Source organism: Paraburkholderia fungorum (assembly GCF_046026025.1).
GTDB classification, from domain to species: domain Bacteria; phylum Pseudomonadota; class Gammaproteobacteria; order Burkholderiales; family Burkholderiaceae; genus Paraburkholderia; species Paraburkholderia fungorum_E.
On sequence record NZ_JAQQFL010000026.1, the window covers coordinates 57,184 to 114,854 of the forward strand.

The following is a 57,671-nucleotide window of genomic DNA, read 5'->3' on the forward strand; positions in this document are numbered from 1 at the left end:
TTGATATCGCACTTTGTACGGTTTTCATTTCAGAGCCCTTCAAAACCGCCCGAATAGCATCGTCAGTAACAGCAACTCCGGCTTTGGCAACACCCCCTCCGATCATTGGCACATCGCTGTTCGCAATTTCATTCGCGATCAGCCCAAGACCGAGGAGCGGCAATAGCGGCCCCATTGCAACCTGAACGCCCGATCCGCTCTTGACACCAGCACTGCTAAACCCAAACGCGGCGGCACCTCCAAGTGGACTGTAATTAAACGTCTTTGCAGAGGCGGCTGCAAGCTCGCTCGGATCCGTAAAGTTGATCGGGTTGTTGCCGACGTACGCATACAGATTCAGATCATCAGCCGTCCCCACCGGATCGGTCTGCAGGAACCGCCCAAAATGCGGCGCGTAAAACTGCGCCTTGTAATAATACAGCTGCAGCCCTACTTTAAATCTCTAGCAAAGATTACTTCTTTGCACTGGAACTTGCGTCCTGTTTGGTCACCATGCCTCGGGCTTCCCAACCGCGATTCCACGAATCGATGCGCCAACGATAGTAGTAACCTAGGCCGCCGAGCCTTAGATTGCTTACGTAGTAATCACCTGGACGGAGGGTTGCATACTCTTCGTCGGTAATAGGAATATTCGGTATCGTGGATTGACCATCGAAGATATATACCCGTGGCGCACTTCGTCTCCGTGGCTCGAGCTTTTCTATCGTACCCGCAGCTAGATGAACATCTTTTCCCGATGTCAATGCATTAGCGAAGTCGATGTAGCCCATGCCACCGCCTGAAACGAAAACGCCCCCAATAACGGCTACCAACACGCATCCCCGTGTTTTCCATTTTGTATCCCTCACAAGGGACTGCCTAAACGATTTCACAAGGAACAACGAGAACCAGAACGGAGAAAAAACTACCAATGGAATCAATATATTTTGCAACGCGATATTTCGGATGACCAACAGCAATAGCCCGAATGATCCTGCGTAATACACGCCAACACTATATTTAATCAAAGCATCCCAGTCTCCCGACTCCAAACTGCCTTTGAGGACCTTTTTTATGAGGACTTTCATCGATTAAGCACCCGACAGAACGGTGAATTACCGTGATTTTTAAATAAAACGCCGGATAGAATATCTACCCGGCCTCAGTCTAGCGGTTTATTTAAATCCAGAGCCGGAGGAAGTACCGGAGGAAGTTTTTGTGCCGCCTATGTTGGATGTAAACATCGAACTGGCTAGGCCGGTGGCCGCCCCAGAGTACGTATTTTCAACACCGGCCACTACCTTAGCGCCGCCCCCGCTGATTTTGCCGGCCGCTGAAACCACTTTGCCAATCCCCGGAGCCGCACTTGCGATGCCAGCAAGGACGCTACCGGTTACGGTCTGAGCGGTTGATGCGGATCCGGGATTTAGCATTCCCTTGGTGATTTCACCACTCGCACCTAATGCAAATAAAGAGCCGGTCTGCAATTTCGCAGCAGTCGACACAGCATTCTGTCCCGTCTTCATGGCAAGTTGTGTACCTACACTGGCTGCCCTGCCTCCGACCGGACCCGCAACAGCTCCAACACCAAAATCAATGAGCGCGTTCCAGGCAAGTGTCCCCGGATCTCTTTCTCCAGTTGCCCAGCTCACGCTGAACCCGATTCCTACATTGAGCGCTCCCATAGCAGCATTGACAAGCCATTGTCCGGTCGGATCCGTGTAGTTAACCGGATTGTTGCCCACATACGCATACAGGTTCAGATCATCAGCCGTCCCCACCGGATCGGTCTGCAGAAACCGCCCCAGGTGCGGCGCGTACATCCGCGCCTTGTAATAATACAGCTGCAGCCCCGCCACGTAATACTGCCCCGTGTACAGGAAGTTCGAGCGAGGCGTCGACCCCGTAGTCTCCCCGAACGGTCCGTACTTCACACTGTCAAGCGTCGCGCCCGCGCTATTCGCCGACGAAACAATGCTGCCCTGCTGGTCCGCGTACAGATACATCTTCGCGTTCGTACCCGCACCCTCGTACTGCACCAGCGGCGCATCCACTCCCGGGCCAAACACATAGCGATACTTCATCGCCCCCGCAACATCGTATTCCGCCGCCAGACTCTGACCGTCGTACAGCAGGTTTGTCGCCACATTGCTGTAGGCCAACCGCACCAGCCGCCCCTCCGGGTCATAGCCCAGCGTCGCGCTAACGCCGTTGCGGCGCGCCGTCGTCAGCCGGTTGTCCAGATCGTAGCTGTACGTCCATATCGACTGGGCCGTCACGTTGCCGTTGCGGTCGTACGTCAACGGCGAATTGCCCCACGACGTCGTGTACTGGTTCAGCGCGTTGGTCCTGAAGTCGCCCCCGAACATCGTCGGCGAATGCGCGTACGCGTGAATCGTCACGCTCCGCCTGATCTCCCCCAACTGGTTGCGCGTAAAGCTCGCCAGCCAGTCTTCCGCGCTACTGGTAAACCGATGGTTCAGATTCGACAACCAGCCCTGGTTGTCATACACCAGTTCCGTGCGCGTGCCGTTGCCAAGATCCATCTGCGTGCGCCGGTTAAGCGTGTCGTAGCTGTACTTCGCCAGGCTCTGCGTGCCGTTCTCGAGCATCTGCGTCGGCCGGCCGTAACTGTCGTACTGCGTGGTCACGTGGAAGCCGTCCGGCCAAGCGGTATCGGTCACATTGCCCGCCGCATCGTGAGCGTAGCGCAGTGTCCGGCCCGCCGCGCTGGTCTGCGTCAACTGGCCCAGACCGTCGTAGCTGTTCGTGATCGTGTGGCTTCCATCGCTGTACTGCGATGCGGTCTTCAGTCCACGCAGGTCGTAGCTGTACTGCACGTTGCCCACACCGCCCGGGAACGTACGCGTCGCCAGCCGGTTCAGCTCGTCGTAGCTCTGGTTGATCGTCTGGCCGTCGCGTTTCTTCAGCGAGATCAGGTTGCCGTTTGCATCCCACGTGTACTGCTCGTAGTTGTTCGAGTCGCCCATACCGGGCTGACCGTCCAGCGGATAGTGCGTGCGGTACAGCCGGTCGTGGCCGTCGTACAGATTGACCGTTGTGTTGCCTTTCGCGTCAGTCGTCAGCGCCACCGTCCCGTTCGGGTTGTAGGCGTAGCTCACATAGCTCTGCTCCAGACCCGTGCCAACCGCCTTGCGGATGCTCTTTACGCTGTCGTCCGCGTTGTACACCGTCTCGGTGACGCGGTTGCCGCCGTCGGCCGCCGCCATGTAACGCGTCACTCGCGACGGACGATGGTGGTCGTCATATGCCGTATCGATGATTGGCGTCGACGCGGCTTCGACCGGGCATGTGTTTACATTCGCCGTTTTCGCGGGACCCCAGACACGCACCACATCGCCCATCGCGTTGTAGCGTCTGCACGTCACCATCGCGCCGCCGGTGATTGCCACGCCGCGGCTGACCTCTCGGCTGTCCGCGTCGTAGCCGATCACCTCATCGCTCGCCAGCAGGTTCGCGTTGGTGCGGGTCACGTTGCCGCGCTTGTCGTAGGTATACGTGACGGTCGCGACGCCATCGCGCTTGCTCGTGATCAGTCGGCCCTCACTGTCGAAAGTGGTGACCGTCCTGATTGCCTGGCCGTCGGCGTCCTGGGTCGTGGTCGCCGGCGTGTAGTCGGCCGCGTAGCTGATCGTCGTCGCGGTGGTGCGCGTTGCGTCGATTTTTTCGGTGACGCGCACAGGGCGGGAGAACCGGCTGCCGCCCGCGGTTTGTGCGGACTCGTAGGTGATGCTGGTGCTCGGCGCCACGCCGTTCACCGCAGGCCGCGTTATGCTGGTCGGCAACCATTCGTTATACGTCGTCGTGGTGATCTGGCCTTTGGCGTCCGTGGCAGTCAGGACGTTGCCGTATCTCGGACTATATGTGAAACGCTGTGTCAACACGGGATCACTAGTGCCAGCCCGTGGAAGCCGGGACACGGTCGCTACGTTATGCGTACAGTCGAGCGGAAGGCTGGTGTACGTGCAGGGCACGTCGTCGTAGGTATATTCGGTGCGGCTGCCCTCGGGGTGAGTTTCGCGAACCAGGCGGTTCTGGCCGTCATAGTCCTTGATCGTCCAGTTTCCCATCGGATCACTGACTTGCAGCAGGTTGCCCTCGCCGTCGATATAGCTCGTGCGGCTCGATCCCCCCGGACCCACTTCCTCGCTGCGATAGCCGGCGAAGTAGTAGTTGAACAGGTTACCCGCAGCGCTTATCTGCGTCTTCACGCGGCCCAGCGTGTCATAGGTATTGCTGACCACCGGCGTGTTCGGAAAGGCCGGCTGATAGAACTTTGTCATCCGCCCGGGTTGCTCATACTCGAAGCGAGTGGTGATGCCGTCCGGATCAGTCATGCTGGCCAGGTTGTCGTTGCCGTCGTACGCATAGCGCACGGTCTGCTGCGAACTACCGACGCTCTGCAAACGATTATTCGCATAGGTCAGCGTCAGACTACGGCCGACGGTATTGTCGACGCGAGTCAGCAAATCGCCACTCCAGGTGAAGCTTACCGTCTTCCCATCCGGACCAAGGTAGTAGCTTGCCTTGCCTGATTCGAAGGTGTACCGCGCGCCACCGAGAATATGGTAGTCCGCTACGGCGGGGAACACGTTTAGATGCACAGCCTTGCCCGGCGGCGAACTGTACTTGCCATCCGGCAACCGCACGAACACGTCGCTGTTCAGACCGAACGTTGCGATCTGCGTGTTATCGACCAACTGGTCGCCAAACCAGCGCTGCGCCACCACCGCGCTCAGATACTTTTCAGTTAGAGCGAGCGGATCGTTCAGCAGGTCGAGTGACGCCTTATGTTCAACGATCGCACCAACAGCGTCGAGCGCGAGCCGGTCACCCATTCCGAGGAAGCCGTCGGACGCCTTGCGAAGACGGATGTCGTAGTTGTGCGTCCACCCTTTGCCCAGCACGCCATTCTGATTCTTCAGCCCGCTGCTGTAGAGACGCTGGAAGTTCAGGCTGTCGGGTGAATCACCGTAGCCCGTTTTGACATCCCGATGTTCATACAGGAAGTTGCCGTGCACCATGTCGATCGGATCGCCTGCGCTGAGCGCCGGTCCTGAGTAGAACGTCACACCCTGTGGCGACTGCGAATTGTTGATCGTGGCATTGTTGTAGGCAGGTGCTGACGAAGGCATCGTGAAGTAGCCACCCGAATACCCACCCGTGATGATCGAGCCAAGCATGTACACACCACCGGTGCCGAGGACGAAGTAGCCAACGCCTTTCCAACCGTTTTCGGCTAGTTGGCAGTTGCCCGGAATCAGCAACCGCAGGCCTTTGTTCAGATAGCCCTGGAAATTCCCAAGATGAACCTGGCAGTTGACCAGCGCTGGCTGGATCACATTCGCATAGCGCCCCCCGCCCGTGTTGTAGATCGTTTGTCCTTGACTTAAAGCCATGTCGAGCAACTTCACCGTCGAGACCGCCGACACCCCCGAAGTCTGATTGACCGCAGTTGACTCAAGAATCGACTGATGCATCCCGTTGCTGTCGAACACAGCCCTTTCCAGATTCGTGTCGCCTGCCATCTGGACGGGCGAACTCATACTGCTCGGCAAATCGACGTAGGGGCCATTGTAAAAACCAGCAATGCCGACCTGGTGCTGGTGGACCGTGTATGCATTCGCAAGGCGGTCAGTGATCGAGGCGCTGGCTGTTGTCTGCGACACCCATTGCGCACCCATCACCCCGAGGCTTGCACCCAGCACAGGTTCACTGGTATCAGCGTTACCGGCCGCACGAGTGTTCTCCAGATACTTAAGATAACTTTGCGACAGCCCTCGACCGGTCGGCCCCCAGCCGTTAGCTACAAGGTAAGTGCCGCCACCCTGGATGTGCTGGTCGAATGCATGGTCGGAGTCGGCATTGGCATACGCGTTATGCCATACGACAAAGGTGACGACGCTGTCGGCGCCTGGCGCGACAGCGCTCCCCGGCGCGCCGATTGCCTGGCCGTCAAGCTTGAGCACAGGCTGGTTCGATGCGTTGTACGTGATCGTCAGGCGTTTGCCGTAAATCGCGTCGGACGTGAAGGTCTGGTCGATGCCTTGATACACCACGCGCACGGTGGGCTTGAACCCGGTTGGAATATCAGTCCACTCCTCGACGTTCCACCGCGTATCCAGCAACGGATTCTGAGTTTGCCGGACAGCGCCGCCGTAAAAAGGCGCGATCGCTTTCCCACCGATGATGTCGCTGAGGGTAGCCGTCGGCTTATTCTTTCGAATCCAGTTCGCGAGGTTGGTCGCGGCGGTCTGCAGATCCGAGCGGATGCCGGCACGATTCAGGCCGCGCACCAGATCGCGGGTGACGGTCGCACCTGAGGTCGCGTTCTTCAGAAACGACGCTGCGTTATAGCCGGCAGCCACATTCAGGTCCACACCGGATTTGATTGTGTGCGGTTTATAACTCGGGTCGAACGTGTACCACGCGCCACCGATATTGGCTTTCACCCACACATGCTCGACCGAGATATCGGTCATCGCGGCGTTCAAACCCGGGCAATTGCCCGCCGTAGTCGCGCTGATACTGTAGACCGGAATCTGCGTCTGACCCATCAGGTTAAGCACCGCGCATGCGTTGCTGGTTGGCACGCCATACCAGTCGGAGAACTGCTGCGCACTGAGCTTGATCACACCGTGTACAAACCGCGCGTCATAACCCGACGTGCGCAGCAGCGACACCATCAACTGCGCCTGGTCGAATGCGCTGCCCTGATTGTCGAGCACTGCACCAAGCGCGCCCTTGTGGATGCCGCGCACCGGATCGATTTCAATGTTGTTGCGAACGTACTGATAAATCAGGTCCGGGTTGTAGCGCAGCGCACGAGCGAGTTCGTCGATCGATGCCGGGCCAGGCGGCGCATCGTTGCTGACGATACCGTTCGCACCCGTAACGCCGGCACCGCGAAGCAGTCCTTTCTTCGGCTGATCGAAGTTCTGCAGGTGAACGTCGTCGCCAGCGGCATGCGTGCGCTGGCGATCGAGCTTCGGCAGTGTTTCGATCGTGCCATTGGCGTTGATGCCTGCCGGCAGGTCACGGGCGACCTGCGCGTCGTGTGCGGTCGCATCTGCTTCGCTGACTGGCGGCATCGCTGCTCGCAAGCTGTTTGGTTGCGGAGCGAATTCTTCGCCAGTCTGGGTTGGGGAAGCCTTTAACAACCTCGGCTTATTGGGCGTGGATGGCTCACGGCCACGACGAATGAGTGGTTGTTGCTGGGCTTGCTGCGCGTTCGCGGCGATGTCTTTGTCGACGACAGCCGGCGTGGTACTGGAAAACTGAACGTTGCCAGCTTCTGCCTTGCCCAGATAAAGGCCCAGTATGCCCATAAGTGCCATGGCGACAACAGGGCGAATCGATTTGCGTTTGTGGCGGGCGCTATGACTGGTCGCGCGGACATCTACGGATGCGGCCTCGGGCATCGAACATTTCCTTGAAGATTAGTGTTTCAGCTTGCTGTTTTGCTACTACCCAATTTGCGCGCAGAGTGCCTCCTCCCTTGTGCGCAAAGGATTCGTGCTGCTTCTCACGGTCGAGCGGGACAATCAGACGCGATCGCAACCGCTCTCAGTGCTGAAGGTGTGCACGAGAGGTTGCAAAGGGCGCTACCGGTGTATCCCGTTGACCATCCGGCGCAGACGGTCAGGACGACGCTTATGAAGCGTCAGTTGATGACAACGGAGGTGCGGTTACCGGCCGTGTCATAGTTGTAGATAACGGTGGTGATTTCGCCATCGTCGTTGTAGGCGACCTTTGTCAGCCGCCCCAGTGCGTCATACGTGTAGTTAGTGTCACTGGCGCAAAACGCTGCCGCGGAAGACGCTAGCAAAACAATGCTGGCCGCAAGACCCACTGCATGCCGTATTCCCCTGTACTCAATCCACTTGCGAACTGCGCCGCGTGGTTTTCCCCGCATGCTTCCCGACGCTTCTTTGCTGCTCACTTCGCCATCTCCTTGTTTCGGCTTGTGCTTCTCAGGACCTAGGACTGAACCCATCCGGTGGACCGTCCTGCCATTGCTGCGCAGATCCTTTACTACCCGGGCAACACGACTGACCCATATTCTCTTAACAACATCCCATGCATTACCAACTTGTAACCAATATTACATATCACTTAACACGCGATCAACATCAATTTTCTCCATAAATTAGAAATCCAAAGCAAATCAAATGGATCACATGAAAGTGTCAAATTAGGTGACAAAGTATTGCTATCGAGTCCGACGACGTGCAATGCTCCTGGTCCGTCTGCCGGGGTCCGGCGATTCAAGCCCAATCGGCAACTGATGCCAAACAACACTTAGCAAAACTATGAAATATGTAAAGGCGCGTGACCAGCGCGGCTTCACGCTGCTCGAGCTGCTGGTTGTTCTGGTAATCATCGGCCTGCTCGCTGGCATTGTCGGTCCGCGACTGTTTGCCAATGTGGACAAATCCAAAGTGACCACGGCAAAGGCACAGATCAACGTTTTGAGCAAAGCGGTTGAACAGGTGCGGCTGGATATCGGCCGCTATCCCACAGCGCAGGAAGGATTGGCCCTGCTTACGTCGCCACCCGCCGACGGCACTTCCGGCTGGAATGGCCCCTATCTGACCAAAGCCGTGCCGCTGGATCCGTGGGGCATGACATACCGCTATGTCTTTCCCGGCACGCGCAATCCGGATTACGACATCGTGTCGGATGGGCTGGAGAAACAAGGTACGGGCAGCAACGCAAACCCGGAAATCCACAACTAGGCCACGAGCGGCTGTAACAGGTAAGTGATCCAGGATCGTGACGAAATTTGTCTTGCTCGGGCTGAATGCGCGTGGGGAACTCCAGCAGTTTGACCTGCTTGCCGCGAACCGAAAGGATGCGCAGCAGGAAGGCGTTCGGTGCGCGAGGCAAGCCGGGGTACAGATGGTCGAAGTCTGTGCAGCCGTCGCCGGCACGGCAGGTTCGCCCCGCGAGCGCATTTCTGTCGCCGGCTTGTTCCGGCGCAACCGCTTCGATCTATCCCTGTTCGTGTACGAACTGCTGGCACTGCTGCGCGCCGGGCTCGCCCTGACCGAGGCGCTGGACACCCTGGACGAGCGCCGGCGGCAGAACGGCGCCGGCACGTCCGTGGAAGAGAAAGGTCACTATGTCTTGCACGACCTGATTCGCCTGATGCAGGAGGGCAAGTCGTTTTCAGCCGCGTTAGCGGTGCATCCGGACTGCTTTTCGGGGTTGTTTATCGCCATGGTTGCAGCGAGCGAGCAGACAGGCGGGATGACGCAGGCGCTAGAGCGATATCTGCAACATGACGCCCAGGTGACCCTCGTACGGCAAAAAATGACCGCAGCCTCACTGTATCCGGCCATGCTGTTAATCACAGGAACGGTCGTCGCTTTCTTTCTGGTCTGGTTTCTCGTACCGCGCTTCGGGCATGTGTATGAGGGGATGACGCATAGCGAGTTGCCGTTGCTGTCGCAATGGTTAATCAGCTTTGGGCTGTTCGTCAGTGATCACACAGCGGCATCGGTGGCCTGCCTGAGCGCCACGCTCGCCGCCGCAGTCGCGCTGCCGATGCGTCCGGCGGTGCAGCAGAAATGCCTCGCCATGCTCGGTCGAATCGAATGGATAGGCGGCATATTGAAGTTGATGCAGTTGACCCGCTTCTATCGCTCGCTTGGCATGCTGCTGCAAGGTGGCGTTGCGCTGCTGCCATCACTCGAAATGACACGAGAACTTTTGCCGCTTACGCTTCAGTCAGGTCTGACACGGTCGATGTTGAGCATAGCGCAGGGCAAGGAGATGAGCCAGAGCTTGCAGCATGAAAACCTGATGACCTCAGTTGCGCTGCGCCTGCTGCGTGCCGGCGAGCGCAACGGCCAGATTGCTGGAATGCTGGAGCAGGCGGCACTGTTTCACGAGCGTGAAATCATGCAATGGGTTGACCGGTTTGCGCGCCTGGTTGAGCCTGTACTGATGCTGGTAATGGGATTGGGAATCGGGCTGATCGTGGTGTTGCTGTACCTGCCTATTTTCGACCTGGCCGGGAGTCTGCAATGAACAACCCAGCGGCCGGAGCGCTCACCGAACCCGCCCAACGCGCCTTGCTGATCCGGCGAGCGAGCGAACTCGCGCTCAGCGGCGGTGAAGCCGTCCTTAGCGTGCTGGAAGGACTTGCCGGATTGTCGCCAGACGAGGCGTTACAGTTTGCCTCGAGCGAAAGCGGTATGCCGGTTCAGCGGCTAACGCAAATGGAAGCAATGTCCCCTGATTTTTCAGTGTTCAGTTACGCGGAATGCCTCAAGCAAAACTGCGTCGTTCTGAACAATGCTGCCGGTAGCGCCGGGGACGGCGGCAGCAGCGAGCCCGGCCGGATCTTTGTCTGTGACGATCCCTGGAACGACACGCTGATTTCGGTCGCGAGTTACCGGCTGGCGGGTTACTTCGAGGTGGCGTGCGCCCATCCGCTCGAGCTAAAGGTCTTGCTTGCACGTTTTGGCAGCGATCAGGAGGCATTGACTCAACTGATCCATCTCGACAGGACGGACACCGGCGCGCTGGACGCTGAAGAGATTTCGCTCGCGTCGATCGCCAGCGACGAAAGCCAGGTCGTGCGCCTCGTGAATTCGACGCTTTACGACGCTCATCGGAACCGCGTCTCCGACATCCATTTCGAGAACTCCCTGCGCGGACTGACAATCAAGTATCGGATCGACGGCGTGATTTCCACCGCACGTGCATTGCCGGACCCAAGTCTGGCCGAGCAGGTTATTTCGCGTTTGAAGGTGATGGCGGAACTCGATATCGGCGAAAAACGGATTCCACAAGACGGGCGATTCTCGGTCTCCATCCAGGCGCGCGAGGTTGATTTTCGCGTCTCGATCATGCCCGGCCTGTTCGGTGAGGATGCGGTGTTGCGTATCCTGGACCGGCAGTCGCTGACAGCCGACATGGCGCAATTGAATCTGGACATGCTGGGCATCGACGCGACGACGCGCCAGGTGATGCGCAGACTGGCGAATCAACCGTACGGCATGCTCCTTGTGACGGGGCCAACAGGCTCGGGCAAAACGACTACGCTGTATGCCACGCTTTCTGAGATCAAGCGTGGCGATGACAAGATCATCACCATCGAGGATCCCGTCGAGTATCAACTCGAAGACATCCTGCAGATTCCAGTAAACGAAAAAAAGGGGCTGACGTTTGCTCGCGGACTACGCTCGATTTTGCGGCATGACCCTGACCGGATACTGGTCGGCGAGATCCGTGATCGCGAAACCGCGGAAATCGCGATTCAGGCTGCCCTGACAGGTCATCTCGTCTACACGACAGTCCATGCAAACAACGTGTTCGATGTGCTGAGCCGCTTCCGGCATATGCAGATTGATCCCTATAGCTTCGTGACGGCGCTGAACGGCGTAGTGGCGCAGCGGCTCGTCCGACTCGTTTGCACTCAATGCGCCGTAGCGTTTATTCCGGACGACGCGCTCTTGCAAGACTCGCATGTCACGCGTGAGCAACTGGCGGACGGCCGTCTGATGCAAGGAACGGGCTGCGCGCATTGCCGCAGCAGTGGCTATCGCGGCCGGCGCGCACTGGCCGAAGTACTGACGCTGGACGACGATCTGCGCGAGGCCATTTTGCAACAAATGCCAGCAAGCCAGCTAAAGGAAATGGCACGCCAACGCGGCATGCGTTCAATGCGAGAACAAGCCGTTAACGTGGTGCGCCTCGGTCAGACCACCCTGGAGGAAATCAACCGTGTCACGTTTACTGGCTAACCGGCTGATGCAGTTGGCCAAGCGGGTCCGCAATCTGCTCATCAGAATCGGCCGTGCCGAACGGCTGCGCATTTATCTCGGCCGGAACGGGCTGGCAGTTTGCGTCGTGACCGGCCGCTTCCGGCCTGTGGTGCGGAGTAAAGCCATTTTGCCCTCCACTCCATCGCCCTGCGATGGTACGCATAGCGTTTCAGCGGCCCTCACTGCGTTGACCACGTGGTTGCGCGTGCATCCGCGCCGGAGTCCGATCGAATGGGTCATCGGGATCGACCATGTGCGTTATTTGCTGTTGCCATGGGACAAACGCCTCTCGAGCCAATCGTTCTGCCATACGCTGGCGGCCGCGCTGTTCGCGCAGCAGTCCGCGGCCAGCGAGATTCCGTTTTCCGAATACCAGATCCGCTTTGCACCGCTCGCGTTCAACCGGCCGCTTCTGGCGGCGCTGATCCCGTGTGAAGTCATACGAGAAATCACCGCATTCGCCTCCCAACACCAGTGCGTCACCCGTCGCATTACGCCAGCCTTGAGCGCGGTCTGGGACCGCTTTTTTGTCCGCATGAAAAGCGATTCCGGTGTGCTGGCGCTCGTTGAAGAACAGCGTCTGTTGCGCGTGACGTACGACCATGGGCACATCACTTCGCTATCCGTCCGGCCGTTCTCCGAAGAGCGGACAGCGGCCATTCCGGGCGGCGTGACGCTCGCTTTCCCTGCACCGAGCCTGACAACCGCGGCAAGCGACGACTTGGCGCTGCAAGGCTTGGCGCCGGAAGATGACGCGCGCTTTGCCTACGCACTTTGCGGGGTGTTCTGAATGGCCCGTCTGTGTTGGAATTTTGCCCAACGGCGTAGGCGGACTCAGCCGTGTTCAATCGTCTGCGTCGTCGCCCTGATGGGTTGTATCCATGCACTGTGGTGGCGGCATGACCTGCTGCAACGGCGCGAACACGTAGCCGGGCAAGCTCAGGAAGCGTTTCGCCATGCAGCGGCCCGCGAACATCATGATTCATCTCCGCCACCTGCCGCACTCACCCAGGTGTTTGCAGAGATGCGCTATCCGTGGAACGACGTGCTGGACAGCCTGCAACGCGTGACCAAACCCGGCCTTGATCTGCTTACGCTGGAACCGGACGCCGGAACGATCCGCCGCATGCATATCAGTGGCGTGGCGAACCAGGTCCAAGACGTGTTCGACCTGATCGCGGCGCTGCAGGGGGACCACGCCTGGTCCTCAGTGCAACTGATCAGCCAGACGAGAAACGACGAAGCCGGTGTACCACGCCCCAATGTCTCCGCGCTCCCGAAGCTGCCCACCGCCCTCCCTCGCAGCATTTCGTTTTCGCTGGTAGCAGAATGGGGGCGATCGTGAACGAGAAAAAACTCCAGCCAATTATCCTCTGGTATCTCGCATGCGTCTTGAACCGGGTGGAGTGGCAACACACCACGGCAATGGGCCTGTTGGCCTTATGGGCAACGCTGATTGGCACGATAGATTGGCCACTGCAGGTAGAGACGCGGCAGATGACATTGCGGCTATCCCAGCACATGGTTCCGGAACCGACAAAGCCGCGCTCAGGCGCGCAGCAATCAACACCGCGAGATGTGACGCAGGAGTTCATGGCGTCCCTGCCCGAGTTTGAAAAGTATGCGGAGCAGCTTCGCGAGTTGAATTCTCTGGCGGACAAAAGCAGCGTCGTCATCGTGCGCATTGATTACCGTTACGAGCAGATGCCTGCGCTGCCAATCCGGAAGCTGACTCTGCGCATGGATGTAAGGGGAGACGAAGCGCAGCAACGCAAGTTCTTGCAGACGATGCTGAACGCCATCCCGAATCTCTCGGTCGCGCGCCTCGCGTTCATAAAGAGCACAGATAGCGTCAGCAAGGTCGAGCAGAAGCTTGATGTGAACCTGTACTATCAGTCGCGCCAGAAGGCCGCCGCATGAGGCTGACCGTTTCAACTCCCGTGCAATCTATACTAGTGGCGACAATAGTAGGCTGCGTCGTCCTGCTACTCCGTCCTGAACCCGTCGAGCTACCGCTGCCTGTCGTCGCGCGCACATCTACCGCAACGGGACGGCGGACCGCCACGCCGAAGATCGCGCATCAAGAGGACCGGCCCTGGAGCCGGCCACTGCTGCCCGAGCCAGTGGCGCACAAAGCGATCGTTCAGCAGACATCGGAACTGCCCCCTCTGCCGCCACCCGGATTCAATCCAGACGCGCACTCGACGCCTCCCTTGCCGCCCCTCCCAGCCGCGCTGGTCCAACCGGACGTGGTTTATCTGGGCCGCATGATCAAGGACGGCAAGGTGCAAGTGTTTTTCGCATCGAGCGGCGATCCGGTCGTCCTGGGCACGGGCGACGTGCTCAACGGCCGTTGGCGCATTCAGGCAATTTCGACAACGGCCGTCACGCTGCATCACTTGCAAACAGGGGAAACACGGCAGGTTGCGATGGGAGGCAGCGCTGATCCGCATCCAGGTAGCGTGGCAACGGTTCAGATCGGCCAACGGTTTCTCGCAAGCCAACCCATACAACAGCAAAAGACCGACTAACAGGCAGACGGATGAGCAATGAGCGGTTCTGGTATCAGCATTTGTGCGCGCACGCACTCTCATACGTGCAATGGCTTGCACTAGCGTTATGCATTGGTGCACTGGTATCCGGCGTCAGCGGCTGTGCCGGCTACAACGACTGGCGCGATGGCAACAAGCTACTAAAGGAAGGCAAGGTCGGCGAAGGCTTGGGGCGGATGCAGCAGGCATCACTGGAAAATCCGCAACAGTACCGAATGAAGTTCATTGCCCAGCGCGATCATCAAGTGCAATCGCTGATGCAAAAGGCAGCGGTGGCTCGCTATAACGGATATGCCGACGAAGCGCTCGCAGCATATCAGGACGTGTTGCATTACGACCCGCAGAATACGGAAGCACTGCGTGGCGTCGCGTTGATCGCTCGTGAGCAACGCGAAAAGACTGAACTGGAAGAGGCCAGATCAGCGCTCGGCAAAAGCGATGCGGCCACAGCAAGGCAATTACTGAATGCCATCATGTCGGAAAATCCCGGCCATGCGCAGGCCCGCCAGATGTTGCAGCAGATCGACGCGCAATACACACGTGCCACCATGATGCTGCCGGCACTAAACCAATCGTTGCAGACGCCGGTTACGCTGGAACTGAAGGATGTCGACATCCGCTCTATCCTTTCGATCCTGACGCAGACGTCCGGCATCGGCTTCGTGCTGGACAAGGACGTGAGTCCCGAGCTACGCGCCACTATCTACGCAAGGAATACCACCGTCATCGACGCGCTGAACCTGATTCTGCAGACCTCGCAACTCGACAAGAAGGTCCTGAACGACAGCACAGTTCTTATCTATCCAGCCACCGACGAGAAAAGGAAGCGCTATGACGACCTGGTCGTGCGGTCCTATTACCTGAACAGCGCCGATCCAAAGAAAGTCCAGGAAATGCTACGCGCGGTGGTAGCGCCGAAGTCGATATATGTAGATGACCGGCTCAAAATGTTAGTGGTGCGTGACACCGAATCGGTCCAGGACACCATTGTTCGTCTGCTCGATCTATACGATATTGCCAGCCCCGAGGTGATCCTCGATGTGGAAGTCCTGGAGGTCAATTCCAACGACCTGCTTAACCTCGGCATCCAGTTTCCCACTAGTGTCAGCGCGAGCCTTGTTGGGCCAGCGGGTGTGCCTGCCAGCCTGACCATCGATGAACTGAAAGGCCTGAACAAGAACAGCTTCCCGTTGACCTTTCCCGACCCTCTCGCTGTCCTGAACCTGCGACAGACCAGCGGCAGTACGCACATGCTGGCCAATCCGCGCATTCGCGTGCTCAATCGGGAGAAGGCCAGTGTGCTGATCGGCGACAAGGTACCCGTGATCACCTCTACGGTGAATCAGACTTCCAACGCGATCACCGAGTCGGTCAGTTATCTCGATGTCGGCTTGAAACTAGAGGTGGAACCTGAAATTCATGTCGACAATGATGTGACGATGCGAGTCGCGCTGGAGGTAAGCAATATTGTCAAGGAAGTCCGCTCATCCGCCACCGGCCTGCTTGCATACCAGATCGGTACACGCAACGCGAATACGGTGTTGCGCCTGCACGAAGGTGAAACCCAGGCGCTGGCAGGATTGATCAAAACCGACAGCCAGGAATCCGGTACCCATATTCCTGGCTTGGGAAAAATCCCGGTGCTCGGGCGGCTATTTTCTAACGATAGCGATAGCAATACCCGCTCCGAAATTGTTTTGCTAATTACACCGCATGTGGCGCGTTCGCTGGCGATGCCGAACGCCTACGCGCAAGCATTCCCGAGCGGAACCGCCGAGCAGGTGTCGACTCGACCGCTACGTCTGACGCCCGCGGCACAGTACAGCGATTCAGATAGCCCGCCTCCTCCGGCTGCTTCAACGGGGGATACCGCAGTCACCGCGTCATCGGCAGCTTCAGGGCCGCGCTCCGCTGCGATCGCGTCATCCTCCGGCGCTCGGGCTCTCGGTACGTCGCAAAACCCACAGGATCGGGCAGACGCGGTCCGTTTCGATATTGCCGTGCCTTCGCAGGCTGCGCCGAAAACTGGCTTTACTGTCAACCTGCTGGCCAATGGCTCAGGTTTTGAAACAGCGGAACTCGATCTCGTGCTGGACCAGCCCGATATCCAACTGCTCAAGGTTGAGCCACGCGCCGGCGTTGCGCTCGATGCGAAGCAGAGCGGTAATAGTCTTCATATTTCGATTGGTAAAGCGGTCGCCGATGGTTCGCTCGCAATGATCACGTTTCAGGCGAATCACCCATCGAATGGGCCAGTCAATCTGTCATTGCAGAACCTGAAGGTGGAGAAAGAAAACCACGCACAGATCGCCACCACGGTGGGCCTCCCCAAACAGATCGTCGTTTCCCCGTAAGATGAAGCAGAAGCCCCTGGATTCCGGATTTACCCTGATCGAAATGATCGTCACGGTCGCGCTGGTGGCGATCATTGCGTCGGTTGCGACACCGTTCGTCAAATTGCATCAGCAGCGTGAGAAGGAGCACGAGCTAAAAGAGGCGTTGCGAGAGATCCGGACTGCGATTGATGCCTACAAACAAGCCGGTGACGAAGGCCGGATTGCACGTTCACACGATTCGACCGGTTACCCAAAATCCCTGAACGAACTGGTGACCGGCGTCGTGAATCAGCGCGATTCGAAAGGTAAGAAGATTTACTTTCTGCGCCGTGTGCCGCGCGATCCGATGAATCCTGCGCCGTCGGCGCCCGCTCAAGACAGCTGGGGTAAGCGCAGCTACTCCAGCGAAGCCGACGATCCACGAGACGATGGCGATGTGTACGACGTATTTTCGCTGAGTGACCGGAAGGGAACCAACGGCATCCCTTATCGGCAATGGTGAAATGAAGAGGGCCCTGCAAAAGCAGAATCGTGGCTTCACGCTGATTGAATTGCTGGTGGTGCTCGCGATCGTGGCGACGCTGCTCTCGATTGTCGCGCCGCGCTATGTTCATCAAACCGACCGCGCAAAGGAAGCTGCGTTGAAAGCCAATCTATCGGTCTTGCGCCGGGCGATGGACGAGTATTACAGCGATACGGGCAAGTACCCGGGAAACCTCTCCGCGCTAACCGAGCACGGCTATCTGCGAGCACTACCGACGGACCCTGTAACCAATCGCTCCGATAGCTGGGTGCCGGTGCCGGGCGCCGATGAAGACGATAAAACTGTCGTCGACGTCAGGAGTGGCGCGCGAGGCAAAGCGCTGGACGGCACGGAATACGACTCGTGGTGAACAGATTCTCCCGCTTTGGACGCCAACGAGGCGTAGCGTACTTCTGGGCACTGCTGATGGTGCTGTTCATCACGCTCGGTCTTGGCAGGCTGCTTGAGAATGTGGCGAAGTCAAACCAGCGCGCTCGGGAAGCTGAGTTGCTGTACACCGGCAATCAGTATCAGGACGCAATCCGGCAATACTGGCAGAGTACGCCGGTCGGTGCACGACCGTATCCAGAGAAACTTGACGATCTACTGCGCGACCCGCGCTATCCCGTGATACGCCGCTATCTGCGCAGGCTCTATCCAGATCCGATAACAGGGCAGGCTTTCGTGCCCATTCCCGCGCCCGGCGGCGGCGTGATGGGGGTACGCAGTACATCGCGGCGCAAACCGGTCAAGGTGGCCGGATTCACAACGAATCCGATAGCATTTGCCGCGGCGCAAAGTTACCAGCAGTGGGAGTTCAGTTATGCCCCATGAGGAAGCGCACGATGCCATGCGATGCGATCACTGGATCGGATACAGAATGGCCTATCGCTGCCTTGATCACGATCGAACAATCGGCAAGGGTGCAGCCCTGAGGCTGCACCCTTGCCACACCACCTGGCATGCAGGCGCACCCGACTATCTGTCAGATCAAGTCCAGGCCAATACAAATATTGCCTACTTCGCGACCGGCATCGTGAACTCCGCGCCCTTCGCAATGCTATCCGGCCAGCGCTGCATGATGCTCTTATAGCGCGTGTAGAACCGCACGCCTTCCTCGCCATACGCATGGTGATCGCCGAACAGCGAACGCTTCCAGCCGCCGAACGAGTGCCATGCCATCGGCACCGGAATCGGTACATTGATGCCGACCATGCCCACCTGAATCTGCCGGCCGAACGCGCGCGCCACGCCGCCGTCCGAGGTGAAGAGCGACACGCCGTTGCCGAACTCATGCGCGTTGATCAGTTCAACCGCGCTCGCGAAATCGGGCACACGAACCACCGCCAGCACCGGCCCGAAGATTTCTTCCTTGTAGATCTTCATCCCGGTGCCGACCTGGTCGAACAGCGTGCCGCCGATGAAGAAACCGTCTTCCTTCGTAACCGGATGAGCACGCCCGTCGACGATCAGCTTCGCGCCCTCTGCCACGCCCGAATCGATATAACCGGCCACCTTGGCCTTATGTTCGGCAGTAACCAAGGGACCCATTTCGGCGTCGAGATGCTCGCCGTTCTTGATCACCAGCGACTTCACGCGCGGCACCAGGCGCTCGATCAGTTCATCGGCGACATTGCCGACCGCCACCGCGACCGAGATCGCCATGCAGCGCTCGCCCGCCGAACCGTAGGCGGCACCGATCAGGGCGTCGACCGCCTGGTCCAGATCGGCGTCCGGCATCACCACCAGATGATTCTTCGCACCGCCGAGCGCCTGCACACGCTTGCCGCGCTTCGACGCTTCCGTATAGATGTATTCGGCAATCGGCGTGGACCCGACAAACGACAGCGCCGCAACGTCCGGGTGTTCGATCAGCGCGTCCACCGCCACCTTGTCGCCGTTCACGACGTTGAACACGCCGTCCGGCAGACCGGCTTCCTTCAGCAGTTCGGCAATGCGCAACGCCGCCGACGGGTCACGTTCCGACGGCTTCAGCACGAACGTGTTGCCGCAAGCCAGCGCCACCGGGAACATCCACATCGGCACCATCACCGGGAAATTGAACGGCGTGATCCCCGCCACCACGCCCAGCGCCTGACGCAGATTCCAGTTGTCGATGCCGCCGCCGATCTGGTCGGTGAAATCGGTCTTCAGCAAGTTCGGAATGCCGCAGGCGAACTCGACCACTTCGATACCGCGCACCACTTCGCCTTGTGCGTCCGTGAACACCTTGCCGTGTTCGCGCGTGATCAGCATGGCGAGTTCGTCGTGATGCCGGTTCAGCAGTTCCTTGAACTTGAACAGAATGCGGGCGCGCTTGATCGGCGCGGTTTCGCTCCAGGCGGGAAAAGCGGCCTTCGCGGCCTTGACCGCCGCGTCCACTTCCTCGACCGACGCCAGCGCGACCGAACCGGTCACCTGGCCGGTCGCCGGATTGAATACGTCCTTGAAGCGGCCGCTGCTCGACGCAGCCGGCGCGCCGCCGATGTAGTGGCCCAATTGCTGCACCGACAACTTCGCTTGTTCGTTCACTGCATTCATTTCGTTACCTCGAGTTCGGGATAGGCCGCGAGCGCGGGCCACTGGGCCAAAAGCAAAAAGATCAGGCGACGTCGCACTGCACGCGAGCGGGGGAATGGAGGGGACTGCGCCAGGCGGTCCCTGGCTCGTCGGCAGGCTCCATCAAGACCTGCCAACTGTATCGACGGTGCCGGTCATATTCCCGATACAGCACAATAAAACCGCGCCTCACTGTATTGTTTTTTGCATGGCAACTGTATTGGCCGGCGAGGTCCGCGAGGCATACGAAACGGCGGCTATCCGGGAAAACGCCGCCCCGTGCGGTACGGCGCCATCACGTTGTGCACCGGTACGCGGCGATGCGTATCGCCGCGTTCATAGTACGGTCAGTGCCACTGCTCGGTCAGTTCGTTGGCCAGCACCATCTTCTGCCGAACGAGTTCCGCAAAACCGGCATCCACACCGCCCTGCGCCTTGAGGAATTTCAGCGCCGCGGAATGAACCGCCCGCATCGAGCGCCCATCGATCCCGGCCATGCGCGCCGCGCTGCGACGCGTTTCCTCGACCAGATCGCGCGCGCTGCTGAAATCGGGCGACAAGCCGCTCTGGGCCAGAAACCCGGCGCGCAGTTCATCCGCATAGTCACGCGACTGCCCGAGGCGGTCGACGTCGATCATCAGATCGACGCCATCCGCCATCCGCAACGCGCAGAGAATCCATAGCGCGACGAACGCCCGATAGGCGTTGTTGCCCTCCGCCGTGCGCGCATAGTGCTCGCAAGCCATGGCGTAAGCGTCATCCGAAGCCTGCGCAACGGGCGGCAGGCTCACGCCGCAGATCTCGATGGCCTGCCGGACCAGTGGCTCCGACTGATTCAGACCCAGCACCCGGAACGGCGCGGCCACGAAGAACGGATTGCTCCATTGCTGATTAAGCAGCCATCCCGAGGCAAACTGCGAGGCGGGATTTCGCAGCACGGCGGCATGCATGGCTTGCGGGAAGGCGCGCCTGAGCCACGGCAGCCGGCCCGACGAGCGGCAAAACTTGAAGACAGGTACGCGGCTCTCGCCGGCAGTGCGCTCGCACAGATGGGTCAAATAGGCCTGCAACGCGGGGAATTCCGCGTCGGGTACCACTGAGAAACGATCCGTGCCGAAGCGCTTGCTGTATCCGGCTACGCCGCGCGCGCTCTCCTGCAGAAACGGCCGGTACTCCTCGAAGTACGGCGCGGCGAGCGGGGGGTGTCCGGAGGTCAGGGTAGGACGGGAGGCGGAAACGTCGGCGAGGCTCAGATCGGCGAGCACGTTGCTCAGCGGTTCGTAGAATCCGGTCACGGAATCGAGCGCGCGCAGGCGCGACCAGATCCACGTTCCCGCGCTGCGCCAGCCCGTGTGCAGAAATACCCCTTGTTTCAGGGCACTGTGTTGCGGGTCGTCGGCTGGCTGGGAAGCTGGATCGTTCGGCATGCGAGTCGGGCTGTCGGCTTCGTTACGGAAGCATCAGTTTACCCTGCGGCTGCGGCAAGCACCTCCAGTTGCGCAAGCAGCGTTGCCGGTATGCCGATGCCATCGCGCGTGGCAGCCCCGGCCATCTCATCCCGGCGATAACCCGGCAGACGGACACCTTCGTCCGCGAGCATCAGGTCGATCAACGTCTCGATCCGCGCCTCGTAGATCGCGGTGCCCGCCAATCCCGCCGGGTCGATGATCCAGAAGAGATGCCCGACGCGCGAACGTGCGCCCTCGGCGGTAAGAAACGATCCCGCTTCCGCGCCGAATTGCGCGCCCGATAACGCGGCGGCCAGCAGTTCAACCATCAGCGCGAGCATCGCCCCCTTGGCGCCGCCGAACGGCAGCATCATGCCGTCGAGCGCGGCCTGCGCATTCGTGGTCGGCTGGCCGTCCGCGGTCGTCGCCCAACCCTGCGGGATCGGTTTGCCGTCTCGCGCCGCGACCATGATCTTGCCGCGCGCCACCTGCGATAGCGACAGGTCGATGGTGAGCGGCCGGCCCTTCGAACGGGGAAAGACGGCGGCGATCGGGTTCGTGCCGAAGAGCGGCTTCTTGCCGCCCCAGGCGGGCATCGACGCAGGCGCATTGCTGAACGCAAGGCCGACGAGCCCGGCTGCGCCGATTGCTTCGAGGTGATACGCCCCCGCGCCAAAATGATGACTGCGCACGATGCTCGCCGCTGCCGTACCGAACTGTCGCGCACGTTCGATGCCGGTCGCAACTGCCAGCTCGCAGGCCGCGAACGCCAGGCCGTCGGCGGCATCGACCAGAAAAGCGGCGCCCTTGTCGCGTACGATGCCCGGCACCGCCGCCGGATCGACCCGGCCGTTGCGCAGTTGCGCAAGGTACATCGGCAGGCGCGCCACGCCGTGCGACGCGAGCCCGCGCGCGTCCGCGTAGACGAGCGCGCGCGCCGTAGCGTCGGCGGTCGCTGGCGTCGCGCCCGCTCCAAGCAAGGCCGCGCGAGCCAGTTTGCCCAGTTCATCAGAGGGCACGTACCGCAGGTCCGGATCGCTCATTTGTGGCCCTCGCGCATCGCCTGACGCGAAGACAGCGGCATCAGCGCGCCGTCCACCTCATCCGTCCTTTCCTGTAGCGCTTCGGTGCGCGGCGACGCAAGCACGGCACGCGCCGTCTCAACATCGAACACGCCTTCCCAGCGCGCGACCACTAGCGTCGCCACGGCATTGCCTATCATGTTCACAATCGCGCGCACTTCGTTCAGCACGCGGTCGATGCCGATGATCAGCGTGATGCCCGCCACCGGAATGATGTTGTGCGTCGAGAGTGTCGCCGTCAGTGCAACGAGCGCCGCGCCCGCGACGCCCGCCCCGCCCTTCGACGTCAGCATCAGGATCGCAAGCAGTCCGATCTGCTGCATCAGCGTGAGGTGCGTGTTGGTCGCCTGCGCGATGAAGAGCGAGGTCATCGTGAGGTAGATCGCAGCGCCATCGAGGTTGAACGAATAGCCGGTGGGCAGCACAAGACCGACCACCGACTTCGGGCAACCGAGCCGCTCCAGTTTCTCCATCAGCCGTGGCAGCACGGATTCGGTGGTCGACGTGCCGAGTACAATCAGCAGTTCTTCGCGCAGGTATTTGAGGAGCGGCCAGAGACCCACGCCCGCCCAGCGGCATGCCGTGCCCAGCACGATCACGACGAACAGGATGCTCGTGATGTAGAAGCACAGGATCAGCAGGCCGAGTTGCTGGAGACTCGCGATGCCGTACTTGCCGACCGTGAATGCGATCGCGCCGAAAGCACCGAGCGGCGCGAGCCGCATGATCATCTCGACGATCCGCATCAGCACGTCACCGAACTGTTCGATGCCTCGCTGAAGAATCCGGCTGCGCCCCGACATGATCGACAACGCAATTCCGAACAACACCGAAAAGAGCAGCACCTGCAACAGATCACCGCGCGCGAACGCGCCGACCACCGAATTCGGCACGATCTGATCGAGGAAGCTCGTCTGCGCCTGCGTATGCGCCTCGCTGACAAAGCGCGTCACGCCGCTCGCATCGAGCGTCGCTGGATCGATGTTCAGACCCGCGCCCGGATGCACGAGGTTCGCGATCACAAGGCCGATGACGAGCGCGATCGTCGTGACGACTTCGAAATAGAGGATGGTCTTGAAGCCCACGCGCCCGACCTGTTTCAGGTTCTCCATGCGCGCAATGCCAACCGACACCGTGCAGAAGATCAGGAGCGTGATCAGCATCTTGATCAGGCGGATGAATGTGTCGCCGAGCGGCTTGAACTGAACGCCGAGCGACGGCGCGAAATGACCGACCAGAATGCCGGCCGCAAGTCCGATCAGGACCTGCACATAGAGATGCTTGAGCACGCGCAAGATGGTGTCTCCTCCACTCGCTGCTGCCAGAAGATAGACGGGCGCGCCGTACGGCACGCGCCGCTTCGTCGAGCGGTGTCGTGCCGGCGCGCACCGGACGGGGACTTCGTTTTCCCTGCTGCTATCGGTGACGCGGTGTTGCGTTGGTGCGGTATTGCGTTGGTGCTTGCGGCGTATCAGACGTATCAGGCGCTTTCGAACAGCCGCGTCAGCACGAATTCACGATGGCCGAGCGTTTCCGCCGAGGTCCAGCGGCCGTTCGCCGTGGCGAGCATGCATTCGAGCAGGCGGTCGCCGGACTGGTCGAGATTCTGTTCGCGCTGCAGGATGCCGGACACGTCCACGTCGATATGCTCACTCATCGTGCGCACGGTGCGTGGGTTCGCGCAGATCTTGATGACCGGCACGATCGCGTTGCCGATCACATTGCCCTGGCCCGTCGGGAAAAAATGGACCGCGAAACCCGAGGCCGCGCACAGCGTGACCATCTCGGCCGCGGCGGACGACGAATCCATGAACCAGAGACCCGGATGCGTCGGTATTTCGGCCTTGTCGAGCACGCCGTCCACCATGCATTTCTTGCCGATCTTCTGGATGTTGCCGAGCGCCTTTTCCTCGATAGTCGTGAGGCCGCCCGCGATGTTGCCCTTGGTCGGCTGCGACTCGGACAGGTCGTCGGTTTTCCAGCGGTTGATCATGTCCTGGTAGCGATCGAACATGAACTGGAAGCGCTCGCGCACACCGTCGTTCGCGCAGCGCGCGGCGACAATCTGCTCGCCGCCGGTCAACTCCGAGGTCTCGCCGAACACGAGCGTGGTGCCGAAGCCGTATAACTTGTCGAACGCGTTACCGACGGTGGGGTTCGCGCCGCAACCGGAGGTGGTATCCGACTCGCCGCATTTCGTCGATACCCATAGGTCGCTAAGCGGACATTCCTCGCGCTCGAGCGAGGTCGCATATTGCACCATCTCTTTCGCTGCTTTCGAAGCCCGCATGATCGTGTCGTGGTCGCCGTGCAGTTCAATGCCGAAGCCCATGACCGGCTTGCCCGACGCCGCGATGCCATCGACCACGCGCTTGGTCCAGCCTTCCTCGATGCCGATCACGACGACCGCCGCGACGTTCGGGTTGCTGCCCGCGCCGATCAGCGTGCGAAAGTGCAGGTCGAGGTCCGCGCCGAACTGCAAACGGCCATACGGATGCGGCAGCGCCATCGTGCCCTTGATGTTGTTCTCGACTGCCTGCGCCGCCGCGTTCGACAGGTCGTCGACCGGCAGGATGATCACGTGATTGCGTACGCCCACACGGCCGTTGCTGCGGCGATAGCCGCGGAAAGTCGTATCCAGTTCAATGACGCTCATGGTGTCTCTCTCGATATGGGGAAGCGAAATGTTTTTTTGCTGCTCAGGGGGCACGCGTCTTACCAGCGCTTCGTCTTGATGTTGTGCACGTGGGCGTGCTCGCCTGCGGTAATCGGTGCGACCACCTTGCCGATATCGACGCCGTACTTGAACACGGTGTCGCCGACGGCCATGTCCTTGAGCGCCACCTTGTGGCCGATTGGAATGTCCTGCTTCGCGGCCACGGTCACGATCTCGTCCTCATCCATGATCCATGCGTTCAGTTGCGTTCCTGCCTGGATCCCCTCCACAACGGCCACGCCCACCGTGTCTCTCGCCTCGTGCAACACGATGTGGATCGTCTTGCGTTCACCCGTTTCAGCCGCCGTGCTCGCGGCGCCTTTCTGTTCTGCTGCTGCGTAACTCATCTGCGTCTCCTGGTTAACTGGTTGGCTGGTTGAATAGTTGAGTTCAATAAGCGGCCAGTGCGTGCCGCGCGGCGCATCGCATGTCGCCGCTGCGTTGTGTTGAAGTCATCCTAGGCGTCAAATTCATCCATGTCAACTAGATTATCTATATGTGTTACATGAGTCATGTTATGCCGTAAAATCGCGTCAACGCGTTTCACAAGAATTCAGGGAGAACCATGAGCACCATGACGGAAACGCCAGCCGCCGTCGGCGGCACACGGTACAAGGAAGTGAAGAGCGCGCTGCTGGCGGCGCTCGCGGCGCACGAATGGAAGGGCGGCGAGGCGATTCCGGCGGAAAAACGTCTCGCAGAACGCTTTGGCGTCTCGATCGGTACGCTGCGCAAGGCCATCGACGAACTGTGCGCCGAGAACATCCTCATCCGGCACCAGGGCCTCGGCACGTTCGTCGCGATGCATCAGCGCGATCGACATTTCTTCCGCTTCTTTCGCATCGTGCGCAACGATGGGGACAAGACCTATCCCACGGTGAGTCTCGTCAACTTCCGTAAAGCGAAGGCGACCCAGAAAGTCGCGGCGCGGCTGCGAATCAGCGAGGGAGCACCGGTCTTTCAGTTCACGAACCAGCTTGCGCTGCACGGCGTGGTCGTGATCGTCGAGAACATCGTGGTGCCGCAGGCGCGCTTTCCTGACCTCACGGAAGCCGCACTGCGCAATCGTCCCAACACGCTCTACAACTTCTATCAGGATACGTTCGGCATCAACGTGGTCAGCACGGACGAGCGGGTGCGTGTTGGACAGGCGAGCGAACTCGAGAGCGGCCTGCTCGAACTTGCCTCTGGCGCGCCCGTACTCGAAGTCGAGCGGATCGCGTATTCCTACAATGAGCAACCGGTCGAGTACCGGCTGACCCATGTGAACACGCAGGAATACGACTATGTATCGAGTTATGCGCGCCCCTCGAGCGGTACATAAGCATTGGTCACGTTGAGAATGCGACCGGGGCCACTAAAATTCCCACCATGAACGACTCGGCCGATATCCGCTTTCTGCTGACCATCCGCGAAAGTGGCAGCCTGATCGCCGCAGCGCGAAAACTGGGGCTGTCGCCCTCGGCGGTAACCCAGCGCCTGCAGCAACTGGAAAAGAAGCTGGGCGCACAGTTGGTGAACCGTACGGCGCGCCGTCTGCAGTTCACGGAAGAAGGCACGCTGCTGTGCGAACGCGGCGCCGAACTGGTCCAACAGTTCGACTCGCTGTTCGAAGACTTTCAGACCCACCGGGGCGGTCTGACCGGCACGCTGAAGATCAACGCGCCGCTGGGATTCGGTCGGCGCCACCTGGCACCCGTTATCGCCGAGTTCCAGCAGCAGAACCCGGATATCGACGTAGCGCTCACGCTGTCCGATCAGCCGTTGACCGAGACGATCGACCGCTTCGACATCGTCGTGCATATCGGCGAGTTGCCGGTATCGAATCGGATCGGCTACGCGATTGCACCGAACGCGCGCTTCGTATGCGCAGCGCCGGCGCTACTCAAGCGCATGAGTCTCCCGGAGTCACCGGAAGAACTGGGCAGACTGCCGTGCATCGTGCTGCGCGAGAACAACGAGGATGTCTCGCTGTGGCAGTTCAGCAAGGGCCGCACGCGTCGCAGCGTGCGCGTTTCTCCGCATCTGAGCTGCAACGACGGCGACGTGATCCGCCAATGGGCGTGCGAAGGCCGCGGCGTGATCCTGCGCTCCGAATGGGACGTGGCCGACGACATCGCGAAGGGAAGACTCGTGCGCCTGCTGCCAGGCTGGAAAGCGCCGGACGCCAACGTGATCGCACTCACGCATCAGCGAGCCGGATTGCCGGCCCGCACGCGCCATTTCATGCAGTATTTACAGAGCAGATTCAGGCCATTGCCGCCGTGGAGAAGATAGACGTTGAAACGCGGAAAATCACGTCAGACACGGCAGATTCATTCAGACTGAATTTGAGAGTTAGCCGGACTGAACGCTACGCGAACAACGAAACTTTATAATCGGCTCACCGTCCCTTGCCGGTTAAATCATGACCTCACTATCGTCCCCCAACGCTTATCCCAAGGCAGTCCTCTTCGACCTCCTGACCGCCCTGCTCGACTCGTGGACATCATGGAATCACGCCGCGGGCTCGGAATCGGCGGGCCGTGCCTGGCGTGCGGCCTATTTGCGCCGGACCTACGGTTGCGGCCACTACATTGCGTATGAACAATTGGTGCGAGAAGCGGCCACTGAAGTTGGGCTGCCGGAATCCGCGGCGATCGCGCTCGAAGCCAACTGGCAGAAGCTCGCGCCCTGGAGCGGCGCGCTCGACACGTTGCAGGCGCTGCGCCCGCATTGCAAACTGGCGATCGTCACCAACTGCTCCATTCATCTCGGCACCCAGGCTACCGGGCTTTTCCCCATCCACTGGGACGCTATCGTCACAGCGGAAGAAGCCGGCATGTACAAGCCGGACCCGTTGCCTTACCAGCTCGCGCTCGGCAAACTCGGCGTCGGTGCCCATGAAGCCGCGTTCGTGGCCGGCTCCAGCTACGACATGTTCGGCACGGCCGCGCTCGGTTTGCGAACCTACTGGCATAACCGCGTGGGCCTGCCGCTGGTGGCGGGCGCGCAACCGCCCGAGGTGGAGTCGCCGACGCTCGATGCGCTGGTGCCGTGGCTCAGCCAGTTCGGGGCAGTCCCAAGCCACCCTATTTCCCGGTGAAAGCATGAAATTCGACCATATCGACACCCCTGCCGCGCTGATCGACATCCCGCGGATGCAGAAGAACATTGCGCGGATGCAGGCTCACATGAACGCACTGGGCGTTGCATTTCGCCCGCACGTCAAGACCACTAAATGCATCGACGTGGTCCGTGCACAGATCGCCGCCGGGGCACGTGGCATTACGGTCTCGACCCTGAAAGAAGCCGAGGCTTTCTTTGCGGCCGGCGTCAGCGATATCCTTTACGCGGTCAGCATCGCCCCGTCCAAGCTGCCGCGCGCCCTGGCGCTGCGCCGCCAGGGTTGCGATCTGAAACTCGTGGTCGACAACCCGACCGCTGCCGCGGCCATCGCCGCATTTTCGGACCAGCACGGCGAAAGCTTCGAAGTGTGGATCGAGGTCGACACGGACGGCCACCGCTCCGGCATTACACCGAAACAGGACACGCTGCTCGAAGTCGGCAGGATCCTGCATGAGAATGGCGTCACCGTGGGCGGCGTGATGACTCACGCCGGTTCCAGCTACGAGCTTCATACGCCGGCTGCACTCGCCGCGCTGGCGGAACAGGAACGCGCCGGCTGCGTGCGCGCGGCACAACGCCTGCGTGACGCGGGCATTGCGTGCCCGGCCGTCAGTGTCGGTTCGACGCCCACCGCCCTCGCCGCCGAACAACTGGATGGCGTGACCGAAGTGCGCGCAGGCGTCTACGTGTTCTTCGATCTGGTCATGCACAACGTCGGCGTGTGCGCGCTTGAAGATATCGCGCTCAGCGTGCTCACCACCGTGATCGGGCATCAGGCGGATAAAGGCTGGGCCATTCTCGACGCAGGCTGGATGGCGATGAGTCGCGATCGCGGCACCTCGAAGCAGCCGCACGATTTCGGCTACGGCCAACCCTGCCTGCTGAACGGCACTCCGCTTGGCGGCTATGTGGTGAGCGGCGCCAATCAGGAGCACGGGATTCTGTCGTCATCGGAAGCAGGCGTGCAGGTTGACGACATCGCAGAGCGCTTTCCGATCGGCATGAAACTGCGCATCCTGCCCAATCACGCATGTGCGACCGGCGCGCAATTCCCCGAGTATCACGCTGTTTCGGCGGATGGCGACAGCGCCGAGTGGCGCCGTTTTCAGGGCTGGTGAGGATAACGAAAACACCGGCACGGCGCGCCACAGCGCCGCCGTGCCGCCGTGCCGTGCCCATCCGTTTAGAACAGATGCTGGATGCCTGACGTCACCACCAGTTGCCGACGCGTACTCGACGGCGACACGCCATAAATCTGCGCCACCGCATGACGCCCCTGCTGCGCAACGCCGATCAGATAGAGCGTCGTGCGCCTGGATATCGCGTACTCCGTGCCGAGGTTGATCTGATCCCAGCCTGGCTGCGCATCGCCTGTGCCACTGCCTGAGTAGCGCCCATTGGTGCGAATGTAGGCCACGCCGGTTTGCCAGGACGGCGTGATCTGCCACGTCAGGTTCGCCTCATAGTTATCGAGCGTCAACGCGGTTGCGTCCAGATAACGGTACTGCGTTTTCGAGTACATACCGCCCAATGTGAGCGCGCCGAAGAACTGATACGAAGCCCCGGCGAGCCAGATACGCTGCCGCTTTACCCCTGCCGTGCTGGCGATACTGTTCGAAAACGTATTCTCATAGTCGTCGTACACGCCGGCACCCGGCGCACCCAGGGCGCCGGCAGGCTGCGCGTCGGGTCGATCTGCCTGCAGAAAACCAAGGCCTGCCGCAAACGATCCACGTGTATAAGCCGCGCCGGCGCTCATCATGCGATTATTCGCAAAGCCCGACGATCCGTCCGAGGCCGCCGCCCGATTGCTGAAGCCATAGGTCGCCCCGAAGCTCAGCCCGGCGAATTGCGGACTCGCGTATTTGACGGCATTACTAACCTTGAAGCTCGCATTGGTGTTGTCCGCATCGCCGACATGGGCGCCGATATAACCGGCCCATGTTTCGTTGGTCGCGAAACCCGAGACCGTGTCGATTGTCGTGTCCCACTGCCGGCCCACCGTCACCGTGCCGAAGCGATCGTCGGCGAGGCCTACATAGGCGACGTTGAACGCGCGACCGGTGCCGTGTCCGTTCTGGATATTGAACGGGCTCATCAAGCGGAAAATCGCGTGCGATCCGCCACCCAGGTCTTCATTGCCGGTCATGATCCAGCGCGATGCCGTCAATTGCCCGCTTGTCGTCGACCAGTCGGAATGGCCGCCGCTATTGTTTGCGTACAGGATGCCCGCATCGATAATGCCGCTCAGGGTCACGCGGCTTTGCGCATGAGCGGCGAGCGGCACGCCGAACAACCCGGCGCAGGATGCGGCGACGAGCGTCATCCTCACGGCCTTTTCTCGTGATTTCAAAAGTACTCTCCCAATCCGGATGATTATGGTTTTGCGCACGGCGTCAAAGCCGGCGCGTCTATGACCCAGGCAATCTCAGCAGCGTGCGAAATCCGATGTGATTGGTGCCCATCGTCACGTCCTGCGCATGACGCGCGCTCGGCCGGTAGCGTTTGCAATAGATCGGCGAACAGAGAAACGAGCCGCCTTTGATGGTGCCGAGCTCGGTGCTGCGCGCCTTCGCCACCAGCGCGTCTTCGAGATCGACGTTCGGGTTCGGCGGCGGCTCGCTCGCCCGTTGCGCGTGGTTCTGCTGCCACGGATCCTTCACCCACTGCCAGACATTGCCGACCATGTCATATAAGCCATAGCCGTTGGCCGGAAAGCAGCCGACTGGCGACGTCGACACGAAGCCGTCTTTCGCGGTGTTCTGAAACGGAAAGGCGCCCTGCCAGGTGTTGGCCATCATCTTCGAGCGGATCGCGAAGGTGTCGCCCCACGGATAGGTGGTCGACGTACCGCCATGCGCCGCGTACTCGTACTCGGCTTCGGTCGGCAGATCGCGGCCACGCCATTTCGCGTATGCCAGCGCATCCTCATAGGCGATATGCACGACCGGATGATTGCCGAGTCCGTCGATCGAACTGCCGGGCCCGGTGGGATGACGCCAGTCGGCGCCCGGCATGAAATGCCACCACTGCATCGCGCCGACCAGCAGATCCTTCGGCGGCAAAAACACCGTCGAGCCGGGCCGCGTCATCTCCGCCGGTAACGACGGATAGCGTTTGGGATCGAGTCCGCGTTCGGCGAGCGTCTTGTAACCGGTTGCCGCAACGAAACGGGCAAACTCCGCGTTCGTCACGTCGTAGCGATCGATCATGAAGCTGCCCACTTTCACCCGCCGAGCCGGCGCTTCTTCCGGATAGCCGCCGTCCGAACCCATCACGAAGCTGCCGGCCGGCACACGTACCTGATCGTTCTCCGACGATGCCGGCGGCAAGCCGTTGAACGCCTTGCACGCCTGCAGGCTGCCGAGCGGCGGCACGGCTTGCGGTGCGGCACCGGCCGCCACCGTCGCCGCCAGCGCCGCCTGAGTCAGCACGGCACACGCAACCGCTGCCCCATATCGCACATATCGCACGATCGATTTCCGGATGTGCATGCTCATGCCGGCACTCCTCAGTAATCCATGCGCGGGTAAGACGTATCGCGCCACGTCTCCACGACATTGTTCTGCTGCACGTATTGCGCCCATTCGGTCAGCATCTGCTCGAGTACCTCGGGGCGCTTCGCGGCAAGATCGTGCAGCTCGGCGCGATCGTGCGCGAGGTCGTACAGTTGCCAGTGGCCCTTGCCGTTGTCGTAGGAATAGACAAGCTTCCAGTTGCCTTTGCGCAGTGCGTTACGCCCCATCAGTTCCATGCCGTACACGTAGTCCTCCACATGCACGCGTTTGCGCTCACCGGTCAGATACGGTTTCATCGACATACCCTGCATTGGCAGCACGGTATGGCCGTGGAATTCGATACCGGGTTGCGTGATGCCGGCGAAGTCGAGAATGGTCGGCGTCAGATCCTTCACAGTGAGCACCTGTTCGCTCTTGCCTGCCTGAATATGCCCAGGAAACGAAACGAAGGCCGGCGACCGGATTCCGCCTTCATTAGTGTAGGCCTTGAAGAGTCGGAACGGCTGTGCGCTCACCTGCCCCCACGCCGGTCCCTCGAATACGAACGAGTTGGCGCGGCCGATGTTATCGAGCGAGTTGTCGAAGGTTTGCGCGATCCACTTGGCGTTGCCGGCGTCCTCGTCCCATTTGTTGCCTTCCGGGCCGTTGTCCGACAGGAACACGATCAGCGTGTTGTCGTACTGGCCGCTCGCTTTCAGGTAGTCGATCAGGCGGCCGACGTTACGGTCGAGATCGGCGACCAGCGCTGCGTAAGCCTCCATCGTACGGGCCGAGCGCGCCTTCTCGTCGGCGCTCAGGGCACTCCACGGTTTGGTGCCTTCGGGCAGCGGTGCGGGCTTCGCATCGTTCGGGACGAGGCCGAGGCGCTTCATCTTGTCGATCCGGCGCTGGGCGATGACGTCATAGCCGACGTCGTAATGGCCGCGCACTTTCTGCAATTCGTCGTCTGGGGCTTGCAGCGGCAAATGCGCCGCTGTATAGGCCGCATACGCAAAGAACGGCTTGCCGCCGCGCTGCGAATCCTGCAAGTAGGCAATCAGCTTGTCGGTGTACGTTCGCGATGAATAGAAGTCGGCGGGCAGTTCGACCTTCTTGCCGTTCTCGCGATAAGTCGGCTCCGGCGCATCCGATGTGATCGCCATCACCTTCTGCCTGAAATGCGATGCGCCACCGTTAATCAACGTATAGGAGCGATCGAAACCACGCTGGTCAGGACGCATGCCGTCGCTGCCGCCCAGATGCCATTTGCCGGCCATCACGGTCCAGTAGCCGGCGTCTTTCATGATTTCCGGCAATGCCGCCACGCGCTGATTCAAGCCGCCTTCGTAGCCTGGGTGATTGACCTCTTCGGGTGTCAGGTGCGGTGTGATCATCTCCGCCATATTGCCCACGCCGGCGAGGTGATTGTCCATGCCGGAGAGCAGCATCGAGCGGGTCGGCGAACAGGTCGGTGCGACATACATCGTGTCGAGCAAACGGCCGTGCGCGACCAGTGCATCGAGATTCGGCGTGGCGATCTCGCTGCCGAATGCGCCGAGGTCCGAGCGACCGACGTCGTCGGCGACGATCAGCAGCACATTGGGACGCGCGCCGGGTTTGGCCGCCGGTGCAGCAGATGAGGACGCCGATACCGCCGTGTCTGCCGCCTGCGCCGCCTGCGCGAGCGGCATCATGACGGAACATACACCGCCTACGAACGTTGCGGCAAAGATGGTACGAAAACTCATTTGATCTCCATTTCCACGATGTTTTCCTGACCTCGAATCAAGTCTTGTCGCCGCCAGGCCTTAACGAAGCGCTTTACAACCTTGAGCGCCCTAGCCGCTCGAACGCGCCACGGTCGCGTTGCCTGAGTTGCTTCGCCGCGAATACGCCAAGCACCGCGAAAACCGGCAGCAATGCGGTCAACGCGTACGAAACACCTGCGCCCGCACCGGTCAGCAGCGGAAAATTCACGATTGCGAGCACCAGCACAACCGCCAGTGCGAGACCGGACAGCACCGGCAACACCGCCACGCGCATCCCGCTCACGTCGTCATAGCCGATACGTTTGAAGAACACGAACACGGCGGCTGAAGAAAGCGCCATCAACGCGATAATGCAAAGAGTCGCCACGTTCGTGAGCCAGGAGAACAGTGTCAGAACCGGATCGGCATGCGCGACGATGAACACCAGCACCACGATCGCCGCCACCGCCGTTTGCACCAGCGAGCCGATATGCGGACTGCAATGCACACGATGCGTGCGACCGAGTGCTTGCGGCAGCAAACCCTCGCGGCCGGTTGCGAAGAAGTAGCGCGACGCCGAATTGTGAAAAGCCAGCAGGCCCGCGTACACGCTCGTGATAAACAGCACGCTCATCGCCGCGGTCAGCGTCTTGTTGGCGTAGTGATCGGAGAGGGTGTAGAGGAAGGTAGTCGGATCGCTCAACGCGGTGAGCGTCTTGACGATCTTGTCGCTGCCCGCGCCAATCACCATGCACCACGCGGAGAACGCATAGAACACGCCGATCAGCAGCACCGAGATGTATGTCGCCAACGGCACCGTGCGTTGCGGGTCTTTCGCCTCTTCGCTATAGATCGTCGTCGCTTCGAAACCAATGAAGCTGGCGAAGCAGAACAGAAAACCGATCGCGGGAGTGCCGCTCATGATGGTGTGCGGCGTGAACGAGGCCGCGTTAATGCCGCTATCGCCGCCGCTCTTCAGAATGGCCAGATCGAGGATCAACACGACGATGTATTCGCCGAACACCAGCAGCGAAAGCACCTTCGCCGACAGATCGATTTGCCGGTAGCCGAACACGCCGATGCTCGCCATTGCAGCGAGCGAGCAGATCCACCACGGCGTATTGAGGTTGAAGTGGGCGTGCAGGAAGTCCGAGGCCACCGCGCCGAACATGCCGTACAGGCCGATCTGCATCGTGTTGTAGCCGAGCAGCGCGATCAATGCCGCCGCGCCACCCGCCGTGCCGCCGAGACCCCGAGCCGTGAACGCGTAGAAGCCACCCGCGTTGGTCACGTGCCGCGACATGGCGGTATAGCCCGCGGAAAACATCAGCAGGATCGCCACAGTGGCGATCAGCAAGGCCGGCGTGCCCGCACCGTTGCCGAGCATGATGCCGATGGGAAAGCCGCCTGCGATCGCGACCAGCGGTCCGGCCGCCGAGATCACGAAGAAGATGATGAAGCCCAGTCCCAACGCCCCCTTGCGCAACTCGGTAGACGGTGACGGTTCAGCGACGATGCTCATAGTTTCGGCTCCTGGATTTTCCTTCGTCCGCGTCACGACGAAATCGGGCGCAGCGCAAGTGTTGACGCACTGTAGAAAGCCAAAAATGCAGAGCGGGAGCACAAATCGGCAACGCAGCACGAACTTGGGTTTACGCCTAGGCGTCGCGCATGCGTCCAGCGACGGACGTGAAAGATCGGGCGGGACGCGTGCAGGCACGCCCGCAAGCGGGAACCGTTCATGGGTTAAATTCAGGCAGAAAATCGAACCGAGAGGCGCTCCGGCGAGTCCTCGCCCGCGCGACCGCAGCAACGCGCGTTGGGCGCTCGTTGGGCCTTAATTCAAGCGCGGGGTCTGCGACGGCAATTCGCCGAACAGGTCACGATACTCGCGGGCAAAATAGCCGAGATGCGTGAATCCCCAGCGGCAAGCGGCATCGCCGATCAGAAGTTCTTCCGCGCTCGTCATGCGTAGCAGCCGATGCACAGCGTTGAGCCGGATCGAACGCAGGTATTCAACAGGCGTCACGTTGGCAACGCGTTGAAAACTGGTTTGCAAGGTTCTACGACTGCAGCGCAGCGCGCGACACAGATCGAGCACGGTGATCGGTTGCTCGGCGTTGTCTTGCAGAATGCGTTCGCAGCGCCGCACGATGTCGCTATACGTGGTGTGCGTGAGGTCTCGCGACGGCATCTGCGACGCGCTTTCGATCAGGCCGAGCAGGACGCTGATCATTTCGTCGCGGAATACCTTGGTGGCGGCGGGATGTGCAAACGCGGCGGCATTACGCTCGGCAGCGTCGAGAAACGGTGCGAGCCGCTCGCGCAGCATGACGCCCTGTTCATCGGAAAGCGCCAGCACACCGCCTTTCACCTGACGGCTGGCGTGCTCGCCCACCATCACGCCCAGCAGTTCGTCCATCATGTCGGCGCAGACACTGATGCCGGCATAGTGCATCGACTCCGGCGTGTAGAAACGAAACTCCTCGCCCGCGCCGAGCAGCAGCAGCGCGTAACCCTCCACGCGCCGCCCCTGAAACGTGCCGACGAGCGGTGCGTATAGCGGCACCGCGATCGAAGCCAGACCGGCCGGCGAGACGCCATGCTGCGCCACACGGCGATTGGTGGTTTCGCGAAAGAAATGAAAGTCGTCCGAACTCGCCTGCACGAGCGTGCTCTGGAAGCGGCCCGGCGTCATCTGACGATAGACCTGCTCCCAGCCGCTCACGGCCAGCGAATGATCGTGCACGTCGGCAAGCGTGCTGACCCGGAAGTCCATGTCCCCTCCCGCCTACTCTGAACAGGCTACATTCATGCGACGACGGCCCGGCCTGTCGTAGCGGGCGCCAACCTGGAGCAGACGAAGACCGCGGCGCGCGGCGCCTCGCTCTGCGAACGAAGAAGCCATGCTATACCAGGCTGACGGATGCGGTTCGATTTAGAAAAACCGCGGCACTTCCACGGATTCGATTTCACCGCGCGCTGCCCCAACCCGGAATGCATCTGTGCATTCTGCAGCGCGCCTCAACACTTGACCAAGTCAATTATGCAAATTTCACTTCGTCGAAACCCGCAGCCAATGCGCCGACCAGCGCGTCGAGTTGCGCCGGTTCGACCACCAGCGGCGGCGACAGAATGATTTTCGTGCCGACCGGGCGCACCAGGGCGCCGTGCGCGCGCGCCACTTCGGCCACCGCGTTGGCATAGCCCGAGGTCGGATCGATCGGCTCGCGGGTCTGTTTCGACTTCACCAGATCGAGCGCGACCATCAGGCCCTTGCCGCGCACATCGCCCACCGCCGCGTAGCGCTCGGTGAACGGCCGCAGCGCTTCGAGCAGATGGGCGCCCTGCTGGGCGGCGTTGGCCGGCAGGTTCTCGTCCTTGACGATCTTCAGGTTGGCGAGCGCCGCTGCGCACGCAACCGGATGCCCCGCATAGGTGTACCCGTGCATCAACGCGCCCGTGAAATTCGCGTTGCTCATGAAGGCCTGCTCGATACGCTCGTTGAACGCGGTCGCGCCCAGCGGAATGTAGCCGGAGGAAATTCCCTTCGCAAAGCACATGATGTCCGGCTTCACGCCCCAGCCGCGACTGCCGAACATGTTGCCGGTCCGGCCAAAGCCCGTGACGATTTCGTCGGCGATCAGCAGAATGCCGTACTTGTCGCACACTTCACGAATCAGCGGCCAGTAGTTTTCCGGCGGCACGATCACGCCGCCCGCGCCCTGCACCGGTTCAGCGATGAACGCGGCCACCGTGTCTGGGCTCTGGAACACGATCTCGCGCTCCAGCATCTCGGCACAAATGCGGCCGAGCTCGGCCGGGTCCTGCGTGAACGGATTGCGATAGAGCCACGGCGTTTCGACATGAAAACAGCCCGGCAGATTCGGCTCGTAATTACGGCGGAACGCTGTATTGCCGTTCACCGATGCGCCGCCGAAATGCGTACCGTGATAGCCCTGCTTGAGCGAAATGAACTTGGTGCGGTCCGCCTCGCCTTTCAGCTTCCAGTACTGGCGCGCGAGTTTCAATGCGGATTCGACCGCATCCGAGCCGCCTGAACTGTAGATCACGCGGCGCATGCCTTCCGGCTCGAGCATCTCGATCAGCACCTTCGACAATTCCTCGGCGCGCGGATGCGAAATACCGTCGAAGAGCTGGAAGTATTCGAGCTCGTCCAGCTGACGCACAATCGCGTCCTTCACTTCACGCCGGTTGTGGCCGACGTTGACGTTCCAGAGACCGGCCACGCCGTCGACCAGCTTGTGGCCGCGATCGTCGAACACATAGCAGCCGTCGCCGCGCACGATACGGATCGGCTCGCGTTGCTGCATGTCGGCCGGGTGCTGCATCGGGTGCCAGAAGGCGGAATCGTTCGTTCCCATCATGCTTACTCCATTAAGTCCAGTCTGTTGATACGTTCGTTTGTCTGCGTCCAGTTCAATGCGCGCAGTTCAATGCGCTCAGTTCAACGCGCAATGCTCAATGCGCGATGCACACGGACTTGGTTTCCGTAAAGCCTTCGATCGCGACCTTGCCGAATTCGCGGCCGATGCCCGATTGTTTGAAGCCGCCGAACGGCATGCCGGGGTCGAGCGGCACGTGGCAATTGACCCACACGGTGCCCGCCTCGATTTGCGGCACGAGGTTCATCACTGTCTTCAGATCATTGCTCCACAGGCTCGCGGCGAGACCGTATGGTGAGTCGTTGGCGAGGCGCAGCGCCTCGAGCGGATCGTCGAACGGGACGATAGCGAGCACGGGGCCGAACACTTCGTCGCGCACGATTGCGGCGTCGTGCGGCACGTCGGCGATCACGGTGGGGCGAACGTAGTAGCCCGGCAGATCGACCGGCTTGCCGCCGGCAAGAAACGTCAGACCGGCTGCCTGGGCACGCGCGATGTGCTGATTCACGCGGTCGCGGTGCAGCGCGGAGACGAGCGGATTGATCTGCGCCGCCGGATCGAGGCCGGGTCCCAGCGTCATGGCGTCGGCAATATCCGCAAGACCGTCGGCCACTTGCCGGTACTTGCTGCGATGCACGTAGATACGCGAGGCGGCGGCGCACACCTGCCCCTGGTTGAAGAAGCCACCGGCCAGCGCGCCCTGAATCGCCTGCTCGACATCGATATCGGCGAGCATGACCGCCGGATTCTTGCCGCCGAGTTCAAGCGAAAAGCGCGTCATGTTCTGCACGGCGGCTGCACCGACCAGCTTGCCCGTCGGCGTGGAGCCGGTGAACGAAATCTTGCTGATACCCGGATGCGCCGCGAGCGCGGCGCCGCATTCGCGGCCTCCGGTGACGACGTTGAACACGCCTGCGGGAACACCGGCTTCCAGCGCCAGTTCGGCCAATCGCAGCGCGGTCAACGGTGTTTCCGGCGACGGCTTGATCACAATCGTGCAGCCCGCCGCGAGCGCCGGCACCAGCTTCCACACGGCGATCATCAGCGGGAAATTCCATGGCACCATACCGGCCACCACGCCGATCGGTTCCTTGCGCGTGAACGCCGTATAGCGCGTACCGGGCGGAAACGGAATCGATACGTCCAGCGTTTCGCCGGTAATCTTGGTCGCCCAGCCCGCCATGTAGCGCACATATTCGATCGTCGCGCCCACTTCCACCGCACGGGCGATGTTGATCGACTTACCCTGATTCAGGGTTTCGAGTTGCGCGAGGTCCTCCGCATTGGCTTCGAGCAGGTCGGCGAAGCGCAGCAGAATGCGCTCGCGATCGGCGGGCCGCAAGCCGCTCCATACACGCGCATCGAATGCGGCGCGCGCATTGCTCACCGCGCGATCGACGTCGGTCGCGTCCGCATCCGCTACTGTCGCGAGGCGCTCGCCACTCGCTGGATTGAACACATCCAGACGACGCTCCGAGTGCGCGGGTTGCGGCGCGCCGCCGATAAACAGGCCGAAATCGCGTTGCACGAACGCGCGAACCGCATCGCTGACGATAACCGTTGCATCGTTACTCATATCCTGGGTCTCACGTTGGTGTGTCGTTGGTGTCTTGGCCGCGGGCCATCGTTCTGACGCATGGTGTCACGCCGGTTTTTCGACCGTTAGCGCAAATCGGCAGGCGAGCCGTTGCTTAAGGGAAAACATCTAACGCTCGCAAGTGCAGAGGTGCGCGAGGTTGCATGCTCACGGTCGATTTCTCGCGCTTACGCATACAGGTAATGCTCGAATGCGTCGCGCTGCACGAACAGCCGTTCGGGCAGCAACACCGCTTCGGCCGCATTGATCTGCATGAACAGGGCAAACCGCACGCCATCGCTGTGGCCGACAATGGCGCAATTCGCCTCGTCAAAACCGTGGTTAAAGCGCGGATCGCCGGACAGGATGTCGGCATCGTCGTGCAGACCGACGCACCGCCCGCCGTCGACGATGTTCCAGCTATCGGGCAAACGCAGCAGAATGTCGGACACGTCTTCTTCGCGCGAAATCACCGCGGCCTGTGCAGCCTGCCGGCGCTGGAACCAGCGTGCGCCATGCCTGCTGTCGGCGCGCTCCACGGCGACTGCCGCGACGGCGTAGAGCAGCATCGAGCCATCGGCCTCGACGGCTTCGACGCGCGTGCCATCCATTGGCCAGGTGTCGATCATGGCGTCGGTCCTTTATAGAAAAAGCGCGCCGATCATTTCCGTGCGGCTCGACACGCCGAGCTTGCGGAACATGCGCAACAGGTGAGTCTTGACGGTGGGCTGAGCGAGCGCGAGCTCGCGTGCGATCTCCTTGTTCGAGAAGCCGTTGCGCACGAGACGCGCGATCTGTTGCTCGCGATGCGTCAGGCTGGGACGGACATCGTTTTCGACCTCGGTACCATGGCGCGCGTGGGTGCGCATCGCCCGCTGGTCGCGTAGCGCCGGCATCAGCGCGGCTTCCAGCAGCGGTTGCACCGCCCTCGCGTGCTGCTCGTCGTTCACGGAAAAGGCTTCCGCGGGCGCCATGCGCAAGAGTGAAAATGCCGCCGCCGGCCGGGTGCTTTGCCCGCCTTGCGTAATTGGCGTGTTATCACGCAACAGAACCTCCATCACATCGACCACCTGATGCGGATTCAGGAAGCGCCGCCAGTACACCGAGCCACCGCGCACCGTCTCAGGCAACGCACCGGCGAGCGTGAGCACGCTGCCGGTCTGCGTCGAAAACCGCGACGGATGCATCGGATCGAGCGTGCAGTAACGCTGCAAATACGTGCGATGCATCGTCTCGGTCATGCCGAACAGCTCGAAACCCGACGGCTCGTTATCCGCGCCGACCCAGTAGAAAACCGTTGCCGATGGCCGCACCAGCTGCGCGAGCGCGCTCACGGCAGCGCCCAATGCGGGCATGAAGGCGCTTTGAGACGCGGCTTCATCGCGGATCGTGTTCAACATGGCGCTCTCCCGGTTCACCAGCTCAAGACCATCGTACGAACGTGCGATTCCCAGGCGTGAGCACGAATTGGCAAATCGACGCGACCCGCGCGCTCAAATGAGGGCCGCGTTGTCATCCTTTTGCCTGATTCCGCGCGGTGGCCCGCATCCCTAGACTCGGGGTTCACGTTTCACTCCTTTCATCTCGCCAGATCACGTTCATTCACATTCGTAAGGAACACCATGTCCAGACAACGCACCGTAGTCATCACAGGCGCAGGCACCGGCATCGGTGAAGCCTGCGCACGGCTCTTTGCTGCGCGCGGCGCTCGCGTGGCGCTGATCGGGCGGCGCCGCGAACCGCTCGAACGGGTGGCCCGCGAAACCGGCGGCCTGGTGCTGGATGGCGACGCGGCCAACGCCGCCGACTGGCAGCGCTTCATCGCCACGATCAAGGCCGACGGCAGCGCTGTCGATGCGCTGATCGCCTGCGCCGGCGGTTTCGGCATGGGCACCGCGACCGAGACCGACGACGCAGCCTGGTCCGCCGCCATGCGCGCGAATCTCGACACCGCCTTCGTCGCCGCCCGCGCCTGCCTGCCCGATCTGATCGAACAGCGTGGCGCAATCGTGCTGGTCGCCTCGATCGCCTCGCTCGCCGCGGGGCCTGCCGTATGCGGCTACACCACGTCGAAACACGCACTCATTGGCCTGACGCGTTCGCTCGCACGCGACTACGGTCCGCACGGCGTACGCGTCAACGCGGTCTGCCCAGGCTGGGTTCGCACGCCGATGGCCGATGCGGAAATGCAGCCGCTGATGCAGCGCTATGACGAAACACTCGACGCGGCCTATCAACGCGTTTGCGCCGATGTACCGTTGCGCCGCCCCGCATCCGCGGAAGAAATCGCCGGCGTATGCGAGTTTCTGGTGTCGCCGGCTGCGTCGATCGTGACGGGCGCCACCCTCGTTGCCGACGGCGGCGCCTCGATCGTCGACGTGCCAACCCTGGCGTTCGACCACCTGTAAGCGGGGCCTCAGCCCATCACGGCGGTCGACTCAGGCAAGGTCGCGCCGCCGTCGACCACGATGGTCTGGCCGGTGATATACGCGGCCGCATCGGAAGCCAGAAACAGCATGGCCGCCGCGATATCCGCCGGTTCGCCCAGCCGCCCAAGCGGGATTGCCTGTTCGATACGGCGGTTGTGCGCGTCGTCGCCGAGGTTGTCCATCGCGGGCGTGCGGATCATGCCGGGCTCGACGCCGTTGACCGTGACGCGGTGCTTCGCCAACTCCAACGCCGCGGCGCGAATGAAGCCGTTCACGCCCGCCTTCGACGCTGCGTAGTGCGCGAGCCCCGGATACGCCACGCGCGGCCCCGTCACCGACGAGGTCGCCAGCATCCGCCCGCCGCCTTGCCGGATGAACGCGGGCGTTGCCGCCTGCGCGAGCCAGAAGAGCGCGGCGAGATTCACGGCGAACGTGCGCTGCAAAATCGCGGGCGTAATCGCATCGAAGGCGGTGAGCGGGAAATACGCGGCGTTGTGCACCACCACGTCGAGCCTGCCGAAATCCGCATCCACCTCGGCGACGAGGCGCGCGATCCGCGCATACTCCGCCATGTCCGCTTCGTATGCGCGCGCCGTGCCGCCCTGTTGCGCGAGACGCTGCGCCGCTTCGGAGGCCGCGTCGATGCGCAGATCCGCGATCGCCACCGCGGCGCCACGCGCGGCAAACGCCTCGGCGATGCCGCGCCCGATGCCTTGCGCGCCCCCGGTCACCAGCACCGCCTTGCCGGCGAAATCGCGCACGCTCGCCGTCTGCTGCGCGGCGCCGCTCATCGCGGATACCGGGTCACATTGAGCACTTGCGCCAGTGCGCCGACCGGGAAATTCGACAGCGAGTCGAACTGGTTGCCCCGATAGCCGAAAATCTTGCCATCGGTCTTCTTGCGCTCGAGGTCGATCATCACCACACCGAGCGTCGGAATGATTTTTTCGCGCCATACGAACAGGTACAGATCTTTGGCGATGGCGATGTAGTGGCACCGGTCGACATCGGCGAGACCGGCTTCCACACCCGAGAGGCATTGCCACGCATAGAAGTTATCGTTCAGATAGACGTGTTCGTACTGTTCCGTGGCGCTATACGTGTACAGGTTGCGCATACCGATCAGTTCGCGAGTCGGCTGATGCAACGCCGCTTGCATGCCTGCGTCCGCACCTGCCCGAGCACCTTGCGGCACGATCCTGCCGTGACGGAACTGCGCCTGTACGCCGGTCAATTCCATGCCTCGCTCGACACGCGTGAACGCATCGGTACGGGCTTCGCTTTCGTTCGGCAAGGTGCCGGTCACCGAGGTGCACAAGCCCTGTTTTACATCGAGCACGTAGCTCGTCGCTGCCGGCCGCGAACCATCGCCACCGCCGATGTAGTCGACAAAGTAAATGCCGTCGCGTACCGACGTGATCCGGCATTCGAATTGACCGTTGACCGTACGCACCACGCCTGCGGAGACGAACGTCAACGTCTCGGCGGACCCATCCGGGAATTCGCACTGCAGCGTACGGCCCGTCAGATCGTCGACCGGCGCCAGGATATGGCTATCGGGTGCGAAACCTTCGGCGAGTGCGCCAACCTGAATGAAAACGGGTTGAGATGTCATGTCTGTATGGCTCCAGTAGTTCAATGATTTGCCGCGGCCTGATTCGCATCGCGCATCAGGTCGCGGCGCCTTTGACTACTGTACGGAGGCTCCGGGCGTGGCGGCATCAACCATAAGGATGACAACGCCGGCCGCTTAAGGGGCCCTGGAACACTCGGAAAGCCCGCAGCGCCAAGGCGCCTCCGAGGTTCCAGAAGCGTCGGCGCGGTTGCAGGTGTCACAGCCCGAATTCGTCCGCCAGTTCATCGATCAATGCGCGCTGAAAGGCCTTGAAGCGATCATTGGGCTGCTGCGCGATCGCGAGATCCAGCATCGGATCGCTCACCTGCGTTCGCACGTCCGCCAGCGTTTCGACAATCGCGTGACCGCAAAACGGCACGTATGCCTCCGAATACCCGCCCTCGTGCACGATCGCCAGACGCCCGCCGCAATAGCGTTCGGCGGCATCGCGCACCAGTTGCGTCATGGTGCGATAGCTCTCGCTGTGCAGCAGCATGCGGGCGAGCGGATCGACCGCGCTCGCATCGAGCCCGCTCGCCACGACGATCAGATCCGGCCTGAACGCCTCGAGCGCAGACAGCACGATGCGTTCGAACGCATACAGATAGGCGTCGTGCCCGCCACCCGGCAGCAGCGGAATATTCAGGTTGGCCCCCACGCCCGCGCCCGTGCCGCGCTCGTCCGCGCCGCTGTAGCCCGGCGGAAAACAGCGATCCTGATGCAGCGAAATCGTCAGCGTGTTCGGGTCGTCGTAGTAGATCGACTGCGTGCCATTGCCATGGTGGACATCCCAGTCGATCACCACGACCCGCTCGACGCCGTGCTTCGCGCGGGCCGCTTCGATCGCAACCGGGATATTGGCAAACAGGCAGAAGCCCATCGGCTTATCGCGCAGACAGTGATGGCCAGGCGGGCGCGACAACGAGAAGGCGTTGCGTGCCCGTTTGTCGAGCACGGCATCGATTGCGCCAATAGCAAGCCCCGCGGAAAGCGCGGCGATCTCGTAGCTCCCCTTGCCGAAAGGTGCGAGCTCGCCCAGATCGCCGCCAGTCGTGTCGCTGAGCGCCTTGAAACGGCTCAGATATTCCCGCGGATGGATGCGCAGCAAATCCTCTTCAGTGGCGAGCGCCGCGCCCTGCATGTCGAGCGACGCCGCCAGTCCCGAGGTCTGAATCAAGGCCAGCAGCCTGCGTTTCGAATCGGGCGACTCCGCGTAACCGCTGCTCGATGGCGGCTGTACCCAGCCGCCGACCGGAAAGAACAGCGCATGCGTGCCCCCCGTATGCCAGAAAGTGCGTTCATCCGTGAAAAATGCGGTTTTACTCATGATGTCTCTTACCTGTAGTTCACCTGCGGATTCAGATCGACCGGGTTGGGCAGCACGATCATTGATGCGCACCCGGCACTTCACGCCCACTCCGCTCGACACGGAGCAGACACACGAAAGACAACGCGCAGATCACCGCCGCGCCCTGAAACAAGGTATTGAGTCCCGCGCCGGCGTCGAGGAGAAAGCCGGCGATCAGCGGACCGACCGCGAGCCCCGCGCCGATCACGAAGTTCAGCGTGGCGATCAAACGACCGGACGTATCGGTTTTTGCGGCTGCGGCGAGGATGAACGGCAACACGAAGGTCCACGCGAATTTGAAGGCGAAGATCGCGGCGGCGTAGCCCGTCGAACCCGGATGCGCCGACAGACCGAGCAAGGCCGCGACGAGAATCGCGTAACCCGTCAGCAGCATCGCGGCGCGCGCGATCCGGTTGCCGATGAACGACGCGCACGCCGCGCCGACGATTCCCATCACGCTCGCGATTGCCAGCAATTCGCCGGTATGACCGGCGTCGAGTCCCGCGAACGATGCCGCCTTGCTCGCGAACGTCCAGACACCGCCGATCGCCACATAGAACGTGAGCACACCGCCAATCACCAGCGTCGCCAGAAACCACCTGCTGCTTCCGCTGCGGGTGCCGTCGGTGCCGGGCACAGCCTGTTGCGCCGGCTTCCTGCTGGCGCCGCCCAACGCCGGATCGAAGCCGCGCGTGAGCGGCGACGCGATCAGCGCAAGCACGGCCAGCGTGACATACAGCGCGCGCAGACCGAACGCGTCGAACAGATGCGGCAGCACGACAAGACCGAGCGCACCGGCCACCAACTGGCCGACCACCCACAAGCCATACACGCGGTCGCGATTGCCGCTCGTCGCCGCGCTCGTCATGCACAGCACCATCAGCGTGCCGCCGCCAAGCGCGGTCAGCGCACGCAGTACCAGCAACGCGACGAAACCCGGCATCAGCACCGCGGTGGCGAGATTGCCGATGCAAAACACCGCCGTGGCGATCGCCGCGACACGGCGTGCGTCGGCGCGACCGAGCCACAAGAGCGACGGCAAGGTCGCGCAACTGAACGCACCGAGTTCGACGAAGAAATACGTGCCGATCTGCGAGGCGCTCAAGCCGAGCTGTCCGCCGAGTTGCGCCGCCACCGCCGGCGCAACCAGTAGCAACAACGGTGTGATGGCGGCGAATACCACCAGCGACAGCAGCGTGGAGCTCGCGAATTCGCGCGGCGCGGCCGTGAGCGTCGCGGACCCGGCGGCCGTGGAAAATGAGGATGTCGAAGAAGTTTTCATGGGGCTCATGAGGTAACGGTTGCGGTTGCAACGAAGGCCGATACATCGATACATCGATACGCGGCCTGGGAGAGGCGAATCCAGGCCAGTGTTGCCGGCCCTGCAGCGCCACGCCGGCGGCGGGCAATCAGAACGTGTGATACATGCCGAGCATCGCGCCGAACTGCGAGGCACCGTTGAGCGGCGTTGCGTCGTATTCATAGACCGGCTGCGAGCTTTGACTGCTGTTGCGCGAGTAGCCGAGATTCACATACGCCACCGTGCGCTTTGACAATGCATAGGTGCTGCTCGCGATGAACAGCGTCGGATGACCGACGCTCGGCGTGCTCGACCAGGTCTGATAGACGCCGCCCGCAAGGCCGACGAAATTGTCGAGCTGGTAGCGCGCCCCACCCCACGCCACGGTTTTCGAGGGCGCGAGCGATCCGGTTTGCCGTTCGGCGCCGCCGTACAACGAAAGCGTGGCGATGTCCCAATGCGCGGCCAATGTGCCGATGGTCTGCTGCAGTCCCGAGGTATCGCCGTCCGCTGACGCCGTGCCTTGCGCGCGATGCAGCGCCGCGCTGATGCCGTAGCCATTGCCGCCGTATTGCGCACCGATTTCCAGCACCCGGCCCGAACGCGAATTGCCTGCCACCCCACCGGTTGCCGCCAGGGCTTCGGCGCTGAAGCCGCCGTAATCGGCACTCTTGAATTTCACCGAGTTGTCGATGAAGTTGGCCGACAGCGGCACCAGCACGCCCTGCCCGCTATACGCCGCATACAGCAGCGGGTCGTAGAAAACCGTGCGATCGAACAGCACGCTGAACTGCCGCCCGAGCGTGACGGTGCCGAATTTGCCGGTCAATCCGACGTAAGCACCGCGAAAAAAGGCATAACCCGGCACCGTGGCCGTACCGTCGTTCACGTTGAGACCCTGCTCGAGGCGGAAGATCGCCTGCAGACCGCCGCCCAGATCTTCCGTACCCGTCAGACCGATTTGCGAGGGCAACACCCCGTAGTTCTGCAAGTTGACCGCGCTGTGCTGGCCGTCCGCGTTCGTGCGGTACTGAATGCCGGCATCGATCAAACCGTACAGCGTGACACTCGATTGCGCGTGCGCGGTCGAGGCGCACAAGCCAGCCGCCGCGCTCAGTATCGCCAACGTCTTTCGTCGGCCGCCGCGCTGCCGTGATTCGTTTCGTTTCATCGCGAAGCTCCAAACCGTCTGATGTTTTTGTAATGTGTCCGCCGCGGCGGGCTGCATCCCTGATCGAGTGCAACGGCAGTGTCCGTAGCGGCAATTGCGCTGACTAGACGTCCAGATGAACGGTATGGAAAACCCGCACGCGATTGCGCGGAGCGCCGGTGCGATTGACATGGGCGGCCGGATTGATCCGCCTCACGAGTTGACGCGGCGCGGCATCCACGGTCCGGGGCCGTTCAAATGAGGGGGTGTAGCGCCATTTCGATCACTGCGTTTTTCAAAAAAAGCGCCACGTATAATCGGTCGGCACACCGCGCGAGCGGCCCGAGCGCCATATCGACAGCCGAAGGACACAGCGTGACAGTCACCGCAGACACCAGGCGGGTTATCGATCAGTGGGGTGAAATGCCGCCTGCCATTGCGCTCGACGACTACGCGGGCGCACCGCTCGAACAGCGCAGCGCCGACTTCGAAGGCACGCTCTCCGGCAATGGCACCGCGACGCGCGGCCTGAGCCTGTTCCTGCTCGACCTCTATGCACTCGCCAACCGCACCGGCATCGGCGAATTCGAGCACGGCTTCTTTCGCCTGCTCTCGCAGCATTTACCCTTCGACGCCGGCTGGACCGGCGTGACCACGCACACGGCCAATGGTCCGGTGATGCATAACAGCTTCGTCTATGGCCTGCCGGGCGAGTTCTTTACCGACTGGCAGCGCGTGCGCGACTGCGATCCGCTCGCGCTCGGTTCGATGAACCGTTACGGCCGCGCGCTGGCGGTGTCGATCGTGGCGCCCGGCATCGATCAGCGTTTTCGCAACTGGGCGATCAAGTACGGGCTCGCGCAACTGATGGTGGTGTCGGCGCTCGATCATCGCTTCGGGCTCGCGACGTTCCTCTCGGTGTATCGCCGCGCGCTCGACAAACCGTTCTCCGCGGCGGATGCGCAAACGCTGGAGGACGTGATTCCGCATCTGAGCGCGGCGCTCACGATCAACCGTTCGTTTCAATTGACACGCGAGCGCGGCGAGGGCGTCTCGACGCCGGCACGCGCGATCTGCGATGGTTTTGGTGCGGTGCATCAGGCGGATAAAGCGTTCGAGACCATTCTGCGCGGCGAGTGGCCGGGCTACCAGAATCAGCATCTGCCGGCGCCGCTGATCGCGCATCTGCATGCGGGCACGGGCCAGCCGTATGTCGGCGAAACGGTGACAGTGAGCTGTTCGCCGGTAGTCGGCCTGTTTCAACTGGAAGCGCGCCAACGCTCGCCACTCGACCGTTTGAGTCCACGCGAACTGAGTGCGATCAAGCTGTACGGCGACGGTCTCTCACACAAGGAAGTCGCGCAGCGCATGGCGATTTCGCCCACCACCGTGCGCCACTATCTGCGCTGCGCCTACAAGAAGCTTGGCATGCACGACAAAAGCCAGATTCCGTGGCTGCTCGGGCTCAGGAAGAACGCTGCCGCCAATGGCCCGGCGCCCGATCAGGGCGCCTGAGCAACGGCTTCACTCGTCCTCTTCTTCGAGGCCGGCCAGCAGATCGTCGACCGCGCGATAGACGCGCTCGACGATTTCCGGCCCTACTTTGCGCTCCAGCTCGCGATAGTGCGCTTCGAGATCCTTCGAGATCACGCGCACCAGGTCCACGCTCGTATCGGTGAGCGAAACCAGCACGCGGCGCTGGTCTTCCGCGAAACGCTCCTTCGTCACCAGCTCCATGCTCTCCATGCGCGCGAGCACGCCGGCCATGCTCGGGCTCGAAATCGTGCAGATGTCGGAGATGTGGCGCGGCTCCATCGGGCCGTGCTCATTGAGTGCGCGAATCACGCGCCACTGCTGTTCGGTCAGCCCGTGCGCGGTAATCAGGGGGCGGAAACGCTCCATCATTTTTTCTCTGGCGCGCAGCAACAACATCGGCAGGTTGCGATGCAAAACTCGGATAGAAGCAGAAGCGGACATGGCGGAAGATAGTTAAAAGCAGCCGTCGAAACTTAAGGGAAAACCCGCAATCAGCCGACAGGCTATTGACCGTGGATGATATCAAGCGCAATACTACTAACATGTTAGTGTTTTCTCCGAGAGACAACCGAGTTATGTTTGCACTTGCCGATCACCTGCTGCATCCCGAAGGCGACGCGCTGCCGCGCGACGTGGATGCGCAAACCGCTGCCGCGCTGCTTGCGCGCGGCGTGGCCTGTCGCGCCCCCGTTTCCGGCGCCGTGTATGGAACCTTGCTGAACGACCGCGCCGCCCTGGAAGCCCTGGGCGACGCGGTGCATGCCGCTCCGTACAAAGCCCCGCCGAAAGCGCCCATTCTCTATCTGAAGCCGCGCAATACGCTCGCCGGTCATCGCGCGCGTGTTGTCGTGCCTGACGATGCATTGGGCGTGGAAGTCGGCGCTTCGCTGGGTATCGTGATCGGCCGCACCGCAACGCGCGTCGGCGCGAGCGAGGCGTTCGACTACATCGCCGGCTACACGCTGGTCGCCGATCTGAGCGTGCCGCACGCGAGCGTGTACCGTCCCTCGGTACGGTTCCGGGCCCGGGATGGCTTCTGCGTGATCGGACCGGCGGTGGTGGCCGCTCGCCACGTTGCCGCGCCTGACGATCTGACCATCAAGGTTTCGCTTGGCGGACGCGAAGTCTTTACCGCCAGCACCGCGTCGTCGGTACGCAACGTGGCGCAGTTGATTGCGGATGTAACCGATTTCATGACACTCAACGCCGGCGACGTCATCACGCTCGGCGTCCCCCATGGATCGCCCGTGGCCCATATCGGCGACACGGCCACGCTGTCGATTGGCGGATTGCCGCCGCTCGAAGTGTCGTTTGTCGGTGCGAAAGAACACGCTGGAGAACAACCATGATGCGCGGCCGCGTTGCCTATGCAGGCGCGATTCACGAAGCCTACCCGGACGCCCAGGGCGTACGCCTCGCCGACGGCCGTGTGCGTAGTGAGGATGAAGTGGTGTGGCTCGCACCGATCGAGGTCGGCACGATCTTCGCGCTCGGCCTGAACTACGCCGAACATGCAAAGGAATTGCAGTTCAACAAGCAGGAAGAGCCCTTGGTCTTTCTCAAGGGACCCGGCACGGCGATCGGTCATCGCGGCTTCACGCGCCGCCCCGCCGACGTCACCTTCATGCACTACGAGTGCGAGCTGGCGGTCGTGATCGGCCAGACCGCGCAGAACGTCAAGCGTGAAAACGCCATGCAGCACGTGGCCGGCTACATGATCGCCAACGACTACGCGATCCGCGACTACCTGGAAAACTACTACCGTCCCAACCTGCGCGTGAAGAATCGCGACGGCGGCACGGTGCTCGGCCCCTGGTTCGTCGATGCCGCCGACGTCAAAGACGTCACGCAACTCGAATTGCGTACCTTCGTGAACGGCACGCGGCAGCAACACGGCAACACGCGCGATCTCGTCACCGATATCCCGGCGTTGATCGAATACCTGAGCAGCTTCATGACGCTCGCACCCGGTGACGTGATTCTGACCGGCACGCCGGAAGGCATCGTCAACGTCAATGCGGGCGACGAAGTGGTCTGTGAAATCGACGGCCTTGGCCGTCTCGTCAATACGATTGCATCGGACGCGGACTTCGGCCGCGCCTGATCGGCACAGTGAAAGAGAAAGGACAAGGCAATGCGAATCGAACATCTGATCAACGGTAAATCGAGCGCCGCGAAAGACTACTTCGAAACCGTCAATCCGGCGACGCAAGAGGTGCTTGCCGAAGTGGCGCGCGGCGGTGCGGAAGAAGTGGATGCCGCGGTACGCGCGGCTAAAGAAGCGTTTCCCGCATGGGCCGGCAAGCCCGCGGCGGAGCGCGCAAAAGCCATTCGCAAGCTCGGCGAGCTGATCGCGAAGAACGTGCCGGAGATCTCCGAAACCGAGACCCGGGACACCGGCCAGACGATCTCGCAGACGCGCAAGCAACTCGTGCCGCGCGCCGCCGACAACTTCAGCTATTTCGCGGAGATGTGCACGCGCGTCGACGGCCATACGTATCCCACCGATACGCACCTGAACTACACGCTGTTCCACCCGGTCGGCGTCTGCGCGCTGATCTCGCCGTGGAACGTACCGTTCATGACGGCGACGTGGAAAGTGGCACCCTGTCTCGCGTTCGGCAATACCGCGGTGTTGAAGATGAGCGAACTGTCGCCGCTGACCGCCTCGATGCTCGGCAATCTCGCGCTCGAAGCCGGTATTCCCGCCGGCGTGCTGAACGTCGTGCACGGCTTCGGCAAGGACACCGGCGAACCGCTGGTGGCGCACCCGGATGTGCATGCGGTGTCGTTCACCGGTTCCACGGCAACCGGCAACCGTATCGTGCAAACCGCCGGTCTGAAGAAGTTTTCGATGGAACTGGGCGGCAAATCGCCGTTCGTGATTTTCGACGACGCTGATTTCGAACGCGCGCTCGACGCCGCCGTGTTCATGATCTTCTCGAACAACGGCGAGCGCTGCACGGCCGGTTCGCGCATTCTGGTGCAACGCTCGATTTACGCGCGCTTTGCCGAGCGTTTCATCGAACGTGCAAAACGCCTGACCGTGGGCGATCCGCTGGCCGATAGCACGATCGTCGGCCCGATGATCAGCCAGGGGCATCTGGCCAAGGTGCGCGGCTACATCGAGTTGGGTCCGAAGGAAGGCGCCACGCTGGCATGCGGCGGACTCGATGCGCCCGACTTGCCGGAAGCCATGCGCAAAGGCAACTTCGTGCAGCCGACAGTATTCGTCGACGTCGACAATCGCATGCGGATCGCCCAGGAAGAGATCTTCGGCCCGGTTGCCTGCCTGATTCCGTTCGACGACGAAGCCGATGCGATCAAACTCGCCAACGATATCTCCTACGGCCTGTCGAGCTACATCTGGACCGAGAGCACCGGTCGCGCCTTGCGCGTCGCCGCGGCAGTCCAGGCCGGCATGTGTTTCGTCAACAGTCAGAACGTGCGCGATCTGCGCCAGCCGTTCGGCGGCACCAAGGCATCGGGTGTGGGCCGTGAAGGCGGCACATGGAGTTACGAGGTGTTCCTCGAACCGAAGAACGTGTGTGTATCGCTCGGCTCGCATCATATTCCGCACTGGGGCGCCTGACACGCGCCGCAATGGCGCGCGAGGCCAGCGGGTCTCGCGCCACACAGAAGAGGAGATCGCGATGGGCAAACTCGCGTTGGCAGCAAAAATCACTCACGTCCCGTCGTTGTATCTGTCCGAGCTTGACGGTCCGCACAAAGGCTGCCGTCAGCCCGCGATCGACGGCCATCATGAAATCGGCCGGCGCTGCCGCGAATTGGGCGTGGATACGATCGTCGTATTCGACGTGCACTGGCTCGTGAACAGCGAATACCACATCAATTGCGCGCCGAAATTCGAGGGCGTCTATACGAGTAACGAACTGCCGCACTTCATCAAGAACATGCCGTACGCGTATCCCGGCAATGTCGGGCTCGGCAATCTGATTGCGGAAGTCGCCAATGAAATGGGCGTCAAAAGCCGCGCGCACAGCGAGACCACGCTCGAACTCGAGTACGGCACGCTGGTGCCGATGCGCTATATGAACGGCGACCAGCACTTCAAGACCGTGTCGGTATCCGGCTGGTGCATGTGGCACGAACTGGAAACCAGCGCGCGCTTCGGCCTTGCCGTGCGCAAGGCCATCGAGGAACGTTACGACGGCACCGTGGCAATTCTGGCGAGCGGCTCGTTGAGCCATCACTTCGCCAACAATGGCACCGCCGAGCAGTTCATGCACAAGGTGTGGAGTCCGTTTCTCGAACAGATGGACCGCAGGGTGGTCGAGTTGTGGGAAGCCGGCGACTGGAAGACCTTCTGCGAGATGCTGCCGCTCTACAACGAGAAATGCTGGGGCGAAGGCGGCATGCACGACACCGCGATGCTGCTTGGCGCGCTCGGCTGGGATCGTTATGAGGGCAAGGTGGAAGTCGTCACGCCGTATTTCGGCAGCTCGGGCACCGGTCAGATCAATGCGATCTTCCCCGTGACGCCCCTCCCCGCTTAAGTCCTGAGAAAGGAGCCTGCCGTGCCGCATTTGACACTCGAATACAGCGCCAATCTTGCTGATGAAAACAGCATCGGGCGACTGTGTGCATCGCTCGCTCAATGCCTCGACGCACAACGCGAGAACGAACAACGCATTTATCCGCTTGGCGGCATCCGCGTGCGCGCCTTGCGCTGCGAGCAGTACCGCATTGCCGATGGCCGGGCCGACGCCGCCTTCCTGCACGCGAGCCTGAAGATCGGCGCAGGCCGTTCGGACGCCGCCAAACAGGCGACCGGCGACGCACTGTTTGACGTGATCAAGCAGCACTTCGCCGCCGAGTTTGAAAAGCACGGCCTGGCGCTGTCATTGGAAATCAGTGAATTCAGCGAATCCGGCACGTGGAAACACAACAATTTGCACGCGCGGCTTAAGGCGAACGCCCCGACCTGATCCCCGGGCCAGGCAGGCGCAACCAGAGAATCCATCATGCTAGACGAACAGACTATTCGCGATCTTGCGTTGCAACTCGACAACGCCGAGAAAACCCGTACCCAGTTGCGCCACTTCTCGGCCAAGTATCCCGGGATGACCGTCCAGGACGGATACGCGATTCAGCGCGAGTGGGTGAAGCTCAAACTCGCTGAAGGGCACGTGATCAAGGGCCGCAAGATCGGCCTCACCTCGCGCGCGATGCAGCGTTCGTCGCAGATCGACGAACCCGACTACGCGCCGCTGCTCGACAGCATGTTCATTGAAGGCGGCCAGGACATCCGCGCTGACCGCTTCATTGCGCCGCGCGTGGAAGTCGAACTGGCCTTCGTGCTGAGCAAGCCCCTGAAGGGCCCGGGTGTCACGCTATTCGATGTCCTCGACGCCACCGCCTACGTGACGCCGGCTGTCGAGATTATCGATGCGCGCATCGAGCAATTCGACCGCGAGACGAAAGCGCCGCGCAAGGTCTACGACACCATCTCCGACTTCGCGGCGAATGCAGGCATCGTGTTGGGCGGACGTCCGGTGCGCCCGATGGAGATTGACCTTCGTTGGGTTGGCGCCTTGCTTTATAAGAACGGCGCGGTGGAAGAAAGCGGGCTCGCCGCGGCGGTGCTGAACCACCCTGCCACTGGCGTTGCATGGCTCGCGAACAAGATCGCGCCTTACGATGAAGTTCTGAACGCGAACGACGTGATTCTGAGCGGCTCATTCACGAGCCCGATTCCCGCGCGTGCGGGCGACACGTTCCACGTCGACTATGGTCCGCTGGGCGGTATCGGTTTGAATTTCATTTGAGTGGGCGACATGTCACTACCGCAAAACACATTCAAGCGTGCGCTGGCTGAGGGCAAACCGCAATTCGGTTTATGGGCGGCGCTGGCCGACGCATACGTCACCGAGTTGCTGGCCACTGCCGGGTTCGACTGGTTATTGATCGACAACGAGCATGCACCGAACGACGTACGGAGCACGCTGGCGCAATTGCAGGCCGTGGCTGCGTATGCATCGCATCCGGTGGTGCGTCCGGTTCGAAGCGATAGCGCGTTGATCAAGCAATTGCTCGACATCGGCGCACAGACGTTGTTGCTGCCGATGATCGACACGGCGGAACAGGCTGCGGATGCTGTCGCGGCGACGCGTTATCCGCCGCAGGGCATTCGTGGCGTGGGGAGCGCGTTGGCGCGGGCATCGCGGTGGAACCGGATACCGGATTATCTGAACACCGCGGCTGATGAGTTGTGTGTGCTGGTGCAGGTGGAAACCGTGCAGGGGCTGGAGAACCTTTCGGCGATTGCGGCGGTGGAGGGGGTTGACGGTGTGTTTTTTGGTCCTGCGGATTTGAGTGCATCGATGGGGTTGCTGGGCAAGCCTGGGGACGCGAGAGTGCGGGAGGCGATTTGCAGCGGTATCAGGACGGTGCGGGACGCGGGTAAGGCGGCGGGCGTGCTGGCGCCCGATGCGGGGATTGCCGCCGAGTATCTGGCGGCGGGGGCGACTTTCGTTGCCGTGGGGACGGATACTGGGTTGTTGAGTCGGGCGGCGGCTGATCTGGCCGCCTCGTATAAGAAGATTGCCGTGATGGCGGCGCCCGTGAAGGGCGGGTATTAGGTTTGGGGGCACCTCACGGTGGGGGGTGGCCTGCGCGGCGCTTTTTGTTTGTGCGCCTGCGGTGTTGGCCTTTCCTTGATTTCTTATCGGTCTGTTTTGTTTGTGCGCCCGCTGTGTTGGCCTTTCCTTGATTTCTTATCGGTCTGTTTTGTCTGTGTTCCTATGGTGTTGGCCTTTCCTTGCTTTGTGTTCCTATGGTGTTGGCCTTTCCTTGCTTTGTTATCGGCCTATTAGCGTTCCCCCTGTGCGGGGGGGCACCTACTTTTCTTTGCCTGCCGCAAAGAAAAGTAGGCAAAAGAAAGCGGCTCACACCGCTAACTCTTAAGCGGGTCCCCCGCGCAGCCACGGTAGTGGTGCATCTGGAATCCGTGTTCCCACACACTCCGCGTTAGTGACAAGGCGCTCATCCGCTCCCACTCCGCACTACGTGCGTCGCGGATGGGTCTGCCAGGGAAACCAGGGGCTTCGGCGTGATGGGTGTTTTTACGAAGGACCGTTCGGCGCGCGCAGCGCCGCCGGAAGAATGAGTGCCTTGTCACTGACGCCGAATGTGCGAGAGCACAGATTCCAGATGCACCACTACCCCCTCCAAGCTAGGGGACCCGCTTAAGAATTAGCGGTGTGAGCCGCTTTCTTTTGCCTACTTTTCTTTGCGGCAGGCAAAGAAAAGTGGGTGCCCCCCCGCACAGGGGGAACGCTAATAGACCGCTAAGAAATCAAGGAAAGGCCAAAGAAGCGAGCCAAGGAAAGGCCAAAACCAGAAATCAAGAGAAGGCCAACGCCACAGGCATACAACCAGGCGCCGCCCAGGCAAAAAACCAACCAACCCTTAATCCCCCGCCGGCCAAGGCAACCCCACCATCGACCAATCCAGCTCCACCCCAACAACAGACCGCCCAGCAGCAAACTGCACAGCAAGCGTCACCGCAACACAAGGCCGGCCGCTGGCCAAAGAAAGATAAGGATTACTAGCCACCGCCACTCCCGGCAACAAAACCGCATTACGAAAATACGGCCGATGATCCCACCTGGCATCCTGCGGATTTGCCACCGGATGCAGCGAAGCCCCTTCGCTACTCCACGCCGGTCCCCGCAACTCAGACCCGATCTGCCGCCCGGAATCATCGAGAATAAAGCAGCTGATACAACGCTCAAACGTCGCCAGCGAGGCAAACGCGTCCCGCATCACAACACCCGCCCGCAATGCATCGGCTGCCAGCCTCAACCCAACCCGATACGGCTCGACCTCCGATTCGAACAACGCATACTGATGCGCCCGCCCCTGGGCAATCACATTGAAAGCGTCGTCGATCCGCCGATGTACCGACTCCGGCGGCGCAATCTCCGCCGCCGGCCGGCCAAGCAGATACCCCTGCGCGAAATCCACATTCGACTCGACAGCCAGGATCAATTCCTCCGTCGTCTCCACGCCCTCGACCACAACCAGCATCCCCGCCTGATGCAGCAGCGAAACGAGCTTCGGCAAAATCGGCTGCTCGGTGCCGTGACTGGTCGCACGAATCAACTCGCCGTCAAGCTTTACAATATCCGGCCGGATCCGCAGCAGCCGGTCGAGGTTCGATTGACCCGCGCCGAAATCGTCGACGGCGATCAGGAAACCATGCTCGCGGTACAAAGCCGCCGCGCACGACATGTCGTCGACGCTGCCGCCGTGGGACTCGAGAATCTCGAGAATCACACGCCCCGGCTCGAACCCCACGGCTCGCACGATCGTGGCGAGCTGATCGGCATAACCTTCGGCAATGAACGTGGCCGGCAAAATGTTGAGAAACAGCCATGCGTCGCCAGGCAGCGACGTGCGCGCATTGGCCAGATGCACGGCATGGCTCACGCGGTCGAGCGCGCCTTCGTCGCTGGACGGCTTCGGCGCGAACAGAACAACGGGCGGCACCAGCGTGCCGTCGTCCTGCTCGCCACGCAGCAAAGCCTCGAACCCCACCTGCTTCTGATGCGACAAGCTGTAAAGCGGCTGAAAGTGCGAAGTCAGGTAATACTCGTCCCAGCGATGCCGTAGCACGGCCACGTCGCCCTCCTCGCGCGCCGCATCGGCCAGCATCACGTCCAGCGCCTCGAGCGGCAGCGCGCGTTCGGCGCACACGCGGTTTCTGCCCGAATGCTTGGCACGCAGCAAGGCTTCATCCGCGCGGTCGAGCAGCACCATGATGCTTTCGCCGCTCCGGTGTTCGGCCACGCCGAAGCTCGCGCTCAGATTGCCGTCCGGCCGCTCGATCGCGGTAATCGCGCCGCGCAGCCGCTCGGCCAGCGTCAGTGCGCCGGCCAGGCCGTCGCGCAGCAGCACCGCGAACTCCTCGCCGCCAATCCGGCTCACGCTGTCCTCCGCA

The 57,671-nt window shown here is 61.5% G+C and carries 51 protein-coding genes (2 of these 51 only partly in view); 24 read left to right on the top strand and 27 right to left on the bottom strand.

What is annotated here, in order from left to right:
• The 4 genes from PQR67_RS25450 to PQR67_RS25465 all read right to left on the bottom strand — a co-directional run.
• Nucleotides 1–427, bottom strand: the 5' portion of a protein-coding gene (locus tag PQR67_RS25450) for an RHS repeat-associated core domain-containing protein (RefSeq protein WP_408465421.1). Its footprint begins 227 nt before the window's first position; the window shows 427 of its 654 coding nt (coding positions 1–427); its start codon is at nt 425–427; its stop codon lies off the left edge, out of view.
• A gap of 25 nt (nt 428–452) precedes the next feature.
• Nucleotides 453–1,067, bottom strand: a complete 615-nt coding sequence (locus PQR67_RS25455) for a hypothetical protein (RefSeq protein ID WP_408465309.1) — start codon at nt 1,065–1,067, stop codon at nt 453–455.
• Nucleotides 1,068–1,154: 87 nt separating this feature from the next.
• Nucleotides 1,155–7,421, bottom strand: coding sequence for an RHS repeat-associated core domain-containing protein (locus PQR67_RS25460; protein ID WP_408465311.1), 6,267 nt, complete (start codon nt 7,419–7,421; stop codon nt 1,155–1,157).
• Nucleotides 7,422–7,663: 242 nt separating this feature from the next.
• On the bottom strand, nt 7,664–7,942 hold the full coding sequence (locus tag PQR67_RS25465) for an RHS repeat domain-containing protein (RefSeq protein ID WP_408465313.1): 279 nt from the start codon (nt 7,940–7,942) through the stop codon (nt 7,664–7,666).
• A gap of 370 nt (nt 7,943–8,312) precedes the next feature.
• Between PQR67_RS25465 and gspG the strand changes: the two genes are divergently transcribed.
• Genes gspG through PQR67_RS25485 form a run of 4 tightly spaced genes read left to right on the top strand, consistent with a single transcriptional unit; the run spans nt 8,313 to nt 12,567 of the window.
• Complete coding sequence (gspG, locus tag PQR67_RS25470; protein ID WP_408465315.1) at nt 8,313–8,738, top strand: type II secretion system major pseudopilin GspG; 426 nt, start codon at nt 8,313–8,315, stop codon at nt 8,736–8,738.
• 52 nt (nt 8,739–8,790) lie between these two features.
• On the top strand, nt 8,791–10,035 hold the full coding sequence (locus PQR67_RS25475; RefSeq protein WP_408465317.1) for a type II secretion system F family protein: 1,245 nt from the start codon (nt 8,791–8,793) through the stop codon (nt 10,033–10,035).
• Entirely contained in the window at nt 10,032–11,756 is a 1,725-nt protein-coding gene (locus PQR67_RS25480) for a GspE/PulE family protein (protein WP_408465319.1), read from the top strand. The genes PQR67_RS25475 and PQR67_RS25480 overlap by 4 nt, the downstream gene beginning before the upstream one ends.
• Nucleotides 11,737–12,567, top strand: coding sequence for a hypothetical protein (locus PQR67_RS25485; protein WP_408465321.1), 831 nt, complete (start codon nt 11,737–11,739; stop codon nt 12,565–12,567). Before PQR67_RS25480 ends, PQR67_RS25485 begins: the two co-directional genes overlap by 20 nt.
• 54 nt (nt 12,568–12,621) lie before the next feature.
• Here the strand turns inward: PQR67_RS25485 and PQR67_RS25490 are convergent, their stop codons facing one another.
• Nucleotides 12,622–12,756: a hypothetical protein gene (locus PQR67_RS25490; RefSeq protein ID WP_408465323.1), complete on the bottom strand. Its 135-nt coding sequence runs from the start codon at nt 12,754–12,756 to the stop codon at nt 12,622–12,624.
• A gap of 45 nt (nt 12,757–12,801) precedes the next feature.
• Here PQR67_RS25490 and PQR67_RS25495 point away from each other — a divergent pair, with 45 nt between their 5' ends.
• The 7 genes from PQR67_RS25495 to PQR67_RS25525 all read left to right on the top strand — a co-directional run bounded on the left by PQR67_RS25495 (nt 12,802) and on the right by PQR67_RS25525 (nt 18,022).
• Nucleotides 12,802–13,122 carry a PilN domain-containing protein gene (locus PQR67_RS25495; protein WP_408465325.1) on the top strand — a complete coding sequence of 107 codons (321 nt, stop codon included), beginning with the start codon at nt 12,802–12,804 and terminating at the stop codon, nt 13,120–13,122.
• Entirely contained in the window at nt 13,119–13,697 is a 579-nt protein-coding gene (locus PQR67_RS25500) for a hypothetical protein (protein ID WP_408465327.1), read from the top strand. The genes PQR67_RS25495 and PQR67_RS25500 overlap by 4 nt, the downstream gene beginning before the upstream one ends.
• Nucleotides 13,698–13,990: 293 nt before the next feature.
• Nucleotides 13,991–14,308: a hypothetical protein gene (locus PQR67_RS25505; RefSeq protein ID WP_408465329.1), complete on the top strand. Its 318-nt coding sequence runs from the start codon at nt 13,991–13,993 to the stop codon at nt 14,306–14,308.
• Nucleotides 14,309–14,319: 11 nt separating this feature from the next.
• Nucleotides 14,320–16,683, top strand: a complete 2,364-nt coding sequence (locus PQR67_RS25510) for a secretin GspD/PilQ domain-containing protein (protein WP_408465331.1) — start codon at nt 14,320–14,322, stop codon at nt 16,681–16,683.
• A gap of 1 nt (nt 16,684) precedes the next feature.
• On the top strand, nt 16,685–17,167 hold the full coding sequence (locus PQR67_RS25515; protein WP_408465333.1) for a type II secretion system protein: 483 nt from the start codon (nt 16,685–16,687) through the stop codon (nt 17,165–17,167).
• A 1-nt stretch (nt 17,168) separates the two neighbouring features.
• A complete protein-coding gene (locus PQR67_RS25520) occupies nt 17,169–17,558 on the top strand; it encodes a type IV pilin protein (protein WP_408465335.1) in 390 nt (129 codons plus the stop codon).
• A gap of 56 nt (nt 17,559–17,614) precedes the next feature.
• Complete coding sequence (locus PQR67_RS25525) at nt 17,615–18,022, top strand: type II secretion system protein (protein WP_408465337.1); 408 nt, start codon at nt 17,615–17,617, stop codon at nt 18,020–18,022.
• Nucleotides 18,023–18,205: 183 nt separating this feature from the next.
• On the opposite strand, the gene PQR67_RS25530 is transcribed toward PQR67_RS25525, so the two are convergent.
• The 6 genes from PQR67_RS25530 to PQR67_RS25555 all read right to left on the bottom strand — a co-directional run bounded on the left by PQR67_RS25530 (nt 18,206) and on the right by PQR67_RS25555 (nt 25,262).
• Complete coding sequence (locus PQR67_RS25530; RefSeq protein WP_408465339.1) at nt 18,206–19,729, bottom strand: CoA-acylating methylmalonate-semialdehyde dehydrogenase; 1,524 nt, start codon at nt 19,727–19,729, stop codon at nt 18,206–18,208.
• A 365-nt stretch (nt 19,730–20,094) separates the two neighbouring features.
• Nucleotides 20,095–21,174 (bottom strand): dienelactone hydrolase family protein, encoded by a 1,080-nt coding sequence (locus PQR67_RS25535; RefSeq protein ID WP_408465341.1) that lies wholly within the window; start codon nt 21,172–21,174, stop codon nt 20,095–20,097.
• Nucleotides 21,175–21,212: 38 nt separating this feature from the next.
• The gene (locus PQR67_RS25540) at nt 21,213–22,238 is read right to left on the bottom strand and encodes an Ldh family oxidoreductase (RefSeq protein WP_408465343.1); all 1,026 of its coding nucleotides are present in this window, start codon (nt 22,236–22,238) and stop codon (nt 21,213–21,215) included.
• Nucleotides 22,235–23,572, bottom strand: a complete 1,338-nt coding sequence (gene dctA, locus PQR67_RS25545; RefSeq protein ID WP_408465345.1) for a C4-dicarboxylate transporter DctA — start codon at nt 23,570–23,572, stop codon at nt 22,235–22,237. Before dctA ends, PQR67_RS25540 begins: the two co-directional genes overlap by 4 nt.
• A 185-nt stretch (nt 23,573–23,757) precedes the next feature.
• Nucleotides 23,758–24,933 carry a UxaA family hydrolase gene (locus PQR67_RS25550; RefSeq protein WP_408465347.1) on the bottom strand — a complete coding sequence of 392 codons (1,176 nt, stop codon included), beginning with the start codon at nt 24,931–24,933 and terminating at the stop codon, nt 23,758–23,760.
• Nucleotides 24,934–24,992: 59 nt separating this feature from the next.
• Complete coding sequence (locus tag PQR67_RS25555) at nt 24,993–25,262, bottom strand: UxaA family hydrolase (protein WP_266241527.1); 270 nt, start codon at nt 25,260–25,262, stop codon at nt 24,993–24,995.
• A 296-nt stretch (nt 25,263–25,558) separates the two neighbouring features.
• Here PQR67_RS25555 and PQR67_RS25560 point away from each other — a divergent pair, with 296 nt between their 5' ends.
• The 4 genes from PQR67_RS25560 (at nt 25,559) to PQR67_RS25575 (ending at nt 29,219) form a co-directional block, all read left to right on the top strand.
• A complete protein-coding gene (locus tag PQR67_RS25560; protein ID WP_408465349.1) occupies nt 25,559–26,317 on the top strand; it encodes a GntR family transcriptional regulator in 759 nt (252 codons plus the stop codon).
• A gap of 47 nt (nt 26,318–26,364) precedes the next feature.
• Nucleotides 26,365–27,270 carry a LysR family transcriptional regulator gene (locus tag PQR67_RS25565; RefSeq protein ID WP_408465351.1) on the top strand — a complete coding sequence of 302 codons (906 nt, stop codon included), beginning with the start codon at nt 26,365–26,367 and terminating at the stop codon, nt 27,268–27,270.
• A 130-nt stretch (nt 27,271–27,400) separates the two neighbouring features.
• Nucleotides 27,401–28,078 carry an HAD family hydrolase gene (locus PQR67_RS25570; protein WP_408465353.1) on the top strand — a complete coding sequence of 226 codons (678 nt, stop codon included), beginning with the start codon at nt 27,401–27,403 and terminating at the stop codon, nt 28,076–28,078.
• A 4-nt stretch (nt 28,079–28,082) separates the two neighbouring features.
• Nucleotides 28,083–29,219 carry a DSD1 family PLP-dependent enzyme gene (locus tag PQR67_RS25575; protein ID WP_408465355.1) on the top strand — a complete coding sequence of 379 codons (1,137 nt, stop codon included), beginning with the start codon at nt 28,083–28,085 and terminating at the stop codon, nt 29,217–29,219.
• A 65-nt stretch (nt 29,220–29,284) separates the two neighbouring features.
• Here the strand turns inward: PQR67_RS25575 and PQR67_RS25580 are convergent, their stop codons facing one another.
• The 9 genes from PQR67_RS25580 to PQR67_RS25620 form a co-directional block, all read right to left on the bottom strand.
• Nucleotides 29,285–30,454 carry a porin gene (locus PQR67_RS25580; protein WP_408465357.1) on the bottom strand — a complete coding sequence of 390 codons (1,170 nt, stop codon included), beginning with the start codon at nt 30,452–30,454 and terminating at the stop codon, nt 29,285–29,287.
• Nucleotides 30,455–30,512: 58 nt separating this feature from the next.
• Nucleotides 30,513–31,601, bottom strand: coding sequence for a formylglycine-generating enzyme family protein (locus tag PQR67_RS25585; RefSeq protein WP_408465359.1), 1,089 nt, complete (start codon nt 31,599–31,601; stop codon nt 30,513–30,515).
• Nucleotides 31,602–31,612: 11 nt separating this feature from the next.
• Entirely contained in the window at nt 31,613–33,346 is a 1,734-nt protein-coding gene (locus tag PQR67_RS25590; RefSeq protein WP_408465361.1) for an arylsulfatase, read from the bottom strand.
• A gap of 73 nt (nt 33,347–33,419) precedes the next feature.
• On the bottom strand, nt 33,420–34,868 hold the full coding sequence (locus PQR67_RS25595) for an APC family permease (protein ID WP_408465363.1): 1,449 nt from the start codon (nt 34,866–34,868) through the stop codon (nt 33,420–33,422).
• A gap of 315 nt (nt 34,869–35,183) precedes the next feature.
• Complete coding sequence (locus tag PQR67_RS25600) at nt 35,184–36,125, bottom strand: helix-turn-helix domain-containing protein (RefSeq protein ID WP_408465365.1); 942 nt, start codon at nt 36,123–36,125, stop codon at nt 35,184–35,186.
• A gap of 265 nt (nt 36,126–36,390) precedes the next feature.
• A complete protein-coding gene (locus PQR67_RS25605; protein WP_408465423.1) occupies nt 36,391–37,731 on the bottom strand; it encodes an aspartate aminotransferase family protein in 1,341 nt (446 codons plus the stop codon).
• A 97-nt stretch (nt 37,732–37,828) separates the two neighbouring features.
• Complete coding sequence (locus PQR67_RS25610) at nt 37,829–39,328, bottom strand: aldehyde dehydrogenase family protein (protein ID WP_408465367.1); 1,500 nt, start codon at nt 39,326–39,328, stop codon at nt 37,829–37,831.
• Between the two features lie 188 nt (nt 39,329–39,516).
• Nucleotides 39,517–39,957 (bottom strand): hypothetical protein, encoded by a 441-nt coding sequence (locus PQR67_RS25615; RefSeq protein WP_408465369.1) that lies wholly within the window; start codon nt 39,955–39,957, stop codon nt 39,517–39,519.
• A 12-nt stretch (nt 39,958–39,969) separates the two neighbouring features.
• Nucleotides 39,970–40,728 (bottom strand): helix-turn-helix transcriptional regulator, encoded by a 759-nt coding sequence (locus tag PQR67_RS25620; protein WP_408465371.1) that lies wholly within the window; start codon nt 40,726–40,728, stop codon nt 39,970–39,972.
• Between the two features lie 222 nt (nt 40,729–40,950).
• Between PQR67_RS25620 and PQR67_RS25625 the strand changes: the two genes are divergently transcribed.
• Complete coding sequence (locus PQR67_RS25625) at nt 40,951–41,736, top strand: SDR family NAD(P)-dependent oxidoreductase (RefSeq protein WP_408465373.1); 786 nt, start codon at nt 40,951–40,953, stop codon at nt 41,734–41,736.
• A gap of 8 nt (nt 41,737–41,744) precedes the next feature.
• On the opposite strand, the gene PQR67_RS25630 is transcribed toward PQR67_RS25625, so the two are convergent.
• The 5 genes from PQR67_RS25630 to PQR67_RS25650 form a co-directional block, all read right to left on the bottom strand.
• On the bottom strand, nt 41,745–42,548 hold the full coding sequence (locus tag PQR67_RS25630) for an SDR family oxidoreductase (RefSeq protein WP_408465375.1): 804 nt from the start codon (nt 42,546–42,548) through the stop codon (nt 41,745–41,747).
• Complete coding sequence (locus tag PQR67_RS25635) at nt 42,545–43,372, bottom strand: MoaF C-terminal domain-containing protein (protein WP_408465377.1); 828 nt, start codon at nt 43,370–43,372, stop codon at nt 42,545–42,547. Before PQR67_RS25635 ends, PQR67_RS25630 begins: the two co-directional genes overlap by 4 nt.
• A 217-nt stretch (nt 43,373–43,589) precedes the next feature.
• Nucleotides 43,590–44,699: a histone deacetylase-like amidohydrolase gene (locus PQR67_RS25640; protein ID WP_408465379.1), complete on the bottom strand. Its 1,110-nt coding sequence runs from the start codon at nt 44,697–44,699 to the stop codon at nt 43,590–43,592.
• 58 nt (nt 44,700–44,757) lie between these two features.
• Complete coding sequence (locus PQR67_RS25645; protein ID WP_408465381.1) at nt 44,758–46,002, bottom strand: MFS transporter; 1,245 nt, start codon at nt 46,000–46,002, stop codon at nt 44,758–44,760.
• A gap of 127 nt (nt 46,003–46,129) precedes the next feature.
• Nucleotides 46,130–47,191, bottom strand: a complete 1,062-nt coding sequence (locus PQR67_RS25650; RefSeq protein WP_408465383.1) for a porin — start codon at nt 47,189–47,191, stop codon at nt 46,130–46,132.
• A gap of 354 nt (nt 47,192–47,545) precedes the next feature.
• On the opposite strand from PQR67_RS25650, the gene PQR67_RS25655 reads away from it, so the two are divergent.
• Nucleotides 47,546–48,685: a response regulator transcription factor gene (locus PQR67_RS25655; protein WP_408465385.1), complete on the top strand. Its 1,140-nt coding sequence runs from the start codon at nt 47,546–47,548 to the stop codon at nt 48,683–48,685.
• A gap of 9 nt (nt 48,686–48,694) precedes the next feature.
• On the opposite strand, the gene hpaR is transcribed toward PQR67_RS25655, so the two are convergent.
• Nucleotides 48,695–49,102, bottom strand: coding sequence for a homoprotocatechuate degradation operon regulator HpaR (gene hpaR / locus PQR67_RS25660; protein ID WP_169488206.1), 408 nt, complete (start codon nt 49,100–49,102; stop codon nt 48,695–48,697).
• Nucleotides 49,103–49,281: 179 nt separating this feature from the next.
• On the opposite strand from hpaR, the gene PQR67_RS25665 reads away from it, so the two are divergent.
• The 7 genes from PQR67_RS25665 (at nt 49,282) to hpaI (ending at nt 55,308) form a co-directional block, all read left to right on the top strand.
• Nucleotides 49,282–50,055 (top strand): fumarylacetoacetate hydrolase family protein, encoded by a 774-nt coding sequence (locus tag PQR67_RS25665; protein ID WP_408465387.1) that lies wholly within the window; start codon nt 49,282–49,284, stop codon nt 50,053–50,055.
• Nucleotides 50,052–50,810: a fumarylacetoacetate hydrolase family protein gene (locus PQR67_RS25670; RefSeq protein WP_408465389.1), complete on the top strand. Its 759-nt coding sequence runs from the start codon at nt 50,052–50,054 to the stop codon at nt 50,808–50,810. Before PQR67_RS25665 ends, PQR67_RS25670 begins: the two co-directional genes overlap by 4 nt.
• A 30-nt stretch (nt 50,811–50,840) precedes the next feature.
• A complete protein-coding gene (hpaE, locus tag PQR67_RS25675; protein ID WP_408465391.1) occupies nt 50,841–52,298 on the top strand; it encodes a 5-carboxymethyl-2-hydroxymuconate semialdehyde dehydrogenase in 1,458 nt (485 codons plus the stop codon).
• A 61-nt stretch (nt 52,299–52,359) separates the two neighbouring features.
• Nucleotides 52,360–53,223 (top strand): 3,4-dihydroxyphenylacetate 2,3-dioxygenase, encoded by an 864-nt coding sequence (hpaD, locus tag PQR67_RS25680; RefSeq protein WP_408465393.1) that lies wholly within the window; start codon nt 52,360–52,362, stop codon nt 53,221–53,223.
• Nucleotides 53,224–53,244: 21 nt separating this feature from the next.
• Nucleotides 53,245–53,655 carry a 5-carboxymethyl-2-hydroxymuconate Delta-isomerase gene (locus PQR67_RS25685; RefSeq protein ID WP_408465395.1) on the top strand — a complete coding sequence of 137 codons (411 nt, stop codon included), beginning with the start codon at nt 53,245–53,247 and terminating at the stop codon, nt 53,653–53,655.
• A 36-nt stretch (nt 53,656–53,691) separates the two neighbouring features.
• On the top strand, nt 53,692–54,495 hold the full coding sequence (gene hpaH / locus PQR67_RS25690) for a 2-oxo-hept-4-ene-1,7-dioate hydratase (RefSeq protein WP_408465397.1): 804 nt from the start codon (nt 53,692–53,694) through the stop codon (nt 54,493–54,495).
• 9 nt (nt 54,496–54,504) lie between these two features.
• The gene (gene hpaI / locus PQR67_RS25695; protein WP_408465399.1) at nt 54,505–55,308 is read left to right on the top strand and encodes a 4-hydroxy-2-oxoheptanedioate aldolase; all 804 of its coding nucleotides are present in this window, start codon (nt 54,505–54,507) and stop codon (nt 55,306–55,308) included.
• A gap of 829 nt (nt 55,309–56,137) precedes the next feature.
• Here hpaI and PQR67_RS25700 read toward each other — a convergent pair.
• A protein-coding gene (locus PQR67_RS25700) for an EAL domain-containing protein (protein ID WP_408465401.1) crosses the window boundary here: on the bottom strand, nt 56,138–57,671 show its 3' portion. The gene runs 803 nt beyond the window's last position; 1,534 of the gene's 2,337 nt are visible here — the last part of the coding sequence; its start codon lies beyond the right edge, outside the window — the gene reads right to left on this strand; its stop codon occupies nt 56,138–56,140.

Bases quoted from the DNA above. Each gene is read 5' to 3' on its own strand.
- PQR67_RS25620 (WP_408465371.1), bottom strand. From the start codon at position 40,728: ATGTTGAACACGATCCGCGATGAAGCCGCGTCTCAAAGCGCCTTCATG.
- PQR67_RS25570 (WP_408465353.1), top strand. From the start codon at position 27,401: ATGACCTCACTATCGTCCCCCAACGCTTATCCCAAGGCAGTCCTCTTC.
- PQR67_RS25550 (WP_408465347.1), bottom strand. From the start codon at position 24,933: ATGAGCGTCATTGAACTGGATACGACTTTCCGCGGCTATCGCCGCAGC.
- PQR67_RS25625 (WP_408465373.1), top strand. From the start codon at position 40,951: ATGTCCAGACAACGCACCGTAGTCATCACAGGCGCAGGCACCGGCATC.
- PQR67_RS25490 (WP_408465323.1), bottom strand. From the start codon at position 12,756: ATGATGTTCGCGGGCCGCTGCATGGCGAAACGCTTCCTGAGCTTGCCC.
- hpaI (WP_408465399.1), top strand. From the start codon at position 54,505: ATGTCACTACCGCAAAACACATTCAAGCGTGCGCTGGCTGAGGGCAAA.
- hpaR (WP_169488206.1), bottom strand. From the start codon at position 49,102: ATGTTGTTGCTGCGCGCCAGAGAAAAAATGATGGAGCGTTTCCGCCCC.
- PQR67_RS25535 (WP_408465341.1), bottom strand. From the start codon at position 21,174: ATGCCGAACGATCCAGCTTCCCAGCCAGCCGACGACCCGCAACACAGT.
- PQR67_RS25510 (WP_408465331.1), top strand. From the start codon at position 14,320: ATGAGCAATGAGCGGTTCTGGTATCAGCATTTGTGCGCGCACGCACTC.
- gspG (WP_408465315.1), top strand. From the start codon at position 8,313: ATGAAATATGTAAAGGCGCGTGACCAGCGCGGCTTCACGCTGCTCGAG.
- PQR67_RS25575 (WP_408465355.1), top strand. From the start codon at position 28,083: ATGAAATTCGACCATATCGACACCCCTGCCGCGCTGATCGACATCCCG.
- PQR67_RS25565 (WP_408465351.1), top strand. From the start codon at position 26,365: ATGAACGACTCGGCCGATATCCGCTTTCTGCTGACCATCCGCGAAAGT.
- hpaH (WP_408465397.1), top strand. From the start codon at position 53,692: ATGCTAGACGAACAGACTATTCGCGATCTTGCGTTGCAACTCGACAAC.
- PQR67_RS25495 (WP_408465325.1), top strand. From the start codon at position 12,802: ATGCGCTATCCGTGGAACGACGTGCTGGACAGCCTGCAACGCGTGACC.
- hpaD (WP_408465393.1), top strand. From the start codon at position 52,360: ATGGGCAAACTCGCGTTGGCAGCAAAAATCACTCACGTCCCGTCGTTG.
- PQR67_RS25630 (WP_408465375.1), bottom strand. From the start codon at position 42,548: ATGAGCGGCGCCGCGCAGCAGACGGCGAGCGTGCGCGATTTCGCCGGC.
- hpaE (WP_408465391.1), top strand. From the start codon at position 50,841: ATGCGAATCGAACATCTGATCAACGGTAAATCGAGCGCCGCGAAAGAC.
- PQR67_RS25605 (WP_408465423.1), bottom strand. From the start codon at position 37,731: ATGGGAACGAACGATTCCGCCTTCTGGCACCCGATGCAGCACCCGGCC.
- PQR67_RS25610 (WP_408465367.1), bottom strand. From the start codon at position 39,328: ATGAGTAACGATGCAACGGTTATCGTCAGCGATGCGGTTCGCGCGTTC.
- PQR67_RS25615 (WP_408465369.1), bottom strand. From the start codon at position 39,957: ATGATCGACACCTGGCCAATGGATGGCACGCGCGTCGAAGCCGTCGAG.
- PQR67_RS25590 (WP_408465361.1), bottom strand. From the start codon at position 33,346: ATGAGTTTTCGTACCATCTTTGCCGCAACGTTCGTAGGCGGTGTATGT.
- PQR67_RS25540 (WP_408465343.1), bottom strand. From the start codon at position 22,238: ATGAGCGATCCGGACCTGCGGTACGTGCCCTCTGATGAACTGGGCAAA.
- PQR67_RS25560 (WP_408465349.1), top strand. From the start codon at position 25,559: ATGAGCACCATGACGGAAACGCCAGCCGCCGTCGGCGGCACACGGTAC.
- PQR67_RS25645 (WP_408465381.1), bottom strand. From the start codon at position 46,002: ATGAAAACTTCTTCGACATCCTCATTTTCCACGGCCGCCGGGTCCGCG.
- PQR67_RS25520 (WP_408465335.1), top strand. From the start codon at position 17,169: ATGAAGAGGGCCCTGCAAAAGCAGAATCGTGGCTTCACGCTGATTGAA.
- PQR67_RS25460 (WP_408465311.1), bottom strand. From the start codon at position 7,421: ATGCCCGAGGCCGCATCCGTAGATGTCCGCGCGACCAGTCATAGCGCC.
- PQR67_RS25635 (WP_408465377.1), bottom strand. From the start codon at position 43,372: ATGACATCTCAACCCGTTTTCATTCAGGTTGGCGCACTCGCCGAAGGT.
- PQR67_RS25525 (WP_408465337.1), top strand. From the start codon at position 17,615: ATGGTGCTGTTCATCACGCTCGGTCTTGGCAGGCTGCTTGAGAATGTG.
- PQR67_RS25595 (WP_408465363.1), bottom strand. From the start codon at position 34,868: ATGAGCATCGTCGCTGAACCGTCACCGTCTACCGAGTTGCGCAAGGGG.
- PQR67_RS25480 (WP_408465319.1), top strand. From the start codon at position 10,032: ATGAACAACCCAGCGGCCGGAGCGCTCACCGAACCCGCCCAACGCGCC.
- PQR67_RS25455 (WP_408465309.1), bottom strand. From the start codon at position 1,067: ATGAAAGTCCTCATAAAAAAGGTCCTCAAAGGCAGTTTGGAGTCGGGA.
- PQR67_RS25530 (WP_408465339.1), bottom strand. From the start codon at position 19,729: ATGAATGCAGTGAACGAACAAGCGAAGTTGTCGGTGCAGCAATTGGGC.
- PQR67_RS25650 (WP_408465383.1), bottom strand. From the start codon at position 47,191: ATGAAACGAAACGAATCACGGCAGCGCGGCGGCCGACGAAAGACGTTG.
- PQR67_RS25600 (WP_408465365.1), bottom strand. From the start codon at position 36,125: ATGGACTTCCGGGTCAGCACGCTTGCCGACGTGCACGATCATTCGCTG.
- PQR67_RS25640 (WP_408465379.1), bottom strand. From the start codon at position 44,699: ATGAGTAAAACCGCATTTTTCACGGATGAACGCACTTTCTGGCATACG.
- PQR67_RS25515 (WP_408465333.1), top strand. From the start codon at position 16,685: ATGAAGCAGAAGCCCCTGGATTCCGGATTTACCCTGATCGAAATGATC.
- PQR67_RS25585 (WP_408465359.1), bottom strand. From the start codon at position 31,601: ATGAGCATGCACATCCGGAAATCGATCGTGCGATATGTGCGATATGGG.
- PQR67_RS25670 (WP_408465389.1), top strand. From the start codon at position 50,052: ATGATGCGCGGCCGCGTTGCCTATGCAGGCGCGATTCACGAAGCCTAC.
- PQR67_RS25665 (WP_408465387.1), top strand. From the start codon at position 49,282: ATGTTTGCACTTGCCGATCACCTGCTGCATCCCGAAGGCGACGCGCTG.